The following is a 57,671-nucleotide window of genomic DNA, read 5'->3' on the forward strand; positions in this document are numbered from 1 at the left end:
AACAGCAGCTTGTTGAGGAAGCTGCAAGACGTGGCATGACCCAATCAGAGTTGATTAGGAGTATGATTGCTAGACTACCAGAACCAAATAAAAAGCCGTCCTAGAAGGACGGGGCTTGTATCCCATTATTTTCGGTCAGCACCGGATAAGTTTGTTTGTGACAAGTTTGCCCCATCCCAGTTTGCCAGCCGCAAGCTTGTATCTTGCAGAGAAAACCTTATGCAAGTTTGCCTTAGCGCTTGGATGTAGGTAGTTAACTAAATTATTGACAAAAAGTTAATTTTCTACTTTAGAGTCTCCATTATTTGGCTGATTGTTCAAAATTACTACATTGGCAGAATCGGGGAATGTAATTCCTTCTCGATCGAACACATCTTTGATCATCTTACGCAGTGTGCGTTCTATTCGGAAATGATTACCAGGTTTTACTTTTGTGATGGTACGAATTAACAATTCAGAACTGCCAAACTTTTCCACACCTTCTACCTGTGTTGGTTGCAGTACCTCTGGGTAATTTTTCTTTAAATCTTTTCCGATTCCTTCCAAAATTTCGTACACATAATTGAGGTCAGTATCATAGGAAATACCAACTTCTACAACAGCGTAAATATACTGCTTAGAGTAGTTGACAATATCTTTTATTTCTCCATTACGAAGAATGTGTTGCTGACCGTTGGAATGCCTGATACGAGTAGTTCTTAGGTCGATCGCTTCCACAAAACCAGATGCTTGATTAACCTCGATATAGTCACCTACTAAGTAATAATTTTCAAACAATATAAAAAATCCACAAACTATATCATTGATGAGGTTCTGCGCTCCAAAACCAACTGCTATACCTAAGATACCCGCACCCGCTAAGATAGGGGTAGGATCGATGCCGATCAGCTTGAGAATGGTAACCGCCGCAGTGAAGTAGATAGCGTATCTCAGGAAACTTTTGAATAAGGGGATGATTGTCAGCCGTCTCTGTTTTTGCAATTCCGTTAAATCGTCACTTCTGAGGACTAAATCTTCTAGAATCGCATTGGCGACTTGGATTAAAACACCGCTAACAAAGAAAATACCAATAATTTCAAGGATTTTAGTACCGTAAACAGCCAGCCAAGCCAGAAAATCTATTTGCTGAACCACAATAGTTGCTATGCCAACATAGATGACGTACTCCAGACATTTTTTCAAAAGTGTAACCAAGTGTCGGAGAGGTTCGTAGAAGCGTAGCAAATTGTCGGGTCTTGCGTTTCTAGTAGCTAGGACGTCGATAGTTTCAACCATAGTGGATATGGCTTTAACAATGAGTAAACCAATTGCAATGATGATATAAATTTTTAACCCAATAAATAGATAATCCGGAAGGACTTTTGGCATTCCGAAAAATTGCGAGGATAGAATAAGAACAAATATCCAAATGATATTGGTGAGGTTCGTTTTTAGGAAACTAAAAAAAACTGCTATGCTCTCATCATTACCTTCAATGTCATCAAAATTTTGAGCGCGAAGGCAGGCCAAGTCTAAGAAACGATGCAGGGGTGGGATGCCATACCTAACCAACCACAAAAGGATAACCGTTTTCAAACTGGCGGCAACTAAATTTAACCATAATTGCGGCGGAATACCGCGAATTAAATTTACTTGGATTTCCAGAACATTTTTGCCTTGAAAAATCAGAAAGCCGTTCCCAATTACCAGTAGCAGACACAGGATTCCACAAACAAAAATTAAACCATGCCTGATATTACGCCGCTGACTTAGTAGTTTCTCAGTTTTTCCCTCTAACCAAGAAACATTCTTAACTAGCTTGAAGCTGATTCCCACAAGCCAGTAAAACAGAGAGAAAGCGAGAGTCAGAACACCTACTTCAGCAAGAATGACTACAATGTCCACTTTGATTTACCTGATAACTAAGCAGTCGGACATAAATAATCTTAACTGTCTTAAGTTGTATGAAGCTCATCAATCAGCTTGCTGTCAGCGATCGCGTAACTTTTACAAAACTTAACAGAGTGTCGATTACTTTTGCCAGACTATTTATATTTACTTTATAATTACATAAATTAAAGCTATCACAAATAAAATTAGAAGTCAAATAAAAAGGTTTGTGGCTAAGAATATGGGTTTGAAACCCGCTCTGCTAACAACAATCGGTCAACCCATTACTCGGTGTGTACTTGACCGATTGTTGTCAAAAAAATAGGTCTGCTACGATCAAAACGACTCTAAATTCCTTCTGCAAGCAAATCCTCGGCAATTTTATACCACTCTTCCCGTAAAGCGGTATCTTCTGGTTTATCAGTGAGGGGACGTCCGCGTAATTCCGGATGTTTGGCATGAAATCGCCGATCGACTTTAGCGATAAATACTGCTTCTGAAATCCCGGCAGCTTGGCGACGACTGGCAATTTTTGCAGCTCTATCTTTTTCACTAAAAGTGGGAAAAGACGGGAAAATTTTTCCGTCGGGTAGAGCGATCGATCTTGTCGCCTGCATCAACCAATTAAAGGCTACCCAGGCAGTCATTCCGGCTATTACAGTCAAACTAACGCCTGCAATTCTTTTTCCCCAGCTTCTCAATAAACCTTTGGCTGGAGACTTTACTATTGTGGGACTGGATGGAGTTGCGGCGATCGGTGCAGCGGGATTGGGTTTGGCGGGAGCAACCACAATTGTACGGATTTGGGTAATGTTTGGTTGTACGGGTTTTACGGATTGTGCTGGTTGTACGGGTTGTACGGGTTGTGCGGGTTGTACGGGTTGTACGGGTTGTACGGTTGTGGTAGACGGGAAATACTTAAGTACTTCGTCAGCAGATTGATAGCGATCGCGTGGTTTATAAGCCAACATTTTCTTTAGCACTATTTCCAGTTGGGAACTAACTTTAATTTCCTTTCCCCAATGCCAAGTTCCCTTATAACTATCGTACAAATCCTGTGGCTTTTTACCGGTTAGCAATACCAGCGCTGTCACTGCCAAAGAGTATAAATCGCTATTGGGAAAAACTTGTCCCTGTTGCAGTTGTTCCTCTGGGGCATAACCTTCTTTCCCTAAAAGAGTCGGTAATTTACCGACCTGAGTAAACTGGGAAATAGCTGAGATCGCTACTTGCTTGACACCGCCAAAATCAATTAGCATCGGCAAGTTATCGGTAGACCTGATGATTATGTTATCTGGAGAAACATCCCGGTGAATCACTCCCTGCGAGTGAATGTACGACAGCACCGGCAAGATTTGCGCGAGTATTTGCTTAACTTCCGCTTCTGGAAAAGTACCGCGAGACTTTAATAAATCCCACAAAGTCCGACCTTCAATGTAATCTTGTACCAAAAACAAGCAACTACTTCCCGCAATATTCGCCTCAAAAAATTCCCGAAACCCCGGTACTTGTGGATGTTTGAGTTTATAAAGCGCACCGGCTTCGCGCTGAAATAACTCCTTGGCTTTTTGCAACTCGCCTGCACCTTTAACTTGGGGAGCAAATTCTTTGAGTACGCAACGTTCGTTAAAGCGATGTAGATCCTCTGCTAAATAGGCGCGTCCAAAACCACCCGCCCCCAAATGCTTCAGAATGCGATAGCGAGTTTCCAGAATATGTCCCACAGCCAGCCAAAGCGGTTCCCCGCATTGGAAACAAAAGCGGTTCTCAGTCTGGTTTTGGTGTCCTTTACTGCAATAGAGCGGTATCATAGTTTTGGGGCAACTTCTGGAAATATGGTAGCTCTGCCTTATCTCAAATTCTAAGCTCAACTTTGAAAATCTGAAAGATAACCTCATCTTCTCTACAGTCAGATTTGGCAGTAATAGAAATTTTTGTATTCTCTTGTTCGTACTTTCAAATTTAATTGGTAATTTTTCTACGGATAGAGTTCACACGCCTAGCGGTAAAGTATGACGAAAAGTTAAATTTTCGACCTCCGCAAGTGCTGCAAGATATGATCCTCATGCAACACTTAGTCCCCTACGACACGCATCTATACTTATGAAACACATCAGACGAGTTCTGGCGTTGACCGCTATCACCCTGCTGCTGTTCTGTCTCCACCCACTATCTGTCCGCGCTGCCCGACCGAATACTGTAATCGTCCCCGAAACTTATGTCCCTCAAACAGAATACTTCCTCAGCGATCGGGAACAGTTCCCAGTCCGGTCTTTGGGTCTGTGCGGTAGTTCGGCGATCTTCTCTGCGATCGAGGCGTATCAATATAAATACAGGCTTAATATAGGTAGTCGTATGATATCAGTGCAAAACCCGATTAATAACTTAGGAAAGAAATGGTTATGGGACACTTGTATAAACGACACCGACCCGAAAGACGTACTAGCATATGAGGCAGATTTAGACCATCTCTACGAGGATCTAGACCCGTTTACAAGCAAATGCGACCCCGATGCGTGGGATACGAAATGTGCAGGGCAGAGCGGCTCGTCTCGATGTACGGGAACAGGGTTGTATTATAATAGTTACGACGTCGCCAACCCCGATCCGCGCACGATTAAGTATGTGATCGAAAGCGATCGACCAGTGATAGCCAGGATCAGGATAGATGGCGGGTGGGCGCAATACCACGGTGGCGTATATCACAATCAACCCACAACACAGCCAAATTTTGTCATATCAGTAACCATATGGGGATTTGGACACGACGAGAGTGATGGAGATTATTGGCTGGTCAAGAATAATTGGGGGCCGACCTGGGGCAACAATGGCTGGATACAATTAAAAATCGACACCCAAACAGTACTGACAGCCTACGCACTGCCGCAAAACTAGATGGGGATGCCAGACAAGAAGGAGCGCAAGGGGGCTGGGGAACTTAAATTATTCGTTGAATGTAGGGGCGGGGTCACCCCGCCCCTACTTATCGCCCCTGCCTAACCCACCCGACCATTAGATCGGTTTTTACGATCGCCACAAAAACCGGACAGCCGTTATTTGCCAAGTTCTAAAGTAGTTCCCACAAGAGTTTTTTATCTCTTAACTCTTATGAATCGTCAAGAAGTCGAACAAAGAACTATTCTCATCGCTTTAACGGGCAGTCGCGGTTACGGCTTAGCTACGGAAACTTCTGATTATGACTATCGCGGTATCTTTGTGGCGACGAAGCCTTATTATCTGGGATTAAAACAGATTGAGCAAAAGGATACGGGTTGGACGGAAGAACCGGGAGAATTTTCTTATTTAACCAAAGATACTTGTATTTATGAGTTAAGGAAGTTTCTCAATTTGTCTGTAGACAACAATCCGAATATTTTAGAACTTCTGTGGTTCAAGGATTACGTTCATCTCACTGAAGTTGGCAGAACATTAATCGAACATAAGCAAATGTTTCTGTCAAAGAAAGTCAGACAAACTTATGCTGGTTACGGTTATGCTCAAATCAAAAAATTGGAGTCTCACCGCCGCTGGTTACTCAACCCGCCTCAAGATAAACCCAAACCGGAAGATTTTGCTTTAACACCAAACCAACCGCTGACAATCGTGCAGATTAATTCGTTTCTGGAATATCTCTATATTTTGATAAGAGAACGCATTCAATTTTTGTCAGAAGCGGAAGAGCTTCATAATTTGCTGATGGCTGAAATAGATTTTAAAGCTGTATTAAAACAATATCCTTTGCCAGAAGAGACTCTGGAATATACCAGGAGTATTGCTAACACATCGGAAAATTTTATTAAATTGCTGCAAAAAAGTCAACAGTATCATAGCGCCCGCAGAGAATATGAAAACTATCAACAATGGCAGAAAAACCGCAATCCAGCAAGAGCGGCAATGGAAGCGAAAGTGGGGTACGATGCTAAATTTGCTATGCAGGCTATTCGGCTGTTAAAAAGTGGCATTGAGATTTTGGAGACGCAAAGGGTGATAATCGATCGCAGAGAAGCGGGTGATGCCGAAGAGTTGCTGGCGATAAAAAAGGGTGAGTACAGCTATGAAGGAGTGATGGCGATCGCTAACAATTTGTACAGTCACCTTGATGTTGCTTATGCTAAATCTACACTGGCAAAAAGCGTGGATAAAGAAGCCGTTAATCAACTTTGCATTGATTTAGTAACGAGACAAGGATGGTAACTTTATCTAATTATTATTGTAGAGTGCTTGGGAAAGCACCCTACAAGTGAATTTGCGCGAACATTTACCAATATATTTAAGATGCCCCAACATTAGATTGCTCATGCTCCACTACGAACACATTCGCGTAGAGATTAGCTAAAACTTGTTTCCCTTCTTGCGTCAGTTCTAAATAGCGCAGCCCATCTTTAATGTAAGGATAGACTACATTCCAGTAAAACTTGGCATAGTTTTGACGTACATCGCCTGGGTGATGATAGCCTAAGTTTTTATTCACACCCGTTTCTTCAAACTCATAGTAGAGGGCGCTAATCTTTTTAAGATATCGCGGATCGCTCAACTGACCAATGAGATCGGCGGCGCGAACTAACCCTGGATAGTTGAGCGTATCTTGGTGATCCTCATCTGCGGGTATGGGGAAACGGGTGAGCTCGATGTTGCGCTTAATGATCTCCGCATCAATTAGCTTGTGATATCCAAAGCGCTCCTCAATAAACAGTTTGCCCCGGTCTACGTGATAAGCAGCTAAACTGGCATCAGATGACCCTGGCGGTAGTTGAATCATTGTGCCGTTTATGCCGGTGGCGCACAATCTTTCGGATGGATGGTCTTGCCTGCAAACTCCCTTAACGTAACCGATATCGTGGCACAACAAGGAAATGATGGCGTGTAACCAATCTTCACAGGATACTCCACCTTCGCGAATGTGTTTGCCTCGCAGAATTTCTTGTCCGACTAAGGTGACTAAGATGGTGTGTTCGACATTGTGATAAAGAGCGTCGCTATTGGCGATATTTTCTAGGGCCATACTTCCCGCCCAACCAATTATATCGGCGTAGTCGGGTTTCCAGCCGCCATAGGTGCGTCTGTAACCTTCTCGCAGCTGGTGAACGAAGTGATCGATGATGAATTGAGTAGCATCAAACATGATGTGAAAACGAGACACGACAGGTAGTGGGAGACTAATGCAGTCAGTGACCGCATTAGTTTAAATGTTTACTTTTTATGATGAAATGTTTCCCTAGCGAACTGGGTGATGGTCGGCACTACCCATTGTGACTTGAGTTCGATCGGTGCGGTTAACCAAGAAAAAAGGTGATGCCGATCGGACGAGCTAATCTGGGATCGGGAGACACAATTAGAGATCTGGTAGTACCGTTGTAACGCAAGACTGCACCTGTGTTGGCAGCATTTCGGCGATTATCGAAACCGACAACAAACAGGTTGCCATTGGGTGCAAATGCCAAGCTACCGATGAAATTGCTACTGGGAGAAGTGCCAGTATAATTTGTCGATAAAACGCTGACTGAATTGCCTGTTTCCAAATCGTAGCGTCTGATATCGTTGGCGAAATCGCTGACGTAGAGGTCGCCGTCTATGGGATTTATCGCCATTCCCAGAAGACTGACAAAGCCAAAACTTTCCGGCGACGGTGAAGGGGATGCAAAAACGGTGGATTGCTTTGTTTGGATGTTGTAGCGCAATAGCTGACTGGGAAGACCGTCGCTAAAATCGGCTTCGCCATTACGTGCGACGCTACCTTCAGTGGTGACGTAAAGGCTACCGTCGGGGCCAAACAGCAGACCGTTTGGCCCATTTAAGCCGCCCGGTTGTTGGTTTCCTGTCGCAAATACGTCGATGAATTGGCCGGTTTTTCCGTTATAGCGCAGGATTCGATCGCTCAGGAAACTGCTGACGTAAAGATTACCATCGGGGCCAAAGGCTGTACCGTAGGGGCGAAACAAACCGCCTGTTTCGTCAGCAGCTGTGTTGGGATTATCGCCAACGAAGACATCGATAAATGCTCCCGTGACGCCATCGTAACGCAAGATGGCGGAAGCTCCCTGTTCTCTGGAGGTTGCGGGTTTATTTCCGCTGCTGATATAAAGGTCGGATATGCCATCGCCGTTACCGTCTGGCCCGTAGAGCAGGTTGTCGGGAGAAAACAGTCCGCCGCTGTTGGCGGAAATGAATTCTCCCAAAAAAGCGCCGGTTTTGGGATTGAAACGCAGTACGTTGTTACCTTCGGTATTGCCAACTAGAAAAGTGTCCAATACTTGGAAAGCTTGGACGGGGAAGCGTTGTTCTTTAATGCCAAATTTGACGAAATGGTCAAATGCTGTGAGTTCTCCGCGTTGAACAGCTGCGGCAACATCTGGATTTCGTTCTAGATAAACGCGGGTATTAAATAGTGTATTGGGGTCGCGATTTTCAAATTGACCGAATTGCTGGAAGTGGTCGTAGGCGGTAATGCGATCGCTTTCTACAGCAGTGGCAACATCTGCATTTTTTTCTAGATAAGCGTGGGTATTAAATAGGGCGCTGGGGTCGCGACCTTCAAATCGACCGAATTGCTGGAAGTGATCGTAGGCGGTAATGCGATCGCTTTCTACAGCGGTGGTGACATCTGTATTTCTTTCTAGATAAAAGCTGGTGTTAAATAGGGCGCTAGGGTCGCGACCTTCAAATCGACCGAATTTGTTAAAGTGGTCTAAACCGCTGTTAAATAAACCATTACTTACGGCAGCTGCAACGTCGGCATTGCTGTTGAGATAAAAGCTTTCGTCAAAAAGTCCGATAGCGTCTACCATGAAATAGATTTTCCCTCTTTTCTTGAGTTGGCTAAATTAGTGAATCTTACACTTGAAAGAGCCTTTAGTCAACTTGGCGATCTCACCTCACAAATCCTCGCCTTACGCTTCAGTTACCAAATATCAGCGGGAAGATTATAGCTAAGAGAAAGAAAAGAATTAGCAGTATGTACATGAGCTGAGTGATAATAATTTCTGTCCGAGTTGGCTGAATCAATACTTTTTTCATCACTACCACGGGTATGGGAACTCCGAATTCCAGCAAAATCTCAACTTCCTTGACACTTTGATACCCTTGCGATCGATAAAATTGTACGGCATTGAGGGCAGCAGAAACCCACAAACATCTAATTCGTCTTTTTATTGCTTCCTCTTCTAAAGTTGCCAATAATTTTGTTCCTATACCTTGACGAACAAACGCTGGATTGACAAATATGGCATTGATGTTTTGGTCGATGAGTGAAAGTGCAGAGAAGCCAACTATTTGACTTTCTGTTTCCGCGACAAAAATCACTTCTGGCCAGTTTCGACCTCGTTTTTTGTTATTGAGTAATGTTTGTAATTGACTTGCGTTATAATCATGAGCGCAAAGGACTTGAATAGAATCTACTTGCAGTTTGGTTATTTCGCTCTTATCTTGCGACTGTGCAAGGCGAATCGAAATGGGAGTGTTTTGAGTGGGAGACACTTTCAGAAAAACAAAGTTAAGGTATAGATTAGTCTATTGTAAGGCACGTTTCCCAGTGCTGTGAATTTACTATAGGCTCAGATATAATTTCCTTATAATTAATTTGGTTGATAACTTAATAATGAAGGTAACAAAACTTTTTGTCAAACAGCAACATGGAATGCACGTAGAAGAGTGTAAAATTATTACTTTACGTCGAGGATACGGCATTGAGGGAGATATCAACGCACAAGCAGGTAGTCCGCGTCAGGTGCTGATGGCCAGTACTCCTACTCTGGCTGATTTTAACTTGAATTCTGGCGACTTGGGAGAAAATATTCTCATTGATACGCAAGTCGAAAATTTCTCATCCGGTCAAGTTTTGCGTATTGGAAAGTCTGCACTCATCCGACTCACTTTTTTATGCGAACCTTGTGCAAATTTAGATAAAATTCAACCAGGTTTAGCTCAAATAAGCCAAGGGAAGCGAGGATTTTTAGGAATTGTCGTTAAGGATGGTGTTATTGAAGTAGGTGACGAGGCTTCTTTAACTTCGCAACTCTTTCCAGCGCTTCCTGACGATACCAAAGGACGGTTTAATGAGTTTGTCCGCAGAATTCCTCCTGGGAAAGCGGTAAAAACATCGGATTTATTGTTAGCGCTGGGAGTATCCAAAGCTTATTATCGTACTATTCCTATTTTTTTGAAAAAAGCTAGTAAGGATTTGCCTATTCATCGGATTGTTCGCGCCGATGGTAGTTTGCTGTCGGAATATATTTCAGAGCAAGAGCAATTGCTAAGGCAAGAAGGAATTGAAATTGAATATAATCGAATTTGTGGCAATAGCCACTACTGGAATTCCAGTTATTTTCACGATTTAGAATTGTTAGAGGAGAGGGATGAAAATTTCATATTTAAAATCTCAAATTTCAAATTTTGATAAATCTGAAATCTGAAATTTGAAATTTGAAATCTCCCGCTCGCTCGTGCCTAACCCACCCTACGATTAGAGCGGTTTTTAGGATGGCTAAAAAATAAGTCAAAGCAGACTGGCTGAATCTACATCCAAAAATAATATCGCCTGCTCTTGTCGCCGAAGTACAGAAGCAGGAATTGCCGTACTAATTTCTCCTTTCAACATATTTTTAACCGGAGAAGCTTTGCGTTCTTCCGGCGCTAGACAAAAGATTTTTCTTGCAGAGCAAATCATCGGCATGGTGAGTGTAAAAGCATATTGCGGTACGGCTGATAAATTGGGAAAATGACCTTCGTTTACTTGTTGTTCGCGTGTCTTTTCGTCCAACTTTACCAGTTTGATAAGTCTAGTTTCATCGAAAGACGCTACAGACGGTTCGTTAAAAGCTAAATGTGAGTTTTCTCCCACACCAAGACAACAAAGGTCAATAGGTTGAGCTTGCAAAAGTCGGGTGTAGCGATCGCATTCCTCCAGCGGCTGCATCGCGTCCCCTTCGATATAATGAAAAGCAGCCGGATTTATCCGACTTTCCACTCGATCGCGCATATATCGCCGAAAACTGGCGGGATGTTCCCGATCGATTCCCAAATATTCGTCCAGATGGAAAAGCGTAATTTTAGACCAATCTACGCCGTTTTTGGCAATCAGAGCATCTAGAAATTCGATTTGGGAATTGCCTGTAGCCAAAATTACAGTAGCAGAACCCTGTTGCGCGAGGAGGTTCTGTAAATAATCTTGTGCGAGTTGCGCCACATCTTGAGCCATTGTAGCTTCCGAGTCGTACACTCGCACCGACAAGGCATCGACCCGAAAAGTTTTGACGGGTCCAGGTAATTGGGAAGTGCTTTTTGGATTAGACATAGTTCGATTCTACCGCTCCTCGTTTCTCCCGAAAGAAGGAGACTGGCTTGTATCGAAAGAATGTTTTTATCGTTGAGTCCGTGTGAAAAAATCGGAAAAATCGGAAATATAGTGGAATTTCAACCTAGAATGGAGTTAGTAAGATAAAAAAAGGGGAATCGGCAACAACTGCTTGTGTCTATATACCAACAAAACCAGGAACCACAAGCTCTTTTTGCAGCAGCTGGTGACGCCGCTGTTTGAACTTCCCCTGGCATTTTAACTAGATATGACTGAACAAAATATGACGACACAGCCACACAACGCTATCCTAATCAAATGCCAGACCGGAATTCAGGGACTCGACGAAATTACCGATGGGGGATTACCGCAAGGGCGTCCCACACTTATTTGCGGCAAAGCTGGCTGTGGCAAAACGCTAATGGCGATGGAATTTCTGGTACGCGGCGCACTTGAGTACGACGAACCGGGTATTTTCATGTCCTTTGAAGAATCTGCCCAAGAACTGACGGAAAATGTCGCTTCTCTTGGTTGGGATTTAAAGGATCTGATTGCCGAAAAGAAAATGGCGATTCATTACGTTCATGTGGAACGCAGTCAGATTCAAGAAACGGGCGAATATGATTTGGAAGCTTTATTTGCTCGGCTTGGTTATGCGATCGACTCTATTAATGCCAAGCGAGTTGTTTTAGATACAATAGAAGTCTTATTTGGCGGTTTATCTAACGAAGCTGTGGTGCGAGCGGAATTAAGGCGGCTGTTTCTGTGGTTAAAGTCGAAAGGAGTTACTGCGATCGTTACCAGCGAAAGTGGGAATAATACACTGACGCGGCACGGTTTGGAAGAATACGTTTCTGATTGCGTAATTCGCCTCGATCAGCGCGTTACTGATGAACTTTCTACGCGACGTTTGCACATAGTTAAGTATCGCGGTTCTAGGCACGGTACGAATGAGTATCCATTTTTAATCCAAGAAAACGGTATTTTTGTTTTGCCCATTACTTCGATCGGATTAGAACACGAAGTATCCAACGAACGCATATCAAGCGGTATCGATCGCCTCGATACAATGCTGGGCGGTAAAGGATTTTTTCGCGGGAGCAGCATCTTGATTTCCGGTACGGCGGGAACTGGAAAAAGTTCTATTTCTGCACATTTTGCCAACGCTACTTGTCAGCGAGGCGAACGATGTCTCTATTTTGCCTTCGAGGAATCTGCTAAGCAGATTGTTCGCAATATGCGCTCGATCGGTATCGACCTGGAAACACTAATAAAAAAAGATCTGCTGAAAATCAAAGCCTTGCGCCCTACCATGTATGGGTTAGAAATGCACCTTGTCAACATCCATCAGTTGGTTAACGAATTTAAACCGGCTGCCATTATTATCGACCCTATTACCAATCTCACTTATAGCGGCAACGAAAGTCAAGTTAAATCATTTTTAATGCGATCGATCGATTTCTTTAAAACCAAACAAATCACAACTTTATTGACAAGCCTAAATTATGGCGGCTCTCTCGTGGAAAAGACAGACGTAGGCGTTTCATCCCTAATGGATACCTGGCTGATGCTGCGCGATATAGAAAGTAACGGTGAGCGCAATCGCTTGCTTTACCTACTAAAATCTCGCGGGATGGAACACTCGAATCAAGTGCGGGAATTCCGCTTAACTAGCTCTGGAATAGAGTTAGTTGATGTGTATCTCGGAGTGGGGGGCGTAGTTACAGGTACAGCCCGAACTGTGCAAGAAGCGCAGGAAAAAGCTGCTGCTTTGGCTCACCGACAAGAGATCGAACAGAAGTACCGCGACATCGAACGGAAACGCAAAGTGATGGAAGCTCAAATTACGGCTTTGCAGGCTGAGTTTGAGAATGAGAAGGAACAAGTGGAGCGCATAATTCAACAAGACGAACAACAAGAATCAACATTGCTTCAAGAACGGATAAAACGAGCCGATCTGCGTCGGGCAGATGTGGTTGAAAATGGGGATAGTAACTAAAAAATTCTTTAATGCTGCCATTGGAAATAACATAAATTAGGGTAAGGAAGGATAGCAATGAATAATTTTATAGAATATAAGGGAAGCGCAAATAGAGACTCGAACAACTCTCAAGAAGTTATGGCCGAAGATAATTTAAATTTAGAGTTAGAAAAATACGTTCTCCGTTTATACGTGGCAGGAAACAGTCCCAAATCAGTACGAGCTATCCAAAAGCTTAAAACTATATGCCAAGAATACCTGCAAGGGCGTTACGAACTTGAAATAATTGATATCTATCAGCAACCAGAACTTTTGGAACAAGAGCAAATTTTCGCCGTACCTACACTTATAAAGAAACTTCCACCTCCTTTACAGAGGTTGATTGGGGATATGACTAATACAGAAAAAGTGATCGTTTCCTTGGGTCTTTGAAGGGACTGGGGTCTAGAGCGTCAGTCCACTAAAAGTGGTTGACAAAGGAATTAAGGTGTGTATGCCTATATAAACCTCGGCTCCGGCGTTGCATTTAGATAAAAAAACTGTTGCCGCGATCGATTGTCGCCCAAATGCTAAGCGCATCCGCGCCGTACTCGCGGGAGCCCCTACACAATACATATTTCGTTATTTTTGTCAATTTATTCTACTGGACTCGCGCTCTAGTAATCCCCATTTTTCGCACAGGCAGTCTCTTTCGCTTCTATTTGTCGGAAGAATAGGTGCAATGTTTGAGCCAATAAATTTAAAAGCAAACTTCTTAATATACTACTAACTAGCAACATTTGTCAAACTAAAATTTTTACATTTTTATCTTGACAGCCATATAACTAATTAGCTATATAAGTATAGTAAGCGATCGACAGCGTTGCTGCGATCGCGCCAAACATAATCGCATTTATCTAATTAAGGAGTTTTTCGATCGATGACAAGCACTGTAGCAAGACGTACAGGCGATAGCCTGTGGTCGCGGTTTTGCGACTGGATTACCAGCACGGAGAATCGGCTGTATATTGGCTGGTTTGGCGTGTTAATGATTCCTACCGTCCTAACGGGAGCGATCGTTTTTATTCTGGCGTTCGTTGCGGCTCCCCCTGTGGATTTGGACGGGATTCGGGAACCGGTTTCTGGCTCTTTGCTTTATGGCAACAATATCATTACAGCTACCATAGTTCCAACTTCAGCTGCGATCGGCTTGCATCTGTACCCAATTTGGGAAGCAGCTTCTGTAGATGAATGGCTTTACAATGGCGGCCCCTACCAATTAATCGTACTGCACTTTTTGATTGGCATATATGCGTACATGGGTCGCGAATGGGAGCTAAGCTATCGATTGGGAATGCGTCCTTGGATTGCAATTGCTTTTTCTGCTCCTGTGGCTGCTGCAACTGCCGTTCTGTTGGTTTATCCCATCGGTCAAGGCAGCTTTTCTGATGGACTGATGCTGGGAATTTCCGGCACTTTCAACTTCATGATCGTTTTCCAAGCAGAACACAACATCCTCATGCACCCTTTTCATCAGTTAGGTGTAATTGGTGTGTTCGGAGGTGCGCTGTTTGCCACAATGCACGGTTCGCTAGTTACTTCTAGCTTAATCCGAGAAACGAATGAAAACGAATCTGCCAACTATGGCTATAAGTTCGGTCAAGAAGAAGAAACTTACAATATTGTGGCAGCTCACGGTTACTTCGGACGCTTGCTCTTCCAATACGCTAGCTTTAATAATGCGCGATCGCTGCATTTCTTACTAGCTGCATGGCCTGTGGTAGGTATCTGGTTCGCCGCTTTAGGCATTGCTTCAATGGCGTTTAACCTCAACGGGTTTAACTTTAACCAATCTGTAATTGACTCTCAAGGTCGCCCGATTAATACCTGGGCAGATATTGTTAACCGTGCCAACATAGGGATTGAAGTGATGCACGAACGTAACGCGCACAACTTCCCGCTAGATTTAGCAAATGCTGAAACTCAAACTGTTGCGATCGCGCTTCCTGCGATTTACAGCTAACACTACCTCTGTCTGAACTATAAACGTAGGGTGGGCATTGCCCACCCTACAAATTATCTTGTTTCACAACCGAACACGATATGATATTATTGTTGTTTCTGTGCCAGAGATGTAGTGCTATTTTCCTGACGTTTTTTGGCATAGAATTGAATGATAACTGCCATCGCAATTATCATACCAATGATGCCTAATATGGTAGTGTCGATCGGCAGGCTTTGCTTGAACACAGCCAGCAAAACAATCCCTACTAAAAGTACAGTCGGAACTTCGTTGAGACTGCGTAACTGCTGACTGCTCCAATTGCAGCGGTTTTCTGCTAATTGTTTAATAAGTCTACCGCAATAAAAATGGTAAGCAATCAAAATCGCTACCAAAGCTAACTTGAAATGCAGCCAACCGCTTTTTAACACATCGGGCTCAGTTGTGACGATCGCGATCGCCATTACCACCGTTACTGCCATTCCAGGCGTTGTAATCAGGTTGTAAAGACGTTTCTCCATCACCTGATACTGCTGCGTCAGAATTGTCCGCGCTGGTTCCGGTTGTTCGTTAGCTTCTACGTGATAAACAAACAAACGCACCACGTAGAATAATCCGGCAAACCAAACCACAATTCCGATTAGATGAAACGCCTTATACCATAAATAAGCCATGACCTTTATCCTTTGCTGTCAAACTCGCGAACACAAAAGTAATATTTGAGAAAAGCATCAAAACTATATAACCTTTAATAGCTGCCTGGTTATATATTTTTTACATTTCTTTACTTTGAGTTTACTTGGTAAACAGCTTGCTAAAAAGAGCTTTTTGATGTATGTAAATTTCATAGCTAATTAGTTATGAATTGTGCCGTCAGGCATAATTGCACCTTGCAAGTTAGCATCAGTCAAAATTGTTTTCGTCAAATCTGCGCCGCGCAAATCAGCTTTTTGTAACAGCGCTCCCGTCAAGTCAGCATAACTGAGGTCTGCGCCTTGCAAACTCGCTTCCCTCAAATCTGTATGGTAAAACTGAGTAGTTCCCCAAACTCTTAAGATTGCTCTACAGAGTTTGGCACCATCCAGATTGGCACGACCCAACATTACACCGCTGAGGTTGGCATAGCTGAGGTCGGCACTTTTTAAAATGGCGTTTCCCAAATCTGTGCGTTGGTCGGAAGTAGGGCGAAAGTCTGCTTCAAATAAGATCGCATTGCCAAGATTAGCTTCGCTTAAATTAGCTCCATTCAGACAAGCTTTAACTAATATTGCGGCTGACAAATCAGCTTTAATCAGCTTGGCTCCGCTCAAATCTGCTTCCCGCAACTGAGTTAGGTGGAAGTTTGCTTCGCTTAAGTCCGCTCCCCAAAGAATGCTTTCACTGAGATTAGCTAAGCTGAGGTTAGCTTTACTTAAATTAGAGCGTCCTAACCTTACTTCGCGCAAGTCAGACTGACTCAAGTTTGCGCCAGTAAAATTAACTTTGAGTAAATCTGCGCCGCGCAAAGAAAGTGCAGACAAGTCTATGTGGGCAAATTCCCGTTCTGCGGCTGCATATTTTTGCAAAAATTCCTCAGCATTCATATTTTTTTATGTTTGTAATTTGTATCAGTTGAAAACGGGAATGGGAGCGATCGCTCTTGCAGGCTGAGTTAATTCTGCCATGACTTCGGTAACTGACATAATTCGCTTTGCGCGTCCGGCGTTGGCGCTAGAAAAGATGAGGCCGTTTTCAACATCGCCTCTAGCAGCGCGATCGAGTGCTTGGATAATACAGTAAGTTTCTTGGCGATCGCGACACAGACAGCTTTGCAAGCAGTTGGCAATGCACCGCCGTTCTATATTCGGAGATTGGGCGATCGCATCTTCGGCAAACTTGTTGCGAATAGCGCGTCCCGGTACTCCCAACGGACTGGGTACGATCGCCACATCGTTGGGATTGGCGTTGAGATGAAATTCTTTATAACGAATATCGGCATCGCATTCGTGGGTCGTAATGAAGCGAGTTCCGATCTGCACCCCGTTAGCGCCGAGTGCGAGCATAGCATCAATATCCGCTTTGTCCCAAATGCCGCCGGCGGCAATAATCGGAATCGCAGCGCCCAATTCTCTACGCAAGTAATCCGCCAATTCGGGAATTAGTTGTTCAATTTTATACGCGGGTTTTTCCACATCCTGAGATTTGCCTGCCAAGTGTCCGCCTATAGTCTTAGAACACTGAACTATAAAGGCATCGGGCAAGCGATCGTACTTACTTTCCCATGTTTGGCAAAGTGTCCTGGCCGCAGCAACTGTTGATACGGTCGGCACCAGTGCTGTATCTGGGTAGTTGGCGGTGTATTCCGGCAGATCGAGGGGCAATCCTGCCGCAGTAGCGATCAAATTAGCACCGTTCTCTATTGCTGTACGTACTAAGTCTGCATAGTTCCGCACTGCCACCAGGACGTTGACCCCAATTACCCCATGAGGACTGATGCTGCGAGCTTTCTGCAATTCATCGATGAGCGCTAAGCAATTGGCGAGAGAAAATTTTACTCTTTTGCGGTGCAAATTTGGCATGAAGTAGGGTGAGTTTAGGCCCAAGCCAATAGTTGCCACAATACCGATGCCACCTGCGTTGGCCACTGCTCCAGCTAGATTTGCCCCAGAAACTCGCACCGCCATTGCACCCTGAATGATGGGATAGCGGGCAATGTGTTTACCAATTTGAAGCGAGGGTAGTGTTTTCATTGGTTAGTTGCGTAATTTTGACACGGCTATGCAGTGTATCAGGAAAGTTGTAATTTCCCAATCAATCCCGACTATTTAAGTCTGGATTGAGTAATGACAAGGGTTTCAGCCCCTTAATTTTATATATAAGAATAAAAATAAAGAAAAAAACGATCGCGCCTGGGCCACAAACCCGGTGGATAGATATACTCAAGAGGCATTATCTGCCACTGATATCATCTTCTTACGCATCGATCGCTGGAAAAAATCCCCTCTTATCTGCGTTTATCTGCGTTTATCTGTCTACATCTGCGGTAAAAATTTAACCCTCGATTCCCACAAACAATTTTTCGCATCACTCTCACATTACCAATGCAACCGGACACAATATGACAATATTTGTAGGTTGGGTTGAGGCACGAAACCCAACCTACAGAAAATTGTCAATTGGCGAAATGCCATTCCAATAATTCGATCGGAGCCTGCTGAAGCGCTTCTGTCAGTTCCGAGTTACGATCGAATTTCACTTGCGTGAGATAGCACGCTTCCACGCGGACAACGAACTTTTCATCTTCAAAAGGCCAAGGTGTAACGGTGACATTGCTATCCCTACGCTGCATAACATTATAGCGTTGGCCATTTGGCCCTTTGGCGATTTCTAAGGCACGTTCGCCTGCGGGTAATTCCCGTTTACACAAGATCAGAGAGAGGCGATCGCACAACTGCATAAAAGCATAAGCGCGATCGGCTTCCTCTTTGGCAATCTTCAATTCATGTTGCCATTTTGCTTGATGCTCTTTTTGTTCGTCCAGAAAATTATCTAATTCTTCTGATTCTCCCCGTTTGCCTTCATTCAAAAAACTCATGTGCATGGAAATCAGCATGGCTACCCACCGTCCCCGATAGCGAGCATTAGTCGTCAATTGCCTCAGCTTTTCAATGTCAGTTTTATGCACGAGGGTAAAGTCCAAAGGCGTACCCGCTTCCGTGAGGTGATTTTCTTCCCATTCCCGTTCCAAGTCGTCGTGATGGGAAATCGCTGCGATCGTTTCAATCCAGCGCAGAGGCCGATCTTTTTTGCGCCACTGTCCTCCCAACTCCGCCGCCAGCAAAGCATGGGCGCGATGGTAAATCACTTCCCAACCATTCTCGTGTTGGTTAACAATCACAAACTTTTTTCCTTAATTATCATCACTTTGACGTATTTATTACCATCGCCAAAATATAGTTGATATGTCTTCTACCGTTGGAGAGAGGCTAGGGTAATAAGCGAGCGCGATCGGGTAGAATTCTGCTGTCATAGTTTTGCGGAACACTCAAGCATTACGCTCAGTCAATATAGCTGCAAATCCTGAAATAATCTCTTGCCGATCCTGGGTATACCGAGATTATATTGGAAACAGGGTAAGAAATTTTTATCCTAAAAGTGGAGCCGCAGTTATGAAATATTTTTACTTAGTATCGTTAGGGCTGGCAGCCAGCCTAACTGCTATTATGTCTGCTGAAGTTTGGGCTGATGTATGGCGCACAACTCAGCGGATGGCTGGTTTTTCCACAGATAGCCTTTCATATATTTATTTAGAAAGTTCCAGAGATACGGGAGCCGGTATACCTAAAGCCGAAATGCAAATCGTCAATTTGCCTTCTAACTCCTGCGTTCCCAATGGCTGCATAGAAACTCAGTACGGTGAGTCTCAATCAGGAAAAACTACTAAAATGGCTGAGGATGACTTGCTTACCAGGACTGGGAATTTACGGCAGAGCTTGCAGTTGGTTTCTCCTCATATCGGTACAAAACTGAATATTATTTCTCGCTCTAATTCGCCGGATGGCAGCGAAACTGTTGTTGCCCGGTTAAACAACGGGGAAAGCTTACAAATTCGTCTCGAACAAAAACAGATTAAATCCACTTCGCAAGGTGGTACTGCCGAAATGGATAAAGCATCTATGAGTTTATTAATAACTTATAAGAATCGGCAACAGAGAATAGGTTCTCTTAACAATTACCGGGATTGGGTAATTTCTTATTCATTGCGAGAAGTGCGTTTGTCTCCTAACGGAAGGAATGCGATCGTACTTCTGGATAAAACAGAACCGACTTTTGAAGGTGTATTGCAAACTACGCTCGTACAAGGTTTTCCTCTTTGAAGTAATCTTTATGGACACTCACTTAGAATCATACGATTTAGTATTACAAGATGCTTGGCTAATCGATCCAAGCCAAGCGCTCAACGGTCGTTTTGATATTGCTGTCAGTAACGGTAGAATTGCCGCTATTGCCGAGCGGCTACCTGCCCACAAAGCTGAGCGGACAGTAAATGTTAAAAATCTGATTACCTGTCCGGGCTTTATAGACTTACATACTCACGTTTACGAGGGTATAACTAATTTTGGTCTGAATGCCGACGATGCTGGTATCAATTCAGGTGTCACTACAATTGTCGATCAAGGTAGTTGCGGTTGTTTTAACTTTGCAGGTTTTAAATCAAATATCGTAGATAAGGCACAGACAGATGTACGTAGCTTTCTTTTAGTTAACCAAGGGGCTGATCGAAAGTTCGGAAATGCGGGAGTTTATATCCAAAACCCCGAACTGGTAAACAGAGAAAACCTTATCCAACTAGCTGAAAAATATCCTCATATTGTGCGCGGTTTTAAACTGCATGGCGAATCGGGATCTATATCTCGATGGGGAATGGGCGTCCTTAAATTAGCTCGCGATGTAGCAGATGAGAGTAATTTACCTCTCTATGTTCATACAGGAGAATTATTTCATGTTGATGAAGATTTTCGACCAAATCCAGAACACGTAATAGAAAAAGTGCTTTCTTATATGAAAGCGGGCGACTTATTAGCTCACTGCTACAGTTGCAAACCAGATGGAGTGATGGGAAGGCATAATAAAGTGCCAGATTGCGTTCTGGAAGCAATGCAAATGGGAGTGCTTTTGGATTTGGGACATGGACTGAATTTTAGTTTGGAAATAGCCGCTCGCATGATGAGCGAAGGAGTATTTCCCGATATTATTAGTAGTGATGTTCACGGAGATTTCGATACTCCTTATAATGATGCTGTGCTTGATTACAGTTTGTGTGGTGCTATCTCTAAACTGATGGCTTTAGGGTTAGAATTGGAGAGCGCGATCGCATCCGTCACCATTAACCCCGCCCGCGTCCTCAAAGCAGAACATGAGATTGGCACATTACGAATTGGCGCGATTGCCAATATCTCCATACTCGAATTAGTAGAAGGTGATTGGTTATTTCGCGATCGTTTAGGCAAGCAGTTGCTAGCAAAGCAAAGATTGATGCCAGTTTGGGTTATTCGTGCTGGTCAGCTTATTAAACCACATCTTCATTTACTTCGGGATTTAAATTAACAGGATTAGGGTGGGCATTGCCCACCCTAATCCTGTTGTTAACGGAAAAGGAAATTGCTGCTACTGATAGCGCTCACTTGAATCCCTTGTATTAGAGCCACATCTTTGCCAGCAATACTAATCAGCACATCAGCACCATTTTGGCTAAGGGTAAGAGATCCAAAACTCGTTGCGCCCGGTACGCTGGATAAACTGATAGCATCGGTACCAGCTTTAAAATCAGCGATGATATTAACAGCAACGGGAAGTGTAGTATTTGCGATGCGAAATTCATCTATGCCATCACCACCAAAAAGAATATTGTTGCCATTCCCTGCAAACAAAACATCGTTGCCCAAATCACCGTACAACGTGCTATTAGTACCTCCGAAAAGGATGTCATCATCCTGACCGCCCCGCATTATGCAATTAGCTGCGCCGGTGATATTATCTTTACCTTTGTTACCATTAACGATATTGCTAGCGCCAGCAACTATAATATCGTTGCCATTATCGCCATAAATGATATCTTTGGTACCACCAGTCAAGTAGTCATCACCTTGACCGCCACGCAGTATGTTGTTACCAGAACTACCAGCACCGCTAATGGAATCATTACCTTTGTTACCGTTAATCTCTTGATTGCCTTTGGCAAAAAGCACATCTGGCCCCATCCAAACAGCCCGGATTAGCTGACCGCCCTCGACGTAGTTGCCTTTCATAGTCGATCGATCTGCGATCGTGTGGGCTTGAACATCAAACATATAATTGTTTCTGCCAGACCCAATTTCGATAATCCCAGAGGTTTCCCATTCACCAGCTTTACTGGTGTTATTAAACTGAGAACCTGCGGCACTTTCGTTTAGTTCAGCAACTAAAGTAACTTTGTCAGTAGCGATATCGTAAGACCAAATGCCAGCATCCCGCGCCCTGGCAGACATCGCATCACCACCAAAGGAAGTTTCATCTTCACAAATCATAACTTTACCGTTGGTGGTGACGACAATATTGTCATAACTAACACCTGTATCCAAACTGCCAGTCATCACAAGTTCAAAGTTAGAAATTTTCCCAGCCGGATCGTTAGGATTGAGGCTAAAACGATATAGCTTGCCATAAGGATTTTCTGCTTCAGCAGGAGTATTTGCTTTTCCACCAGCAGCTTTATCGGTAGTACCTGTCGTCACGAAATAAAAAGTGCCCGGATTGTTGGGATCTTCGGCGAAATCTTCCAGACGGCGAAAGTTTGTTGTGCGTCCGCTAGTATTAACCCAGTTGTGCAGAACTGTGCCAGTTGGATCGAGAGTTACATCCTTGGGAATTGGTGTCCATGTGGCTCCTAGTTTGACACCTTCAGCCATGATCTCGGCGTCTAATCCATCGACTTTTAAGGCATATAATTGCCCATCTTTGAAGCCGTTGGGATCTTGTGGAGTTTGCTGACCGACGAACATATAAAGTTCGCCGTCGGTGAAATCTTCTGTGCTAAACAACACCGTTTTATCGGAATTGGTAGCGCGATATTGGGAAGCAGCAACTACGTTTTCTTTAGCGTAGCGACCCAAACCGTCGATCGCTAATGCTACTCCGTCTGGAGATATTGCCCATCCGCGACTGGAAGACTCACCAGTTGTTGTATTATTCGTAGTTTCTTCTGGTGCAAAATAGATGGGGACTTCTTGACCGTTCGCATCAACAAACCCGTACTGAGCTAAATAAGCGGAACAAAAGCGGGTGAAACTCAAATTTTGACCTGTAGTGGCGTTTGCGTAAGTGCCAGTTGAGGTGTTTAAGACGTATTGGCCAGTAGTATCTACTGCTTTCTCGATCAGGTTTTTACCGCCGATTATGTTCCAGTTTTTATCGAATACAAACAAGGATACTCTAGCTCCTTGAATTTTCCCAGATACAGTCGAGGAAATCTCGGAAAAAAGGGGATTACCTTTACTATCAAGTGAGGCGATTTCGTGGTTTAAGAACAGGTAATTGTAATCTTTGGTTTCAAATACTCCCATACCATCTGGAATTCCAGTCATGGCAAAGGTTTTACCTGCTGCGACCCGAAAATTTCCCACCGTTCCCTCAATCATGGGAACTTCGTCTCCTACGGTTAGCACAGGGATAAATTCGTAGCCTGGGTTCCCAGTCACATTATTGACGTAAGGGGTAGCAGCCATTATAAACCCTTCCTTTCTTTTAAGAAGTAATTTTGCACCACAGTTCGAGACCGCAAAAAAATTAGCATTATTTGCGATACGCACCAATAACTATGTCTCTAAAAAGTTAAGGACTAACTAGCAAAATGTTATGGATAAATTAAAGAAAAGATATACTTTGATTAAGCTAAAAAAGTTTAAATATAATTGTATATTTTGTTTCAAAAAATTATCATAAATATGAAAAATTTTATATTTATTAACAGGTCAATATCTGCATTACAACAATCTAAATTAGTCAATAAAAAAATCCTATCCCGCCCCAGCAACGATCGTGCGCTGGTGAGGGCTGTTGCGAGTAATATTTGGGATCTCGAAACTAGCTTTTACTAAAGCTTGTTCGATATAGCTTTCTCGTTGTTTTTGATAATAAAAATTTATTTAATAATTCCCTGTCCTTTGAGGAATAAAATCAAAAGAATTGTGTTAATCCAATACAAAACTGTTAGGAGAATTGGCCAATCGGTTAATAAAATTTCTTCCGGTCGCTCGCTTTCTACTCCAAATTCGTTTCCTATTTTGTTTCTGCGTGCAATTTCTTGGGGGTCGCTGAGGAATTGATAGCGAAATATACCGTATAAAACAAAAGGTAATGTTAGCATCATCCAGGGAGTTGTCGCACCTTTGACTTGCGGGCCAGAACTCCAAATGGCGTAGCTAAATACAGTTCCCGTAGTGACAACGCTCTCCATACGAGTTAATAAACCCAATGAATAATGCTTGAGAACAGCACGAGTTTTGCCGCCATTAAATTGCGTTAGCCGCAGTTCTGCTTTGCGTTTTTCTACACCTAAAAATAGAGCCAGCATCGCAGTACAAAGCAAGAACCAGGAGGAGAGGGATATATTGGTTGCTGCTGCACCTGCGGATGCTCTAAGGACAAAGCCAGTAGCGATCGCAATAATATCTAAAATCACGATCTGCTTTAGCCGTAGATTATACGCTATTTGCAACAAAGCGTAGCCAAGTATAGTGATTCCCAACCAAGGCGATCGCAGCCAACCGACAATTAGAGCTAAACTTAATAAAGTTACCGCCATACCAATAGCGAAGCGAATACCGATCGCTCCCGCTGCGATCGGTCGTTGGCTTTTAATCGGGTGACGACGATCGGCTTCTATATCCGCAATATCATTGAGCAAGTAGAAACAACTGGAAGTGCAGCACAACAGCACAAATGCCAGCGCACTTCCTAACATTGATTCGACATTTATGCTGAAAGCGAATAAAGGTGCAGCAAAAACAATCAAATTTTTTGTCCACTGGCGGGGTCTTAAAGCTGCTAGATGAGGAAATCTCATCTTTTTGGCTTTCAGCTTCGGTGCGGTTCCATTTAAATGCGAGGTATTACGGAAATCTATAATTTTCCCATCCTTTGGTGATAAAAATTTTTTGGGTAACTTTGGTAGGTTGGGTTGAGCGATAGCGAAACCCAACCTACAATTGCCATCAAAGTATACAGTATTGAGGGTAATTGGGAATATTGATTCCCGATGGTTCGCTCTTCAATACTCAATCCCCAGTTTGTCTGCGGTTAAGTTTAATTTAGATAGAATCTAAATCGATCGATCGCGAACCTCCCCGCTCTAACTGTACTAAAAGTTTACCCAGTTGCGACCACACCAGTAAAGCGATCAGGACTGTCAAAGATACAGCAATCACATAGGAAAGGGCAGCAGGAAAGCCAAAAATTTCCAGACCGGACGCCAGAAAAATACAAATTCCCACACAAATTCCCAAAAAAGGAAGTTGTAACTGTACTCCTTGCAAGTAAGCTAGGGTTCGCGTCGATCGAGTTTTAAACCATTCCTGCGCCAATTGTTTGAGCGTCGCCTCAAACGCTAAGCCTGATGTTACCCCAACCAGCAACCCAGCCAGGAGAAAAAAATAAGGGGGCTCTGGAAACATGGATACTAACAACTCCTTTGGAATGACAGCCTGATGCTCGATCATACCAGGAAGGGGGAGTGTGGAAGTCACTCATTCAAAAGTCACTCATTCAAAAGTCAAAAGGGAGAAGGAGGAGGGAGAGGGAGAAGGGAAGATGAAAACAGGAAAAATATTAATTCTTCCACTTTCGCGCTGCCCCTTTTTCCCGCTCTTCCACTCCTCCTTCTCCCTTTTACTCTTCTTTTTGACTTTTGACTTTTGAATGAGTGACTTTTTCTAGTCCCTGTTTTCACTTCTTGTCGGAGAAAGCTGTCAGAGAGCCAACAGATGGTAAAATTGCTGCTGCTCCCTCAGTCGATAATTCGGCTAAAGCTCCCAAAGCAGCATTAAATAGTTGTGCTGGTTTGATATCGTCTTTAATCAAGTTCCATAGACGTTGGACTTCTTCGGTGTGCAAGCGATCGTCTTCTGTCAAGGCTAGCACCAGTTGGCGACGTAGAAACTTGCCTTCATCGGAAAGCAAGTATTGCAAACCCATTTGTGCAGTCGGTAATAAATCGAAACTGTTGTCAGAACGAGCGATCGCAATCAGATTTTCCAATCTTTGCCACTGGAACTTACCATTTTTGAACAGTACATCGATCAGACGCCGCCGCAGTTGTGGTGTTTCCCCTGTCAGCAGACGCCGCGCTACATAAGGATAAGCAACTTCCACAATCTTAAAATTGGGATTCATACTGAGCGCCAATCCTTCTTGCGTTACCAAAGAACGAATGATCAGCGCAAATTTAGCGGGAACGCGGAACGGATAATCGTACATCAACTCCGAGAAGCGATCGGTAATCGTCTTAAAGTTGAAATCGCGCACATTTTTGCCGATCGCTTCGCCCAGCACTGCTTCTAGAGCGGGTACGATCGGGCTGATGTCTATTTCTGGTGTCAAAAAGCCGAGTTTGACAAAATCTGCCGCTAAATCTTCGTAATCTTTATTGATCAGATGAACAACTGCATCTACCAAAGTTTCTTTGGTAGTTTGCTCTAACTGATCCATCATTCCAAAATCAATGTAGGCCATTCTACCGCCCGATACCCACTTGCTGGGTTGCTTTTCCCCATCTACCGGACACTGGGGCGGTAAGCCAAACAAATTGCCGGGGTGCGGGTCAGCATGGAAAAATCCGTGTTCCAGAAGTTGCTGCAACCCTGTAGTTACGCCAATGCGGATCAGGGCTTCCGTGTCAAGTCCCGCTTTCTGAATCTGTTCCGTATCCGTTAGCTTAATACCGTGAATCCATTCCAGGGTGAGGACGCGCTGGGAACTGTAGCGCCAGTAAATTGCCGGCACTTTTACTTCTGGGTCGTCGCGGAAATTAGTGGCGAATTTTTCCGCGTTGCGTCCCTCGTTGAGGTAGTCAATTTCCTCAAATAACTTGATGCCGAATTCATCTACAATCAGCGTCAAGTCATGTCCCAAATTCAGAGGCAGCCAGGGAGCCATCCAAGTCGCTGCCCATCTAATTAAATATAGGTCTAGGGTTAGTGTGGGCAGTAAGTTGGGTCGCTGCACTTTGACGGCGACTTCTTCTCCGGTGTGGAGTCTCGCCCGATAAACTTGTCCCAGACTGGCGGCAGCTACTGGCTGGGGGGAAATTTGGCTATATGCTTCGTCTACAGATCTGTCTAATTCCGTTTCGATGATGCGGAAGGCGATCGCGCTGTCAAACGGCGGCAATTGGTCTTGTAATTTGACCAATTCGTCTAAGAAGTCTTTGCGTATCAAATCCGGTCTGGTGGACAGGGCTTGACCTACTTTAATATATGTGGGGCCGAGATGAGTAAGTATTTCCCGCAGTTGGGCAGCTCGTTTGAATTTGTTCTGCTCGGCTAGATTTAGCCATTCATCCCACTGCCAACCGATCAGAAATCCAGCAAAAAACCATATTACTGTCAAGGTGCGCCAGATGGCTAGCCACGGACGTTTGCTGTAGTAGCGAGCGATCGCGTTGGGATCGTAACCTCTTAACCGAGCGAGTGGATGCTGACTCACGCTTTGTTTTTGCCTCTCAACTTCTGATTTTGTCTACAGAGGTCAGCTAACACTTTACAGTTTATGAACCTTGACTGCCTTTTCACTTAAAAATTGCCCTTATCGGGTTTCAGCCAGTTATTCAGCAATCTAGTTCAACTGGGCTGACCGCTTGTCTTTAACTTTTCTTCAAGTATAATATACAAAACTACAAAATTATCATAGTAAAGTTAAGCCAGCTTTAAGTTTGCTGTCACCTCTGCAAATTTCTAGTAAAATCTCGCAATATAGTATTCCCCAAGCTAGTTTTGAGCCGTTACCGCAGGTTTATTGGCTAGGACAGCCCGGATCGCATCACGATCGCCGAACTACCAAAGTGCCACTCCGGTAAAATTAGTTGACAAAAAAGGAATAATGTGTATTTGTATGGACGCCAGCAAAGGGCCAATTTATGGCAGATTTTGGTGTGCTGGTGCTTGGGTGGCACGAACTTGTTGCACTTGAGAAATAGAGGAAATATTTACCATGTTACGATCTTCACAGAAAGTCAGCACTCAAAAACTATAACTCGACATCTGCCATAAGGTAGAAAATTCATGATTTTGTTAAGGAAGCGATCGAGGGGTTAAGTGACACCCCTTGCCGATCCGGATTTCAGAATGAGCGATCGCTTATATGGAACAAAAGTTATGTTAACCTTTGAGACAAATATTTACCCTTGAAAGCTGATGACGCTGCCTAAAAACTTTCGTTTGACTGCTGCGCTATCTATAGTCGGGTTAGCATTGATTGGTGGATGTTCCTCCACTGAGTCACCACAAGCAACATCTAGATCGAACTTGACTCAGAGTGATGCGATCGAGTCATCATCCACTACAACCGAAACTGTAACAAAAGTGGAAGCGCCAGTAAGTAATTTTGCTGTGTCCCTTGTCTCGCCAGATACTCCAGATCCAGTTGTTAACGCTGCGATTCTGCAATACGTAAAAACTCTAGCTGCCAAAGGATTTGCCAAAGAAACCCAACAAGGAGTATGGATGCAATCTGGCAATAGCCTTTTGGCAAATTATCGCGGCACAATCCCCCTGCCAGCTGCTTCCGTAACAAAAGTAGCAACAACTCTAGCGGCGCTGCAAACTCTTGGCCCAGATTATCAATATGTAACTCTAATTAACGCAACTGGGCCGATTAAAGATGGCGTTTTGCAAGGCGACTTAGTAGTTCGGGGAGATGGAGACCCTTTGTTTGTTTGGGAAGAAGCTATTAGCTTGGGCAATACTTTAAACCAAATCGGCATTAATAAAGTAACTGGCAATTTAATAATTGTGGGTAAGTTTTACATGAACTTTAAAACAGACCCGCATATTGCAGGTACGCTACTAAAACAGGGGATAAATAATAAAATTTGGTCAGAAACAACTAAAAAACAATATTTTAGTATGTCCCCAGGTACACCTAAACCCCTAGTAGAAATACAGGGTTCGGTAAAAGTAATGCCTTCCACTCCCAGTAACCTAAAACCTTTAGTGCGTCATTATTCTTTTCCACTCGCCGAACTTCTCAAAAGAATGAATCGGTATAGCAACAACCACATGGCTGAAATGATAGCCAGTTCTGTGGGAGGTGCAAAAGTAGTCGCACAAAAAGCTGCTGATGCAGCTGGCGTTCCCCAAGCGGAAGTTCAACTCGTAAATGGTTCGGGATTAAGTCCGGAAAATCGCATTTCACCTCGCGCTGCTTGTGCGATGTTCCTGGAGATAGAACGCTATCTTGCATCTCATAATATGACGATCGGCGATGTTTTTGCCATTGTTGGCAGAGATGAAGGAACCTTGGATAAGCGCAATTTACCCCCGTTAATAGTTGTGAAATCCGGTACTTTAAATAGTGTCAGTTCCTTAGCGGGTGTTTTCCCGACACAAAAGCAAGGTTCTGTCTGGTTTGCCATTATGAATGTAGGAGAAAATACCGATGAATTCCGCATTCAACAAGAAACCTTACTAAAAAGTTTTTTGCAGGAGTGGGGAGAAGTTTCATCATTACCAGCAGAGTTTACACCTAATCCCGAACTGCAAAGTAGAACCTCGCGAAGCGAAATTGTGAGGTAGCTATAGCTAGGGGTTAGGGGTTAGGGGTTAGGGCGTCGGGGTTAGGGAAGAGGGAAAAGGGGTAAGAGGAAAATTTTGACTTTTGACTTTTGACTTTTGACTTTTGACTTTTGACTTAGCGAGGATCTTTTGGTCGAGCTACCATGATGCCGATCGCATTCTTAATATTTCCAACATAATACTGTAAATCGCGGGAAATTCTTACCGTTCCGTTGGGTGAAGCGTGAATAATACCCATAGTGCCGTTTGCGTTTCGATAAGCTAAGCCTGTGTGGGTTACGTCCAAACCAGGAATGCTAGTAGCGACCGCTACAATATCACCCGGTTGCAATTGTGGGTAAACTCGGCGAATACTGGAAATCGGAATGTAATTCATACTTAAGTCAGCGAGTTTGTTTTCCGCTTGAACAAAGCACTGATAATTGAGGTCGTCTACCGCCATTGGTGCATAATTAGCCCGATTGCTACTGATATAATTCAGTTTCTTATTCAAGCGAATCCCACCCATACGCGAAGCGATTTCTGTCACATTATCCCGTTTTTGGTTATCGGAAATCCATTCGGAAAAATAGTGCAATCGGCTGCAATATCCATGCAACTCACCATCGCGGTAACGCAAATTTATCAGATTATCGGTAAAACTTTGATATGTATAATCTTTTACCGCTACGCCGCGAGCGATCGCCAGTACCGTTTCCACAAACAGCACACAATCAAACTTATCTAAAGTTACCACCAGTGTCTCTATGTTCGAGCGATCTAATAAGTTTGCTTTATAGGGTGCGCCGAGAAATTGATTGCCGATCGCCTGCAAAATTTCTCCCATTGGGCGATCGTACAATTTCTGTTGCTGTGCGTACTGCATTACCCGCCGAAAACGCGCTCCATCTTGGGTTTGAGGGACTTCTTCTCTTCTGGCGGGAGGGGCGTTTTGGCTGTTAGGGCGATCGGCTACAGTAAACTCGGAGTTAATTTTGGGATCTTCAACTCGTGGAGCGACAACTTGCAGGGGCGGTACCGCAGTTCGCAAAGCAACTAACGCACCTGCACTGCCGCCAACTATCATAGATCCCAATACAGCCAACCCGAAGATTTTTCTCATCGTCAAGGTCAATAAAAAGCAGAGATTGATAACGCTCTAGTGTAGCAGATGTAACACATTTTTAAGCGCAGCCAAGCATAATTAGATGTATACAAATAAATTAATTTATGATTAACTTTGTATAAAATAAAAGCTAAGATGCTTAGTTTTGCGGCAATTTTTCCGCCCCGAATGTAAGTAAGCTAGAGACGCGCCAGAAAATATTTTTATCTCGCGATTGTTAAGCTAAGTTAAACAAATATGCCTGCAACAATTGCCTTGATTGCCCACGATGCCAAGAAGAACGATATTGTCAACTTCGCACTTACCTATTCACCCCTGCTCAAACGTTACAAGCTGATTGCCACCGCAAACACAGGAGAGCGCATCCAAGCAGCAACTGGCTTGCCAGTCGAACGAATGTTATCCGGGCCTATGGGTGGAGTAGCTCAGATTGCAGCTGAAGTGGCGGCGGGTAACGTCGTTGGCGTAATTTGTCTGAGCGATCCGCAGGAGACGCGATTTTACCAACCAGATGTTGAAACGTTGATGAGGATATGCAACGTCCACAACGTAATTCTGGCAACTAATATCGCCACCGCAGAAGCGATCGCCACCCGGTTGGCAAAGACACTTGTCGCTCATCTCATTTTCAATCCGGTTTCCGGTCGCGGCAATCCAGAGCAAGATTTGGCTTTAATTCGGAAACTGCTGGAACCTTACCTGCACTTGGAAGTTCACCAAACCACACCAGAGATCGAACCGGAGGAATTAGTACAACAAGCTCTGGCCCAAGGAGCCGATATCGTTATCGCTTCTGGAGGCGATGGCACCGTCTCCGCAGTGGCAGGAGCATTAATCGGCACCAGTATTCCTCTCGGTATCATTCCCAGAGGAACCGCCAACGCCTTTGCAGTTGCCTTGGGAATTCCTCGGTTAATGCCGATTAGAAATGCCTGTCAGCTAATCATGGCCGGACAAACCCGCAATGTAGATGTGGCGCGTTGCAATGGCTACCCGATGATCTTGTTAGCCGGTGTGGGATACGAGGCGGAAACCGTAGAAAGAGCCAGCCGGGAACTGAAAGCGCAATGGGGCCCGATGGCATATTTGATGGCAGGGTGGCAACTGCTGGAAGAATCGAATTTGTTCGATACGGAGATTGAGGCGGAAGGAAATGTTTATCAGTTTCAAGCCGCCGCAATTACAGTAGCTAATGCTGCACCCCCCACCTCAGTATTAGCGCAGGGAGCGGGAGAAGTTATTTTTGATGATGGATTGTTGGATGTAACTATTGCTACAGCGGAAAACAGGGCGCAGGCAGTCACAACTATGCTAAAAATGTTGGGAGGAGCGATCGTCAAAACCGATCTCGAACATCAGAATGTGATTCACAGTCGCGCCAAGCAAATCAAAATCACCACAAATCCCCCCCAAAAGGTAGTAGTAGATGGCGAAATTATCGGCACGACTCCCATAGAAGTTGAGTGTATCCCCGATGGTTTAACAGTTTTAGCTCCCAATCCTGGTAGACCGATCGGTGTTTAACATACTCTGCGACAATCCCCATCTACATCTGCGTTTATCTGCGTTTATCTGCTTCCATCTGCGGTAAAAAACATCTCAATATCGTAGCCGATAACATCGGTAGTACATGAGGGTTATCTCTTGGAATCATTAGTTAAAATTTAACCGCAGATGAAGAAGGATGAACGCAGATGAACGCAGATAATATTGCAAATTTTTGGATCTACTATAGTAGGGTGCGTTACGCTGAGGCTAACGCACCTTACATTTTTGGTTAGCTAATAACTAACTTGATTTAGACCTAGCCTCCAAATTCTCCAAACGACTCATCAATTCCTGATTTGTTTTTTTCAACCGATCGAGTTCTTCTCGCAGTTGTTTGACCGATTGGTCAGTACCCGCACTTTGCTGCACTTTTTGCACCGCTTCTTCGGCAATGCGACGCACGCGCCCATCGGGTGTACCATCAACTAAAGAATTTAAAATGGGGATAGCTTTGGCTGTCTCCATTTGTCCGAGTGCTGTAACAACTGCTACTTGAGTTAAGAAGAAGGTTTCTCTGGATAATTCTTGCAATTGTTCCAGAATCCAATCCACGTTGTTTGGTGTCTGACCCGTGGAAATCGCTCCCAAAGCGCGAATTGCTGCCAAGCGCAATGCTTGCGGGATGCCGGGGCGCGTGTATTCCAAAATCAGATCCAATGCTACTGGTGATGTTTTTAACTGGCTCAACCCTGCGATCGCACCAATCCGCACCACCTCGTTCCAGCCAGCTTTTTGCCGCAGGATATTGCTAAGCAAACCGACAACTTCATCTTCTTTATCTTTTAGAATTGGTGAAGCTACCATTCCCGCAATTGTGCGGGCAGATGCCGATTCTACATAATAACTGGCGTCGCCTTTTTCGACCAAATTCTTCACAGCATCGTAGCTTTCTGGCGTCTTGATTTTAGCTAAAGCTTCCACCACAGCGCGGCGCACCAAAGGATTTTCATCCTGCAAACCTTTTACTAAAGCTTCGCCTGCTTGGTCGAGTTTAACTTCCGCTAATTGTTTGGCAACTTCTGCCCGCACACCCCAACAACCATCTTTTTCAAGTGCGAGTGATAGCGCTTTTACTGCTTCCAATCCTCCCTTTTTCGCCAAAGCTTCAGCGGCGTAAATTCGCGAAATCGGATCGGAATCGAATTGCAACTGCGCCTTCAGTTCTGCAACTGGATACTCCAAAGAAACCGTTTTCAAATAGTGATTGCCAACATCAAAACTGACAAATTCTGGTTTCTCCTCCAACGGGAAGTAAAAGCTTTGTTCCCGTTCGTGTACGCGAACTGTGAAAGATTTAAATTCTTTGAATTTATCTGCTTGGGTAGAGCCAAAAGCAATCGGAATTCTCAGGTCGAACAAATCATTGCCACTGCCATTATTGCCTGCTTTTGCTTGATTTTGAGTTACCGTTATCTTAGCCAACTTGCTATCGCCATCCCAAGCATAGGTAACCTTATAATCAGGATGTCCGCCGCGATAAACGTACTGGTCGAATAAAAATAGCAAATTGCGTCCGGTAGCTTTTTCAATTGCCCTCAGCAAATCCACAGTTTCGACAGTTTTGTGGGCGTTATCGCCGACAAAAGTATGAATTGTGCGGAAAAACAATTCATCTCCCAACTCTGTCCTAATCATATGATAAACGCAGGCACCTTTTTCATAAAGGTGTCGATCGTAAAGTTCGATCGCTTCCCGATAAACATGAGTTACAATAGGACGGCGATAGCGACTGCTATCTTCTATTAAATAGTTACGCGACTCATTCAAACGATAGTACGCAGCGTCTTCCCAACCATACTCATTTTCCGTCCACAACACCTCAGAATATGTTGCCATTCCCTCTTTTATCCAAGCATGAGACCAATGCTTGATCACAACCAAATCACCAAACCATTGGTGGGCGAGTTCGTGGGCGACTAAACTTTCGCTGAGGCGATTATCTAAAGATGCCCTTTCGTCGATCAAACATCTATCTGTTAATAATGTTGTGGAAGTATTCTCCATCCCCCCAAAAATAAAATCATCCACGCAAACTTGTGCGTATTTGGGAAATGGATAAGGATAGCCAAATTTTTCGCTGAAAAATTCGATCATCCGAGGCGTTTTACCCATCGTGAGGCGGGCATCTTCTTCTCGTCCCTTCTCCACATAATAAGTTATCGGTTTTCCATTCCAATCATCTTGAATTTCGCCAAAATCTCCTACTGCCAAAGTCATCAAATAAGTGGGATGAACTTCTTTTTGCGACCAGTGATAAATTTTGTCTTCGTCAGTTTCTTCTGTATTAATTAGTACGCCGTTGGAAATAGCTATTAACGGTTTGGGAACTCTGACGCGAATTTCCGAAGTTGCCAACTGTCCTGGATAATCAAAGCAGGGAAACCAATAGCGAGAATCTTCATCTTCTCCCTGAGTCCAAACTTGCACTGGTTTGTTGGGATAATGTTTATCGGGGCCAATGAAGTAAATGCCGCGTTGGGGTTTTTCTACAGAATAAGCGATCGCAATCTCGATCTGCTTACCTACTTGCATCGGTGTGCTAAGTTTGACGTGCAGCTGTTCCGCATCGTATTCAAAATGCTGCGGCGAACCGTCAACTTGCACAGATTGGATATTCAAGTTTACCGCATCCAACGTCAAGCGATCGATCCCACTCCGCACAGGCGCTAATCTGATACTGCAAGTCCCTTTACAAATGCGGTTGGGAATATCTAGGGTCAAATCTAGGAAAATATGTTCTACCTGTCCCGGCCTATCTGGATTGTAGTGGGGACGCGCACCGGGTAACTCAAAAGATTTATGGCCATTATTTTCGGAATCAAAATAAAAGTGCAACTTCATATGGTATTGACTCTGGGAAACAGGAGAAGTCTAGCTGGTATCGGGAGAGCGAAATGCGATCGAGTACATTTTCCAGGTTAGCGTTTTTGGAGATTCCCGTACCGACATCTAACCATTCGGCTGAATCCCACTCCCGTTTTACTGTGCAGCTTGTCCCACTTATGGCGTTTTTCCTTGCTTGGCGGCGATGGGGTCAGCGTTAGCGACAGGTTCCGTGTACTCGCAAAAAATACCTATACCGATTTTGAGAATGTGGAGAACGATGATAGTTGCGATCGCGGGATTAATCGGCAACGTAGTTAATTGTACCACCGAGATAATCAACGCTGTCAGTAAAGCTGCATCTGGAGGCTTTTTAATATATTCGCTAAGTTTGCCGCGAAAACCTTCATTCCCGCAGAGTTCTTGACGGATAACTTTTAGAGTAACTTCCCATAGAGATTTTTGAGGGCCGAATGATTGCAATCCATTTACTTCAGTCCATAATTTATCGAAAGTCTCATCAAGCTTGCCGTCATATTGTTTTAAAGTAGTAAAAGCTTCTTGGGCAAAGCTTTCATTTTGTAATAACTGCTGCTTTTCGTTAATTTCACTGGTAGTTAGTTCGGTTTCTATTGCCATGATTTACTTTCTTTTCTTTAATTAGGGAGAGTTGCTTAATTCCTGAATCAACTGCGTGGGTGTTAGAATTCTAGGAGTAGTAACTGGAAAATCTGCTATGTCGCGAGTAATTATAGTATCTAATTTATTCTCCACAGCAGTGCTGTATTGAATCCCATCTTCAAAATTCCTAAAATTCGCAGTTAATGCCATTGAAATTACAGATTCATCAACTGTAGCTACTCGGCAGAAGGTAAAAATCCTTCGTAAAAAATCGATAGTTTGCTCTCGACCTTTAGGTTTACGGATAATGTAATAAAGGTCACTAACGGTTGATGCTGAAATGTAGCCTTCAACTTCTTTTCGGTGAACAAGTGATAAAACTTGCACGCTTTCGCTATAAAATGGCTGACGTTCTAAGGCTACATCCACTATTATATTGGTGTCTATCAGAATTTTCACAGTTTGTATTTCTCCTTCAAATATTCCCATTTAGCTTGCTCTGGGTCAAAATCAGGAGGAACAGGATCGGTGTTTTCTAACCACTCTTTCAAAATTGGTATTGAGCATTCAACTTGCCTTTTAGGTTTTGCAGCTTGTGGTTGAATTGTTGCCTCTGTATCATTCTTAACCGTTTCCATTACGTGCAAAACTATTACCTCCACATCGCCTGGTGGCATTTTAACAGGTTCTGTAACTGCTAAGTTACCTGCCTCATCGACTTTACCCTTGAGTTTGTAAGCTTGCATAATATTCTCCGATCGCGCTATTTCTACATTATCCTAAAATCTACATTATTTGGCAGATTTATTTATTATATAATCCGCTCATCGCCTAACTTCGAGCCATCATCTTCATCCGTTTCTCGTTCCAAAGCAGCAATAATCGTTCCTTCTAAATGATGCTGTTTCTGATTTTTCACATAAGCTATAGCTTCATTTAATTGCTTGCGTCTCAGAGAAAAAACACCATACCCACGTTGCCAACCAAATTTCGCTTCCGAAATGGGTAAAAGCTGATTCATTTGATGGGAACTGCTACCTTTAATTTTTTACAAAATCAACAATTAAAAGAGTGAGAGGAATAGAAACTACTAAATGAATGTGATTTTCTATGCCACTGATCGCATGAACAATACAACCATACGAATCAGCTTTACCAATGATATAATTATAAAGGTCAGGCTCTCTTTTTGGAGCGATTAGCGGTTGACGTAATTCATCGTAAATTACTACAGCATTATGGTAACAGTTAACCCGCATTTCTCACAAATTTCGCGACCGCCGTCTCTGGAAGCCTTGTATAGTAAGCATTTGAACCTGTTCAACTGAGACTGGAAAAAACAACACACTGTTGAAAACCTTATTCTGTCTAGCTTTGACGAAATGAGGGTGTAACCTTTAACCACTATTGTGTGAGAAATGCGGCATCAGCGCTTCCTCATCAAAAGGATGCTGGAACGGGACAGCATCGGCGAAGCGGGGGTTTTCTTGTCCCCGTTGCCAAGATAGGCGAATCGTATCATTTTCGTGGGTAATGGTTAACCGATTTTTCGCCATCTCTGTTTTCCGTGTGCTGATGAGGCTGTTGCGATTTTAACAAACATAAACGTAGGGTGGGCACTGTCAAACCTACAACTAAAGCTCAAAGCTCGCCCGGAACTCAAGTTCCAGCGTCATAGCTGAAGTCCACTGAAGTGGACTGAAATTGTTTACCAGTCCACTGAAGTGGACTTTCGCTATTAGCTTGGGGTTTGAACCCCAAGCGGGTCTTAGCGTATAAATACTTATGGCCTACCAGCGAAACTGCTAATACCTTAGATATAGATTCGGTCATCAGTTATTTCCAAATCACTGATGACTAATTACTAATAACAATCTCATCAAATCTCAGGATAATAAAATGTCTGAAAAAAAAACAAGTTTTCTCAATCCTCTGATTATCGGTGCTGCGGTTATCCTAGCGGGTGGTGTACTTGCCTACCTTTACTTGAAAGGTGCTTTTAGCGATGCGACAAGTCCTCTGGCTAGCGCCAAAGTTGTGCCGGATGAGGCATTGATGACTGCGATGATTTCCCCAGACCCTAATGCTTGGTCGCAATTGCAACAATTTGGCACTCCAGAAGCTCAAGCTGCTCTTAGCAAAGGGCTAAATGAGTTTAACAAGCAGATGACGGCGGAATCAAAAATTGATTATGCAAAAGATATTCAGCCTTGGCTTGGTAGTGTGATGTTTGCTGTTTTGCCATCAGATGCAAGTCAACAAAATCAACAAAATTTGCTGGTGGTTGTAGGAATAAAAGATAAAATTAGCGCCTGGAATTTTGCGAATAAACTCAAAGCGCAATTGAAAACACAAGAAAGCGATTACAACGGTGTTAAAATATCGGAAACTGTAGGAAGTAATAATAAAACATTTAGCGCTGTACTGAATAGCCATTTGGTCTTGTCGCCACAAAGGAAATCTGTGGAAATGGCGATCGACACTTTTAAAGGGCAGCCTTCTTTTGCGAACAAAGAGAATGCTAGCACCATGCTTGCCAAGGGTATAGATATTCAAAATAGTCTCGCCCAAATCTATATACCGGAATACGGAAATGTCTTGCAAAAGTTACTCGAAAGCAATCCTAATTCACCCGCATTGCCGCCTGAATCTTTGGCACAGCTTAAGCAGGTAAAATCTTTGGTAATGGGTTTGGGGGTTGATAATTCTGGTTTGCGAATGAAAGCGATCGGCAAAGTAGACCCCTCTTTAATTAAAGTAGAATACAAACCCGCTCCCGGTAAAGTGGTAGCGCAATTTCCCCTAGAAACGATCGCACTGATCAGCGGATACGGAATCAGTCGCGGTTGGCAGGCTGTAGTCTCAGAATCAGCCAAAAATACGCAACTTCAACAACAAATTGACCAATACAGACAGCAAATTAAAACTAGCTACAATATTGACCTAGATAAAGAAGTTTTTGGATGGATGGATGGGGAGTTTGCTGTCGGAGCGATCTCATCAAATCAAGGTGTTTTAGCTCCCATCGGTTTGGGTGGAGCGTTGATATTGAAAACAAGCGATCGCGCCACCGCCGAAGCAACCCTTGCTAAAATAGATGCGATCGCCCAAACTAACTCTGTGACTGTAGGAGAAAGAAACATCCAAGGCAAAACAGTAAAAGAATGGCGACTGGCTGACCAACAAGTTTGGTTGGGTTATGGTTGGTTAGATAACGAATCTTTATTTATCGCGCTCGGTGGCCCAATAGTTGATGTTATGGCCATCAATAGTAACCCTCTCGATCGTAGCCCATATTTTCAGGCGATCGCAGGTTCTTTGGAGAAGCCAAATGCAGGCTACTTTTACATAGATATGGATAAAACCATGTCTTTGTTAAATCGCTACTTAACTGCCGCACAAAATAATCCTATGCCACCCGAAACATACGCCATCCTCAATTCGATTCGCGGTATCGGTATCACCGCCACACAGCCTGACGCATCCACCAGTCAAGTGGAAATGTTCTTAGCTCTCAAATCGAAAACTGGAAAATAGTTATTAGTATGTACCGTGCCTCAAACACGATAATTTTAGGTGACTATCGCTAATTTTGGAATCTAGATACCCGACTTCTTGAAGAAGTCGGGTATCTGAGCAAATGACAATTGACAATGGACAACTAACAAATAACAATGAACTAATGGCAAATGACAAATAACTAATCAAATGACTGTCACTGTAAACACCGATACCGGATTAGCTTCTCGCTTAATAAATGGCGTGCTTTCTGTCAAGCCCCTAGCCGCCTTAGCCAAGCATCAAGCTCGTCAGATGATGATAAAACGAGCCGAGAAAATAGGCGTACATTGGACAAAGCAAGTAGAAGAGTTGCGTACCCACGACTGGGAAACTCACCTAGCTGAAGTAAAGAATCCCAACATAACTTACCCAGATTACTACCTGCGATCGTTCCATGCCTACGATGAAGGTAATCTCGGTTGGAAACCTGCCTTAGAGGTAGAGTCTGCCGCTTACGCCGTCCACGCCACTATCTGGGGAAATCCTAGCTCTGATGGAGACCCCAAGTTACGTCAAAGTTATCACGATCTCCTCAAAGCTCAAATTCCCAACCAGCCGCAAGATATCGCAGATCTCGGTTGCAGTGTGGGGATGAGTACTTTTGCCCTCCAAAATACTTATCCCCAAGCTAACCTAACTGGTGTTGACTTATCACCCTATTTTCTCGCAGTTGCACACTACCGATCTCAGCAGCGTAACGCACAAATTCACTGGGTACACGCCGCCGCCGAATCAACCGGTTTACCTACAGCTTCATTTGATTTAGTTTCTATCTTTTTGACGTTTCACGAATTACCGCAAGAAGCAACGCGGCAGATTTTCCGGGAAGTACGGCGTTTGCTGCGTCCCAACGGTCATATTGGCATCATGGATATGAATCCTAAATCGGAAGTTTATGCCAAAATGCCACCTTATATTATGACGTTGCTGAAAAGTACCGAGCCTTGGTTTGATGAGTATTTTAGTTTGGATATCGAACAAGCTTTAGTAGAAGCTGGTTTCGAGAGACCGACTATTACTCGCAACAGTCCTCGCCACCGCACGATCGTTGCCAAAGTGAGCTAGGATTTTTTTCATGTTAAATAAAATGTAGGGTGGGCATTGCCCACTCTACTGGTGTCAATTTAACCCAAATTTGGCAGGTTAAAAGAGTGTTTCGGATTTATGGTGGAAAATGTTTGTTTACATCTGGGATTAAAACTTATATTTGCTACCCTTAAAATAAACTTTTTGTTTTATTTATAATCCGCTGCAAAAAAGTAATTTTCTTTAATTCAACCGGGGGTGTTCCAGTTGGTTTTGGTTCGTTGAGATAGCGGTAATATTCCCACAATCCTCGATAGGGCGCACCTGGTTTCATTGGTATGCCAGCCCAATGAAGATACTGTAATTTTTTCTCGCCATCATACAGTACAATATCTTTTTGTTGGAAGTGTTTTGAACCAGCCCAACTACCTGGGCCACCTCCCGGAATTTTAACGAGATTAAAGCGTTTGGGAATAGAATTTAGCACTATATAATTTAATATTGGTTGATCTGTGACTTGGCTAGAAAAGTCAAAATATTCTCGATGCTGAGAACATTCACGCAACAGTTCGTACATTCGATCCAGCGTAATTATGCCTTTTTTAGATGCCCAAAAGCCACTATTGAAGACATCGCTTAACTGTGCTTCCGTAAATATTTTTTGTTCTCTTACTAAAGGGGAAAAAATGTCCTGCAAACCTCTACCTGCATGATGGTAATCATTGCAAATAAAGCCGTATTCTGACAAGTCATCTAAAACCTTGGCTATTTTCTCAAATACGATAATATCTGTATCGATATAGAGAAATTCATCTAATGGGCCAAACCAGGCTACTAACTTTCGCATCTTATTGGGAAGTGCTAGAAAATCCCGCTCGAAAATTTCGGCAATTTTTTGCGTGAATTGGTTAAGAAAATCTAGGTCGGGAAAAATTTCCACATTATGCAAACGGTTGAGAGTTGCGGCTAAATTTTGATAATTATCATTAAAGGGGATTAAATAAACGGATATATCTGGGTCGTAGTAACGAATGCTATTCAAAAGCGCGATCGCATTCTCACTTACTTTTTCATTTGCTACAATGTAAATTCCGCGAGCCATAGGGATTTTAGTTTTTAGGTTGAGATCTAAATGGATGAATCATTACCGAGATAATCCCAGTTTGCGTAAAACTCGCGTTCCCAAACTGGGAGGTGGATTATAGGGTTTTGGTTTACCTGTGAATTGAGGGCGATTTTCCGGTTCGTGGAGATAGCGATAGTGTAAGAAAATATCCCGATAGGGACAATCAAGATTTTCACCATCGCAAATTCGATTGAACAGTTTAGTCGAGACGCCAATGTAATGAAGATAGGTCAGTTGATTACCGCGATCGTACAAAACATTATCTCTTAACTCGAAATGGCTGGAAGTGACAGAGCAACCAGTTGACTTATTTTTAGGTAATTCTAGCGCTAAATTATAAACTGGTATGTGAGAGCGCATAATCATATAGTTTAAGACTGACTGATTTGGCGCAGACATATACAAAATTTCTGCTTCCCCTGCTGCTAGGCTAGATACCACTGTATTCAATTTCTCCGAGGTAAATATTCCCTTTCTTCCCGCATAAAATCCCGCACAAAAAATTTCTGATTCAAGGCGATTTTGAGGGAATACTTCTAATAATTTAGAACTTTGAATATTGTAAATATGGGAGAGATCTTTATATTGAAAATCATAAACGACAAACTCATGCTTATCTAAAGCTTGAAAAATTTCTGCGAGGTTATTTAATACCAAAACATCTGCATCGAAATAGGCAAACCTTTCAAAAGGTGCTTCGCGATCGAACGCGCAGTAGCGTCGGTTCATTCCGATCCGATAAACTCCTTCAATTCCTTTTTCTTGCCAAATCTTAAAAGCCGTGGGATGTGCTTGCCATACTTTCCTGGACAGATCTTCCCAAGGAGCAAATAAAGTGGGATCTTCTAAAAGGGTGACATTATCTCTTTTGGCAACTTCTGCACGTACTTTATCAACTCGATCGTCATAGGCAATCACGCAAACAGGCATTGATTTACCCACATTTACTTCTATACTGTTTAGTAAGGCAACCAGTTGATTGTAGACATAATCGTTAGCTAAAGTATATATCCCATTTTTCATGTTAATTCCCTATTTGTAAATGCTTATAATTGCTAATTTTACATCAACCGCTCGACTAAATTCGATAACCAATTGAGTAGGTTTAGTTTATGGAGAATAATCTGACGCGCTTCGGCGATCGCATCTTTAGCTTGATGCCAAGCATCTGGTGTGGCAATAATTTCCTTAATGTATGCTATGCCTTTTTCATCTTCGCTTGGCAATCTGAGAAAGCTACCAGGAGGCAAAAGTTTATCAGCCGCCGGCCCACCATAATAAATAGGCAAACACCACGCCAACAAAGCATCCCAAAGCTTTTCGCTCACATACCAATCATTGGCTGCGTAGTTCTCGATCGCCAAGTTATAGTAGTAGCTGCTCATCGCGTTCCATTTATTGCCTACTTTGCCGTATCCTTTCACCCATACAGGTAAATCTCGTCCGTACACATCAAATTCTAAACCGCTCTCGCTCAAAAGCTTTAAAAAAGCCAGTCGCTGACGGTGTTCCTCGGTGCGAGAAATACCAGAGGTGATCCAGCAGCACGATCGCAGTTTTTCTGGTGGCCCCATTTCATTTAATTCTCGGAAAGAATTAGAGTGATACCAAATTGCTGGCATATAGTCGGGAATAGGAGCGAAATCATCTGGGCCAGAAACATATCCGCAATATTTTTGCGCTTGTTCGTATCCCAGCACTCTGTATGTTTGCATTTTGGCAAAAGGGGGTTCCCGTACCAAAAAAATCACTCTTTCTTTGGGAACTCCACGTAACTGCACCTTAATTAGTTCTTCATAACTTTCTTGCTGTTGTGCTTGACCGAACAAACGTGCCAGAAGAGAAGTTTTCGTTTTTGTTTCCGGCAATCCACCATTATACAATAATAAAAAATCTGGCTCTTTAGCTGGTGCGAGCATTTGAATATTTCCCCAAATGCCATAAGGATGTGGTGTTTGTTGCCACATCCAATCGCAAGAAGGTTGATAAAGAGATGGGTAGCTGCTAACCATACCAACAATTTTTTTACTCATATACTAAATTACCTACTAATTAGTTTGTGGGTTCGATCGTCTGCGATCGCTCTACACTTGACAACTGGCGTTTAAAATTTTTAGCGGTAATAGAAATCAAAATCTTTGAGAGCAGCTAATCTCGCTTTGTTCAGGCGATAGTGATAGCCGAGCTTGCGTTTGAAAATTTCCCAAATATTTTTTTCTTTTTCGCCATAGGAAGCATCTAGGTGCTGCCTAATCTTATTCAGCTTCTCCCAACTCTCGCTTTTTGTAATATTCCATCCCACTTTAGCTGCTGCCAATCCCATCGCGTTTCCCTCTCCACTGTGCATACCTTTTAATTCTAAATAACTGCCAATTATACCCCAAATTTTTATAAACTCCTTTTCTCTGTCATTATCTCTGACAACGATATATAACGATTCTCCAATCCACTTGGCCTTATCGCCATCTATATTTAGCTTATTGGCGATATTTTTGATAATTTGTAAGTTAGCTGGGCGATTTTTTTTTATATGGTCGAGCAAGTTTTCATTCCGTCCGAATATCCCCGGCTCAAACTTAAGCTCTTCTGGAATTTTTTCTTTAATTCTTGTATCTGCATCTATATTAATTACCACCCTAAACAATGACAAAGCCTTTTCGACCACAAAGCGTTTGTCGTTATAGCAATGCAAAATTCCTTGCTGCTGGTGCTGGAAAGCTAAAATATTTTTTTCTTCTTTAAATTCGGCTGGATTTTCTGTATAAATAACTAACTTAGTTCCGGGTGAATACTTTTCTAAATCTCCTGCTAATTGTTTAGCTAAAGCGTGATACTTACTGCCAAGAGCTAACGTGCAAAAGCAAAAATCTTTTTCTAATTCTTCCATAGGTGATTTTTAATTTTATTACTATTTGGTCGGTAGTTTAGTACTATTTTCAAATAATTCGATCGTATTTAAAAGACTGATTGCCGAACTGTAAGATTCCTCCAATAATTCGTTTTGTTCTTCGGGAGTATCTATCAAATCATCTGCTAGTAAGCGCAGGGAACCGATCATGGTGTTAAGACGACTGCGAACTTCGTAAGAAAGACGGTTGCGAATTTCTTCATTGCGACTAAATACATTTTCGGGGCGTTCCGCAAATTGCATCGAGTACAGTCGGGCATAGTAACCTCCTTTATCTAAAAGTTCTTCATGAGTTCCAGTTTCGACAACGCGCCCTTGGTCGAGTACGGCAATTTGATGGGCATTTTGCACGGTGGAGAGGCGGTGTGCAATTACGACGGTGGTGCGATCGCGACTGAGATCGTCGATCGCCGCTTGTACCAATCTTTCCGAAACCGTATCCAAAGCACTCGTAGCTTCATCAAGAATTAAGATATCCGGATCTTGCAAAAGAGCGCGTGCGATCGCCAAACGCTGGCGCTGTCCTCCCGATAGTAACACGCCGCGATCGCCTATGACAGTATTTAATCCCTGCGGCATTTTTTCAATAAACTCGTAAGCATTTGCCCGCTTTGCGGCAGTAATAATTTCCTCCTCACTTGCATCAGGCCGCGCATAGGCAATATTATTGCGAATCGTATCGTTAAATAAATAAGTATCCTGGCTGACAATACCCATCGCTCTTCTGATACTTTTGATATCGAAATCCCGCAGATCGATCCCGTCTAGTTTGATACAGCCGCTTTTTGGATCGTAAAATCGCGGTAAAAGATCGGCCAAAGTTGACTTACCCGCACCCGATCCGCCCACCAAAGCAAGAGTAGTACCGCGAGGCAAATACAGATTGATATCTTTTAGCACTAAATTGCCGCGCTCGGAATAGCCAAAAGAAATGCGATCGAAATGAATACCTTCCCGCAATTGCGTATAAACTAAAGAACCCGCAGTCATGAACGGCTTATTATCCAACCGCAAAAAGTCATTTACTATTTCCACGCTAGCAGAAGTATTCGCCAGTTGACTTCTCGCCGCATTCAACTGCGAAATAAATGGCAGAAGTCGGAATAGCACTAATAAATAAGTAAGCAGTACCGCCGATAGCGCCTCGATCTCCCGAATAAAAAATATACGTGCCAGAACGACGATCGACATCAGCGCAATAATCCCGGTTACCTCACTAATCGGGCCAATAGCCGCCGAATTCATCTGCGATTGGAAATCAGCTTGCTCGCGAGATCTAATTAACTTATGCAGCAATTGAAATTCTCTTTCCTCATTTGCCGTTCCCTTCACCAGTCGAATGCCGCTGAGAGTTTCCAGTACCCTAATTGAATAAGCTTTCGACATATCCGAAAGAACTTTACCGAAATGCTTGGAACGGTTAATTGAATACTGATTGACTAACCCAACCAAAGCCAGTAAAATAGTTGAAGCAATTGTCAATTGCCAGGATATTGCTAGCAGTAAACCTGCGAATACCAAAACAGTGATGGCGATAATAATTACCCGAATTAATGTGCCGATCGTACCCGCAGTCCGACCTATCTCTCCACCCAAACGGTTGATCAAATCGCCTACCTTCATCTTGGCATAATAATCCAAGTCCACCTCTAGCAACAACCGCAATCCTTCTTCCCGCAAATCCGACGTTAACGTCCGCCCCAGCGAACTCGATACCAAACTACTGGCATAGGTAGCCACATTTTTCAAAACAATTGCCAGCAAAATCGACACTGCCATTACTGACAAGCGGTATTGTTCGGGAATGCCATCAAAGGGCGACATAATCGCTTGGATCAGCGGCGGGGCACCTTTTAAATCTACTTTTTGCCCTAAAAAATTCAACAGGATGGGTACAATTAAAGTTGTACTCACACCATTAAATAGCGCCCCTGAAAAGCCCAGCACGATCGTTAGTGAAATCCAAATTGGATAACGGCGAGCAAATTTGAATAAAAGCTTAGTGGAAGACATGCAGGTATTATTTCTATTAGTAACTGACCTTGAATACCTATACTCAATTTATTGGCAAGCTCGACCTCACCACATCTTCTTTTCCTATAAATTGGCTATTAGCTCTGAAAGTATAGCGGACATAGTATATACACTGTAGTATTTTACACATCTTTCTCTCGCTTTTTGCCCTTTCTCGTTTGCTTCATCCCAATGCTGGAATATCCCTAGAATCTTTTCAGCGAGTAGCTCCGGGCTACCAGGTTCGACTAAATAACCAGTTTCATCTAATATTTCCGGAATATCGCCAACTTTTGTCGATAAAACAGGTTTAGCCATAGCCATTCCGTCCGTTAGTTTGAGAGGAAATTGGGCCCTAGCTGCGAGATCGTCTCGCTGTGGCACAACCACAACATGAGCGGCAGCTACCACCTCTGGCATCACTTCCACAGGACACCTTGGTAGCTTAATAATCCAACGCCCCCATCTTTGCATAAGTTTATCATCATAATCATCATAGGGACTGCCCCCTACAATCACCAGCCTTAAATCTGGTTGTTCGAGCAAGTCTAGCGCCTTTAAAACGTCTTCAACGCCCTTGTGAGGTCGCGGCGCTCCCGGAAACATTAGAATACGATACCCAGACAGACCGTAGCGAGATCTGCTTGTTTCGGGATCGTACTTACTGGGGTCAAACATTTCCGTATCTTTGCCATTGGGTAAATAAACACCACCAAAGCGTTTTTTGAGAAACTCGGTATCTATTGTGACGGCATCTGCTTTCTGCACCAAGCTTTCCATCCACTTTACATACAAAGGATGATCGGGATATCGTAGCGCCCCATCTTTTTTAAAGATGTCCCTATAAAGCTGTTTTGGTGTGGGACGGTATTTCCATTCGTCTCCTCCGTACCAGCTGAGTTCCCAGTCATCCATATCTAAGAGCAAAGGACGACGATCGAATATTTTTTTTATTAAAGAAATACCAAAGCTTGTCGGCTTTGGTTTGACTGCGTAAATAATATCGCCATCTATCTTTTTTAAGAGCTTGTTAGCTGGTTTAAATAATTTAGGATACTTATAACCTGCTTCCGCATAAATTGGCATTCCCTCTGGAGGAATTGCATACAGTTCTTTACCAAAGGTAAATCCTACACACTCTATTTCGTAGTTTAATTTTTTGAGTACTTGTCCTAGCAAAAATGCCCGGACTGCTCCACCTCCAGAAAAGTCGCTGACGACTAATGTAACTTTTATACTCATATTTTAATTCTCTTTATTTTATGATGGAGCGTTATTTTTTGAGTATTTTGTCAAGTTAAATAACGGTGATAATAGGGAGAGTATTTTTTGAGAGCGCGGCCCTCGGTACTTTTGATAAAGTATAAAACTTGGCACTATCATCCTCAATGAATAAATCAATTTCAGCAACGTAGCATTACTAACTTTTACTCTTTTATCTAAAAAATATACCGGCGAACGAATAATTTTCATTAACCGCTCAAAATTATCTTTATCTTTTTCTCTAATTGTGTCTTGTACCAAAAAATTTATGCCGCTTTCGCAAAGCGGCAGTAACTCTTTGTGTTGGCGATAAATCGTTTCGTAGAAAAGAATATAATACCCTTTCATGTAAGACCACTTATTAGTCCTATTAGTGCGATGCTTTGTATAAAAAGCACCAACAATAGGGGTATAAATAAAATCTACTCCGGCGAGCAGAAGGTCTAATGTAAAATCTCTATCTTGCAGAGCTTTAAGACTTTCATCAAACATTTTTTTACTAAAAATGCTTCTGTTCATCAACAAGCATTGCTGCAACAATGGAAATGGAGAATCAGCTAAAAAATCAGGGATAAGTAAGCGTTGAATTAATTGTTCTTTTGTCAAATCTCCGACTATATTTAACTGCCTGTCGGTAATATTTTTTTCCCCGTCTAGAAAGACCCGCTCGTAATCGCAATAAAACACAGCATTTTGTGGCTCTACCCCCTTTAAATGACTTAATTGAAATTCAGTTTTACGCTCGTCGATCCAATCGTCTCCATCTAAAAATTGAATCCATTCGCCTTGAGCTTGCCCAAACCCGAAATTACGAGCAGAAGATACGCCCCCATTTTCTTTATAAAAATATTTTATGCGCGAATCGAGCCTCATTAAATTCTCGACTACTTCACGAGTATTATCGGTAGAGCCATCATCGACAATCAGGCATTCTAGGTCGGCAAATGTTTGATTAATTACACTTTTAACTGACTTCTCTAGGTAGCGATCCTGATTGAAACAAGTAACAACAATAGATACCACAGGAGGCATTGTTAAGCAATCCTATCATTCAAAATCAACTATTCATTTAGGCTTTTTGTTGTTCAAGCATGACGCTGTTGGTGCCATTTCCAGGCATGAGATATGATGTCAGATAAATCCGGGTATTGAGGATTCCAGCCCAGGATTTGTCGGGCTTTGTCGCTACTGCCAACTAAGACGGGTGGGTCGCCAGGACGCCGATCGCACTCAATAGCTTTAATTTCTCGTCCTGTTATCCCCCTAGCGGTTTCGATCGTTTCTTTCACCGAAAAACCGCCGCCATTCCCTAAATTAAATACCGCACTATCCCCCGACTCCAACAAATATTTCAGGCCCAAAACGTGCGCTGCGGCCAAATCGTTGACGTGAATATAATCGCGAATGCAAGTACCGTCTGGGGTCGGATAATCTGTACCAAAAACCGAGACAGACTCTCGTTTTCCTAACGCCGTCTGCAACACTAAAGGAATTAAGTGCGTTTCCGGATTGTGGTCTTCTCCCAACAAGCCATCGGGATCGGCACCGGCAGCGTTAAAGTAGCGGAAGCAAACAGATTTTAGATCGTAAGCAGCATCAAAATCCGAGAGTATCCGTTCTACCATCAACTTACTAGCGCCGTAGGGATTGATGGGATTCTGGGGATGATCTTCCGGAAGGGGAAGAATTTGCGGTACACCATAGGTGGCGCAAGTGGAAGAAAAGACAAATTTTTTCACTCCGGCTGCCAACATAGCTTCTAACAGCGTGAGAGTTCCGTATACGTTGTTACGATAGTATTTGGCTGGATCGGTCACAGACTCGCCCACATAGGCAAAAGCGGCAAAGTGCATGACGGCGGCAATGTTGAGCCTGGAGAAAAGCCGATCGAGCAAAGGGCGATCGCTCGTATCCCCAACCACTAACTCTACCTGCAAAACCTTCTCTACCAAATCTCGGTGTCCGTAGATCAGGTTATCCAAAATAACTACATCGTAACCGGCACGTTGCAGCGCCAGTACCGCATGGGAGCCAATATATCCGGCTCCCCCTGTGACTAAAATGGTTGGTTTATCTTGTGGCACTTGTTTTCAGGATATTGCTAGTCAACTATTTTCAGGCGACCGACTTGGATGTAATCAAAGATGTGATTGATTTGGCGGCGGTCTTCGTCAGTGAGTTGCGTGTCCGAAAGAATGGCACAAGTCAGCAACATATGCTGCTTGCGGCTAATTTGACCCGCAACCAAAATTCGATCGACAATCTGTTTAGCTTCTAAAGTTGTTTTGCTCGGTACGCCCCCTTTCATCCGTGACTAACTCCCTTCCCGATAACTAAAAAAATAATTAAGACATTGCGATCGTGCAGGGTTTTCTCGAATTTATCAGTCGCTACACTCATTCTAGTGAAGAACTTTCTATAGAGGTATTTTTTCATGCAGGTTCATCGGCTCCCAGCACTCTCGGACAACTATATATTTGTGTTGCACGATCCTGAAGAAAATGTCGCAGCTGTTGTCGATCCGGCAGAAGCTGAGCCAGTACTGCGTTTCCTTGACAAAATTGGCGCTGTCTTAGTGGCTATTTTTAACACTCACCATCACAGCGATCACGTGGGCGGCAACAAGCAACTGATGCAACGCTTTGCCAATCTCCGCATCTACGGAGGGGGAGAGGATTTTGGCAGAATACCGGGACAAAATGTGTTTTTGCGAGAAGGCGATCGCGTCCAGTTTGTCGATCGCATCGGCGAAGTGTTTTTTGTCCCCGGACATACCCGCGCCCACATCGCCTACTATTTTCCCCCAAATGTGGCCGATGCGCCAGGGGATTTGTTTTGCGGCGATACTCTGTTTGCTGGCGGTTGCGGCAGACTTTTTGAAGGCACTCCGTCCCAAATGATATCCTCCCTAAGCAAGATCCGCGCTTTACCCGACAATACCAGAGTTTGGTGCGCTCACGAATACACGCTGAAAAACTTACAATTTGCCCTGACTGTAGATGGTAACAACCCGGATTTACAAGCTAGATACACTCAAGTCAAGGAGTCTCGCAGTCGATCGGAAGCTACCGTACCATCGCTTTTGGGGATAGAAAAGCGCACGAATCCGTTTCTGCGCTGGGATAACCCGCATTTGCAAGCGGCGGTAAAGAGTGACGAACCGGTGCAAACTTTTGCCAGACTGCGGGGAATGAAAGATAGATTTTAGCCAAGATTGACAGTTGCGATCGACCCCCCTATTTCGCTACTATGGTTTGTTCGGATCTGATTAAGCAGCCTGTTCAGGAAAGCTCATGGCCAAACGCATTCAATTAGTTTTAACTCAGGATATCAGCAAGCTGGGCAAATCCGGCGATTTAGTAGAAGTGGCTCCCGGCTACGCACGCAATTATCTCCTTCCTAAGCAATTTGCTACTTTTGCCACCCCAGCAATTCTCAAACAAGTGGAACGGCGCAGAGAAAAAGAGCGCCAGCGCCTTTTGGAACTCAAGGAAGAATCGATCGCGATCAAAGCAGCGATCGAAGCTGTCGGTCGCTTTAACATAGCCAAACAGGTGGGCGAAGCAGATGCTATCTTTGGGACAGTTACTGGCCCGGAAGTCGCCGAAGCGATTCAGCAAGCTACCGGCAAGGAAATCGATCGTCGCGGTATCACCTTACCCGATATTCGCAAGACCGGTACTTACAAAGCTGAAATCAAGTTGCACCCAGAAGTAACCGCAACAGTAGATATTGAAGTAGTGCCTAGCTAAGGGAATTTTGGATTTTGGATTTTGGATTTTGGATTACCATTAGTCATCATCGTCAGTCTTTAGTAGAAGGCTGTGTATTAATGGCTTGTTGCTAATCAACGACTAAATAAAAATCTAAAATCTAAAATCTAAAATCTAAAATGATTTATGGTTGACTCACGCAATTTTCAACCGATTGGCGATCGTCTCCCTCCGCAAAATATAGAGGCGGAAGAGGCTATTTTGGGCGGCATCCTGCTAGATCCGGAAGCGATCGGCAGGGTGCTGGATATCCTCGTACCGGATGCTTTTTCCCTGGAAAGTCATAAAATTATCTATCAAGCAGCGCTGACTCTTCACGCGCAAAGCAAGCCGACGGATTTAATGACAGTCGCTGTCTGGCTTCACGACAACGATCGGCTTGATAAAGTGGGGGGTCAAAGTAAGTTAGCGCAACTGATCGATCGCACCGTCTCCGCTGTCAACATCGACCAGTATGCCAAACTCGTAGCAGAAAAATATCTGCGCCGCAAATTAATTCAAGCCGGTCATAAAATTGTCGATCTCGGTCACGAGACAGCCACAGAATTGTCGATCGTACTCGATCGAGCAGAACAAGAAATTTTTGGCATTACTCAAGAACGACCTCAGCAAGGTCTGATATCGATCGCCGAAACGCTTAACTACACTTTCACCGAACTTAACAATCGTAGTGAAAATGTAGCGCTACCCGGACTCACTTGCAATTTTTACGACCTGGACGCGATGACAGGCGGTTTTCAGCGATCTGATTTAATTATCGTCGCCGGTCGCCCTTCAATGGGTAAATGCTGTAGCGCAGACACTGAGATAATTTTAAAGGATGGTAGCGTTGTCACAATTCGGGATATTTATAAACGTCGCCACGCTGAACTATTAAGTTTAGGGAAAGATTGGAAATTTTACTTCACTCAACCATCCGCATTTGTAGATGATGGCATCAAACCAGTGTTTCGCGTTACAACTCGTTTGGGAAGATGGGTTGAAACCACACTCACACATCCTTACTTAACTATTAATGGATGGCGTCCGCTTTCCGAAATTAAACCAGGCGACAAAATTGCCGTACCTCGCCAAATAGATGTTTTTGGTACAGAAACGCTCGACGAAGAAAAAGTTAAACTGTTGGCATATTTAATTGGCGACGGCTGTTTAACTCATACTTCACCTCAATTTACCAATAACAATCCATTATTGCAAGAAGAATTTACAAAAGCTGTAGCGATTTTTCCAGGTGTTAAAGTCAGATTGGAAACGGCGCGAGGTACGCGAACACCAACTTTATACGCTACAGCAAATTTAGAGTTTATAAAAAATTATCGACAGCTTTTTGCTGAGAGATTGCGAACAATTATCGAAGAGCAACGTTGGTCTAGTATTCAATTAGCGCAAGCGATAGAAGTCAGTTCGTCTTCGATATTAATGTGGACGAAAGGGGTTTGTGTACCAAACAAAGAAACTTTTAGTCGCCTGCACGAGGTACTGGGAGTTAAACCAGAAGCACTTGTACCTGATGGAATTAGCGCAATTAGTAAAAATGGCAAAAACTCGCTTACAATTTGGTTACAAGAATTAGGAATTTGGGGAAAAGATGCTCATGCGAAGACTGTACCATCAATTGTTTTTAAATTGCAGCGATCGCAACTAGCTTTATTCCTAAATCGTCTCTTCGCCACAGATGGATGGGCAACAGTTATTGCTAGCGGTCAATCGCAGCTAGGATACTGCACTGTTAGCGAAAAACTCGCTCGCCAAATCCAACACCTGCTGCTAAGATTTGGCATCGTTGCTGCTATCAAAAAGCGAGCGGTAAAATATAAAGGCGATCGCAGACAAGCTTGGCAGCTAAATATTACCGATGCTCAGTCAATCAAAACTTTTATTGCGGAAATAGGTATTTTTGGTAAAGAAGAAGCACTGCTTAAAGTTCAAGCAGCTTTAGCAAATAAGAAATACCAAACCAATTGCGACTTAATTCCTATAGAAATTTGGCCAAAAATCGCTCTAGCTAAAGGAAGCGAACCTTGGACGCATTTGGCCCAACGCTCTGGAATTAAAGGCTACAGCAATATCCACGTCGGCAAACGAGCTTTATCGCGAGAAAAGCTTTTTAAATTAGCTTTTGCTGTCAACGATTTGTCGCTTCAACAGTTAGCAACAAGTGAAGTTTACTGGGATGAAATTGTTTCCATTGAATCTGTTGGCTATAAACAAGTTTACGACTTAACCATCCCAGAAACGCATAACTTTGTTGCTAATGATATTTGCGTTCACAACACTAGCTTTGCCTTGGGAATCGCTCACCAAATATCGAAAACACATCAATTTCCAGTGGCAATTTTCAGTCTGGAAATGTCGAAAGAGCAACTGGTGCAGCGATTGCTTGCCAATGAAGCCGAAATAGAAAGTAATCGTTTGCGATCGGGACGGATTAGCGAAAATGAATGGGAACGGTTAAGCCCCGCATTTGCTACTCTATCTGCCTTGCCAATTTATATTGATGATTCTGCCAATATTAGCGTTACGGAAATGCGTAGTCAAGCGCGTCGTTTGCAAGCAGAACAGGGGAGAGAAATCGGATTAATTTTAATAGATTACTTGCAATTAATGGAAGGCGGAAGCGACAATCGCGTTCAAGAATTATCGAAAATTACACGCAATCTTAAAGGTTTAGCTCGTGAAATGAATGCTCCCGTTATTGCCTTATCTCAGTTGAGTAGAGGAGTTGAATCGCGCACAAATAAGCGACCGATGCTGTCGGATTTGAGAGAGTCCGGTTGTTTGGCAGGCGATAGCTTGGTAACATTGGCTGATAGTGGTGTAGAAGTACCCATTCGCGAATTGGTAGGGCGATCGGGTTTTGCTGTTTGGGCGCTGAACGAAGCTAGTATGAAGATAGAACGGGCTGTTGTCAGCAATGCTTTTTCCACAGGAATAAAGCCTGTATGCCGGCTGACAACTCGGCTTGGCCGTACTATTCGAGCAACTGGCAATCACAAGTTTCTCACGATTCAGGGTTGGAAGCGATTGGATGCGATCGAAAAAGGCGATCGCATAGCTTTACCTCGATGCTTGCCAACTTCTTCTTTACAATTTATTAGTGATGCCGAACTTGGGTTACTCGGTCACTTGATAGGAGATGGTTGTACTTTACCTAGACACGCTATTCAGTACACAACCAGAGAAGAAGATTTAGCAAATACTGTTCATTCCCTAGCTGTTCAAGTTTTTGGCGATCTGGTCAAGCCTCGCATTGTCAAAGAACGCGATTGGTATCAAGTTTATCTTTCTTCCAGTTATAGACTTACCCATAACGTTAGGAATCCAGTCGTTAAATGGCTCGATAATTTAGGAATTTTTGGTCTCAGGTCTTATGAAAAATTTATTCCTATGCAAGTTTTTGAGCAACCTCAAGCAGCTATAAGCGTTTTCCTACGTCATCTTTGGAGTACAGATGGTTGCATCAAATCGAGCAAAGGCAACGGCCATTATCCTGCTGTCTATTACGCTTCCAGTAGCGCGAGATTAGCACGAGATGTTCAGTCTCTTTTACTAAGGCTTGGTATTAATGCCAAATTATCTATCAGTCCACAACCAGGTAAAGGACGAGATCAATATCAAGTTTGGGCGACTGGTAATCCTGATTTAAAAAAATTCATTGAACTGATTGGTGCAGTTGGAAGTTATAAAAAGCAATCTCTTAGAGAGATTGCAGACTATCTTGAAGTACGTCCTGCAAATACTAACAGAGACGTTATACCGAATAATATATGGAGAATTTATGCCGTCCCAGCAATGCAGAAGTCTGGTATAACTACTCGTCAAATGCAGGCTCAACTTGGCAATATGTATTGTGGAACAAGCTTATACAAGCAAAACTTGAGTCGCGAACGAGCAGCAAAGCTAGCTGAAGTTGTTAATTCAGATCGAATTAGCTGTTTAGCTACTAGCGATGTATACTGGGATGAAGTTATCGCAATTCAGCCGGATGGTGAAGCTGAAGTTTACGATTTAACAGTTCCGAAACTTCACAATTTTATTGCTAATAATATAGTGGCTCACAATAGTATTGAACAAGACGCGGATTTAGTCATCATGTTATACCGCGACGTTTATTACAATCCGGATTCTCCAGATCGAGATATCGCAGAAGTTATTATCGCCAAACATCGTAATGGCCCGACAGGAACAGTGAAACTTTTGTTTAATTCGCAGTTTACTCAGTTTCGGAATTTAGCCAAATAAAAATATGGCCTTTTCGCATCGGTGATAATCATAATACCTGAGTGGAAAAGGCCAAAATTTTGTTAACTAATCCTCAACAATTCTACATCAAAAATCAGAGTTGCATTGGGAGGAATCACACCACCAGCCCCACGAGACCCATAACCCAATTCTGGGGGAATAATTAACTGGCGACGCCCACCGACTCGCATCGTGCTGATTCCTTCGTCCCAACCTTTAATCACCCGTCCGCGTCCCAAGGGGAAAGAGAAAGGTTGATTGCGATCGCGGGAACTATCAAACTGGGTGCCATCTTCAAGCGTGCCAGTATAATGTACAATAACTGTTTGACCAGTTTTCGGAATCGCTCCAGTTCCTTCCACCAAATCGATATATTTCAATCCGGATTCTGTGGTAACAACTTTACCGTTACCAGTCTCTTCATTTCCGGCGGGTTTTTCTGCGCTTGACATTGTGTTATCTGCAAGTAAAGTTTGATTAATAGCCGACGTGGTAATTGTAGGTTGAGTCAAAGTCAATTCGGATGCGTTCGCTGTGTGTTCAGGGCTGAGAATTTGTGCAAACACCAAAATCAACCCGCAGGCCAGCATAACCCCCAAGCTGATCAGAATCTCTTTCAAAATCAATCCTCCCTACCTCTAAAGCCTCTGAGATCTCAAATCCTACCAGCTTTTCTCAACGCCAGAGCTTATTCTCCAAATCCCGCACCTGACGTTCCAAACGATCGATGCGTCCGCGCAACTCATCCATCTCAGACTGACGGGGAACGCCCAGATCCTGCATCATATTGCGTATCTGCCGTTGCATCTGCGCTTCAAAATTTCCCTGGTCGCTTTTTAACTGCTGCATCAAGTCATCGACCATTCCCTTCGCCTGCTCTGGATTAATTTTGCCCTCCTTCACCCATTCATCACTCACTTCCCGGATTTTGTCCGCTACCAAAGATGTCGTGCCAACACCAATCAATAGTAGCTGCTTGAGCCAGTTATTGCTGTCCATGCTGCCTTCCACTCACTTACTCAAAAGGGCGATCGAATGTAGCCCATAAAGGTATGCTGGAATCTTAGTGTTCCAGCATCCAGTACTATTGTGTCAAATTTGCCGATCGCCTACAGATTCGGTCGAGGTTCGCTTAATGGTTATCGAATTGCTTAAGTTTAAGGTTGCACCCGCACGGCGGGAAGAGTTTATTCATAACGATGCCGAAATCTGGACACCCATCATAGCAAGCAGTCCCGGATTTTTGGGCAAAGAAGTTTGGATTAATCCAGCCGAACCCACGGAAGTTATCATGGTAATTCGCTGGGCAACTTGCGAACAGTGGAAATCGTTTCCCCAAGAGTTATTACACAGAACAGAAAAGAAGTTTGCCGAAGCGATGGGAAAGTCTTATCAGATGCTTGAGTCACTCGAATATCAGGTACGGCAATTCCCCTCAACTCATCCATAAGCAAAATCAATCCGCAAAAAAGCGATCGCCGCAATGCCCAATTGCCCCCGCTGTCACCAACCCGTTAAAACCCAAGCACTCACCTGTCCCCATTGCCGTCAGGTTCTTAAAGCGCACGGTCATCCCGGTATACCCTTACACCGAGCTGCTGGGAAAGAATATTTATGCGATAGCTGCACCTACCATGCAGACGATACCTGTACTTATCCCCAGCGTCCCTTAGCAAAGGAATGCACCCTCTACCATAATCGCTTTCAACCGGAACCGGAGGAGAAGCAACCTCTCAAAAACGATTTATCCTTGCGTTTCTGGTTTGAGAGAAACCTAACTTGGGTACTTTTGCTGGGTTTATTGGCAGTCAGTTTTTTAGTTGCTTTAATGCGATAGTCCAAGAAAATACAAAAACGGGAGAGTCTTAATATACGTTGCTCAATAACCGCAAAGGCATTTAGCACGTTCTTAATTTTACCTCTCCCTCTTTCCCCTAACCCCTAACCCCTAACCCCTAACCCCTAACTATAATTCACTCGATCGCTTACTATGCCAAATTGCCCCCGCTGTCATCAACCCGTTCCCACCCAAGCAGTCACCTGTCCCCACTGTCGGGAAGTTCTCAAAGCCTACGGTCATCCCGGAATTCCCTTGCATCGAGCCACTGGGGATGAGTATTTATGCTCTAGCTGCACCTACCATGCAGACGATACCTGTAATTATCCCCAACGCCCTTTTGCTAGGGAATGCACCCTTTACCACAACAATCTCGAACCCGAACCGCAAGTCAGTACG

Annotated in this window: 50 protein-coding genes and 1 pseudogene (1 of these 51 running past the window's edge); 18 read left to right on the plus strand and 33 right to left on the minus strand. The window is 43.5% G+C overall.

From position 1 onward, the window contains the following. Positions 1-125: 125 nt before the first annotated feature. From ACE1CD_RS23695 to ACE1CD_RS23705, 3 genes are all read right to left on the minus strand, one after another. Positions 126-245, minus strand: a complete 120-nt coding sequence (locus tag ACE1CD_RS23695) for a pentapeptide repeat-containing protein (RefSeq protein WP_374826475.1) — start codon at positions 243-245, stop codon at positions 126-128. 31 nt (positions 246-276) lie between these two features. Then, on the minus strand, positions 277-1,884 hold the full coding sequence (locus tag ACE1CD_RS23700) for a mechanosensitive ion channel family protein (RefSeq protein ID WP_374826437.1): 1,608 nt from the start codon (positions 1,882-1,884) through the stop codon (positions 277-279). A 332-nt stretch (positions 1,885-2,216) separates the two neighbouring features. Next, complete coding sequence (locus ACE1CD_RS23705; RefSeq protein WP_374826438.1) at positions 2,217-3,680, minus strand: protein kinase; 1,464 nt, start codon at positions 3,678-3,680, stop codon at positions 2,217-2,219. Between the two features lie 292 nt (positions 3,681-3,972). Between ACE1CD_RS23705 and ACE1CD_RS23710 the strand changes: the two genes are divergently transcribed. Together ACE1CD_RS23710 and ACE1CD_RS23715 are read left to right on the plus strand one after the other, a co-directional pair. Continuing rightward, positions 3,973-4,764: a C1 family peptidase gene (locus tag ACE1CD_RS23710; RefSeq protein ID WP_374795087.1), complete on the plus strand. Its 792-nt coding sequence runs from the start codon at positions 3,973-3,975 to the stop codon at positions 4,762-4,764. A gap of 213 nt (positions 4,765-4,977) precedes the next feature. Next, entirely contained in the window at positions 4,978-6,063 is a 1,086-nt protein-coding gene (locus ACE1CD_RS23715) for a DNA polymerase beta superfamily protein (protein WP_374826439.1), read from the plus strand. Between the two features lie 76 nt (positions 6,064-6,139). On the opposite strand, the gene ACE1CD_RS23720 is transcribed toward ACE1CD_RS23715, so the two are convergent. The 3 genes from ACE1CD_RS23720 to ACE1CD_RS23730 all read right to left on the minus strand — a co-directional run bounded on the left by ACE1CD_RS23720 (position 6,140) and on the right by ACE1CD_RS23730 (position 9,342). Then, the gene (locus ACE1CD_RS23720; protein WP_374795096.1) at positions 6,140-6,991 is read right to left on the minus strand and encodes an Npun_R2479 family HD domain-containing metalloprotein; all 852 of its coding nucleotides are present in this window, start codon (positions 6,989-6,991) and stop codon (positions 6,140-6,142) included. 151 nt (positions 6,992-7,142) lie between these two features. Next, positions 7,143-8,654, minus strand: a complete 1,512-nt coding sequence (locus ACE1CD_RS23725; protein ID WP_374795085.1) for a hypothetical protein — start codon at positions 8,652-8,654, stop codon at positions 7,143-7,145. Between the two features lie 109 nt (positions 8,655-8,763). Next, positions 8,764-9,342 carry a GNAT family N-acetyltransferase gene (locus ACE1CD_RS23730; protein WP_374826440.1) on the minus strand — a complete coding sequence of 193 codons (579 nt, stop codon included), beginning with the start codon at positions 9,340-9,342 and terminating at the stop codon, positions 8,764-8,766. Between the two features lie 121 nt (positions 9,343-9,463). Between ACE1CD_RS23730 and ACE1CD_RS23735 the strand changes: the two genes are divergently transcribed. After that, on the plus strand, positions 9,464-10,261 hold the full coding sequence (locus ACE1CD_RS23735; RefSeq protein ID WP_374826441.1) for an MOSC domain-containing protein: 798 nt from the start codon (positions 9,464-9,466) through the stop codon (positions 10,259-10,261). A 99-nt stretch (positions 10,262-10,360) separates the two neighbouring features. On the opposite strand, the gene ACE1CD_RS23740 is transcribed toward ACE1CD_RS23735, so the two are convergent. Beyond that, on the minus strand, positions 10,361-11,158 hold the full coding sequence (locus tag ACE1CD_RS23740; protein ID WP_374826442.1) for a glucosamine-6-phosphate deaminase: 798 nt from the start codon (positions 11,156-11,158) through the stop codon (positions 10,361-10,363). A 268-nt stretch (positions 11,159-11,426) separates the two neighbouring features. On the opposite strand from ACE1CD_RS23740, the gene kaiC reads away from it, so the two are divergent. The 3 genes from kaiC (at position 11,427) to psbA (ending at position 15,141) form a co-directional block, all read left to right on the plus strand. After that, positions 11,427-13,157: a circadian clock protein KaiC gene (kaiC, locus tag ACE1CD_RS23745; protein WP_374795081.1), complete on the plus strand. Its 1,731-nt coding sequence runs from the start codon at positions 11,427-11,429 to the stop codon at positions 13,155-13,157. A gap of 57 nt (positions 13,158-13,214) precedes the next feature. Then, positions 13,215-13,571, plus strand: a complete 357-nt coding sequence (locus tag ACE1CD_RS23750) for a circadian clock KaiB family protein (protein ID WP_374795080.1) — start codon at positions 13,215-13,217, stop codon at positions 13,569-13,571. 487 nt (positions 13,572-14,058) lie between these two features. Then, positions 14,059-15,141, plus strand: a complete 1,083-nt coding sequence (gene psbA / locus ACE1CD_RS23755) for a photosystem II q(b) protein (RefSeq protein WP_374826443.1) — start codon at positions 14,059-14,061, stop codon at positions 15,139-15,141. Between the two features lie 86 nt (positions 15,142-15,227). On the opposite strand, the gene hemJ is transcribed toward psbA, so the two are convergent. From hemJ to ACE1CD_RS23775, 4 genes are all read right to left on the minus strand, one after another. Then, positions 15,228-15,794 carry a protoporphyrinogen oxidase HemJ gene (hemJ, locus tag ACE1CD_RS23760; protein ID WP_374795078.1) on the minus strand — a complete coding sequence of 189 codons (567 nt, stop codon included), beginning with the start codon at positions 15,792-15,794 and terminating at the stop codon, positions 15,228-15,230. Between the two features lie 180 nt (positions 15,795-15,974). After that, complete coding sequence (gene hetL / locus ACE1CD_RS23765) at positions 15,975-16,703, minus strand: heterocyst differentiation pentapeptide repeat protein HetL (RefSeq protein ID WP_374795077.1); 729 nt, start codon at positions 16,701-16,703, stop codon at positions 15,975-15,977. A gap of 24 nt (positions 16,704-16,727) precedes the next feature. Next, positions 16,728-17,849: an NAD(P)H-dependent flavin oxidoreductase gene (locus tag ACE1CD_RS23770; protein ID WP_374826444.1), complete on the minus strand. Its 1,122-nt coding sequence runs from the start codon at positions 17,847-17,849 to the stop codon at positions 16,728-16,730. 422 nt (positions 17,850-18,271) lie between these two features. Continuing rightward, positions 18,272-18,997 carry a DUF3891 family protein gene (locus tag ACE1CD_RS23775; protein WP_374826445.1) on the minus strand — a complete coding sequence of 242 codons (726 nt, stop codon included), beginning with the start codon at positions 18,995-18,997 and terminating at the stop codon, positions 18,272-18,274. A 271-nt stretch (positions 18,998-19,268) separates the two neighbouring features. Between ACE1CD_RS23775 and ACE1CD_RS23780 the strand changes: the two genes are divergently transcribed. Both ACE1CD_RS23780 and ACE1CD_RS23785 read left to right on the plus strand, forming a co-directional pair. Next, complete coding sequence (locus ACE1CD_RS23780) at positions 19,269-19,976, plus strand: DUF2259 domain-containing protein (protein ID WP_374826446.1); 708 nt, start codon at positions 19,269-19,271, stop codon at positions 19,974-19,976. Between the two features lie 10 nt (positions 19,977-19,986). After that, the gene (locus ACE1CD_RS23785) at positions 19,987-21,207 is read left to right on the plus strand and encodes an amidohydrolase family protein (RefSeq protein ID WP_374826447.1); all 1,221 of its coding nucleotides are present in this window, start codon (positions 19,987-19,989) and stop codon (positions 21,205-21,207) included. Between the two features lie 38 nt (positions 21,208-21,245). Here the strand turns inward: ACE1CD_RS23785 and ACE1CD_RS23790 are convergent, their stop codons facing one another. The 4 genes from ACE1CD_RS23790 to ACE1CD_RS23805 all read right to left on the minus strand — a co-directional run bounded on the left by ACE1CD_RS23790 (position 21,246) and on the right by ACE1CD_RS23805 (position 27,339). Then, positions 21,246-23,363 carry an alkaline phosphatase PhoX gene (locus tag ACE1CD_RS23790; protein WP_374826448.1) on the minus strand — a complete coding sequence of 706 codons (2,118 nt, stop codon included), beginning with the start codon at positions 23,361-23,363 and terminating at the stop codon, positions 21,246-21,248. A 416-nt stretch (positions 23,364-23,779) separates the two neighbouring features. Next, the gene (locus tag ACE1CD_RS23795; RefSeq protein ID WP_374826449.1) at positions 23,780-24,703 is read right to left on the minus strand and encodes a decaprenyl-phosphate phosphoribosyltransferase; all 924 of its coding nucleotides are present in this window, start codon (positions 24,701-24,703) and stop codon (positions 23,780-23,782) included. A 244-nt stretch (positions 24,704-24,947) separates the two neighbouring features. Next, positions 24,948-25,310, minus strand: a complete 363-nt coding sequence (locus ACE1CD_RS23800; RefSeq protein ID WP_374795070.1) for a hypothetical protein — start codon at positions 25,308-25,310, stop codon at positions 24,948-24,950. 271 nt (positions 25,311-25,581) lie between these two features. Continuing rightward, complete coding sequence (locus ACE1CD_RS23805) at positions 25,582-27,339, minus strand: ABC1 kinase family protein (RefSeq protein WP_374826450.1); 1,758 nt, start codon at positions 27,337-27,339, stop codon at positions 25,582-25,584. A gap of 707 nt (positions 27,340-28,046) precedes the next feature. Here ACE1CD_RS23805 and ACE1CD_RS23810 point away from each other — a divergent pair. After that, the gene (locus tag ACE1CD_RS23810) at positions 28,047-29,426 is read left to right on the plus strand and encodes a D-alanyl-D-alanine carboxypeptidase (protein WP_374826451.1); all 1,380 of its coding nucleotides are present in this window, start codon (positions 28,047-28,049) and stop codon (positions 29,424-29,426) included. Between the two features lie 115 nt (positions 29,427-29,541). Here the strand turns inward: ACE1CD_RS23810 and ACE1CD_RS23815 are convergent, their stop codons facing one another. Then, positions 29,542-30,528 (minus strand): N-acetylmuramoyl-L-alanine amidase-like domain-containing protein, encoded by a 987-nt coding sequence (locus ACE1CD_RS23815; RefSeq protein WP_374795067.1) that lies wholly within the window; start codon positions 30,526-30,528, stop codon positions 29,542-29,544. Between the two features lie 240 nt (positions 30,529-30,768). On the opposite strand from ACE1CD_RS23815, the gene ACE1CD_RS23820 reads away from it, so the two are divergent. Next, complete coding sequence (locus tag ACE1CD_RS23820; protein WP_374795066.1) at positions 30,769-32,055, plus strand: methylglyoxal synthase; 1,287 nt, start codon at positions 30,769-30,771, stop codon at positions 32,053-32,055. Positions 32,056-32,319: 264 nt separating this feature from the next. Here ACE1CD_RS23820 and ACE1CD_RS23825 read toward each other — a convergent pair whose 3' ends face one another. From ACE1CD_RS23825 to ACE1CD_RS23850, 6 genes and pseudogenes are all read right to left on the minus strand, one after another. Beyond that, the gene (locus ACE1CD_RS23825) at positions 32,320-34,920 is read right to left on the minus strand and encodes a M1 family aminopeptidase (RefSeq protein WP_374826452.1); all 2,601 of its coding nucleotides are present in this window, start codon (positions 34,918-34,920) and stop codon (positions 32,320-32,322) included. A gap of 159 nt (positions 34,921-35,079) precedes the next feature. Further along, positions 35,080-35,541, minus strand: coding sequence for a hypothetical protein (locus tag ACE1CD_RS23830; protein ID WP_374826453.1), 462 nt, complete (start codon positions 35,539-35,541; stop codon positions 35,080-35,082). A gap of 21 nt (positions 35,542-35,562) precedes the next feature. Further along, positions 35,563-35,982: a type II toxin-antitoxin system VapC family toxin gene (locus ACE1CD_RS23835; RefSeq protein ID WP_374826454.1), complete on the minus strand. Its 420-nt coding sequence runs from the start codon at positions 35,980-35,982 to the stop codon at positions 35,563-35,565. Beyond that, on the minus strand, positions 35,979-36,269 hold the full coding sequence (locus tag ACE1CD_RS23840) for a hypothetical protein (RefSeq protein ID WP_374826455.1): 291 nt from the start codon (positions 36,267-36,269) through the stop codon (positions 35,979-35,981). The genes ACE1CD_RS23835 and ACE1CD_RS23840 overlap by 4 nt, the downstream gene beginning before the upstream one ends. A 65-nt stretch (positions 36,270-36,334) precedes the next feature. After that, positions 36,335-36,782 (minus strand): annotated as a pseudogene (locus ACE1CD_RS23845) (transposase). 138 nt (positions 36,783-36,920) lie between these two features. Further along, the gene (locus tag ACE1CD_RS23850; RefSeq protein ID WP_374826456.1) at positions 36,921-37,079 is read right to left on the minus strand and encodes a hypothetical protein; all 159 of its coding nucleotides are present in this window, start codon (positions 37,077-37,079) and stop codon (positions 36,921-36,923) included. Positions 37,080-37,422: 343 nt separating this feature from the next. Between ACE1CD_RS23850 and ACE1CD_RS23855 the strand changes: the two genes are divergently transcribed. After that, on the plus strand, positions 37,423-39,060 hold the full coding sequence (locus ACE1CD_RS23855; RefSeq protein WP_374826457.1) for a DUF3352 domain-containing protein: 1,638 nt from the start codon (positions 37,423-37,425) through the stop codon (positions 39,058-39,060). Between the two features lie 171 nt (positions 39,061-39,231). Further along, positions 39,232-40,149 (plus strand): class I SAM-dependent methyltransferase, encoded by a 918-nt coding sequence (locus ACE1CD_RS23860; protein WP_374795058.1) that lies wholly within the window; start codon positions 39,232-39,234, stop codon positions 40,147-40,149. Positions 40,150-40,300: 151 nt separating this feature from the next. On the opposite strand, the gene ACE1CD_RS23865 is transcribed toward ACE1CD_RS23860, so the two are convergent. From ACE1CD_RS23865 to ACE1CD_RS23905, 9 genes are all read right to left on the minus strand, one after another. Next, the gene (locus tag ACE1CD_RS23865; RefSeq protein ID WP_374795057.1) at positions 40,301-41,212 is read right to left on the minus strand and encodes an Npun_R2821/Npun_R2822 family protein; all 912 of its coding nucleotides are present in this window, start codon (positions 41,210-41,212) and stop codon (positions 40,301-40,303) included. 42 nt (positions 41,213-41,254) lie between these two features. Next, a complete protein-coding gene (locus tag ACE1CD_RS23870; RefSeq protein WP_374826458.1) occupies positions 41,255-42,259 on the minus strand; it encodes an Npun_R2821/Npun_R2822 family protein in 1,005 nt (334 codons plus the stop codon). 38 nt (positions 42,260-42,297) lie between these two features. Next, positions 42,298-43,269, minus strand: coding sequence for a glycosyltransferase family 10 domain-containing protein (locus ACE1CD_RS23875; protein WP_374826459.1), 972 nt, complete (start codon positions 43,267-43,269; stop codon positions 42,298-42,300). 80 nt (positions 43,270-43,349) lie between these two features. Further along, positions 43,350-44,123 (minus strand): hypothetical protein, encoded by a 774-nt coding sequence (locus tag ACE1CD_RS23880; RefSeq protein WP_374826460.1) that lies wholly within the window; start codon positions 44,121-44,123, stop codon positions 43,350-43,352. Positions 44,124-44,144: 21 nt separating this feature from the next. Further along, positions 44,145-46,157, minus strand: a complete 2,013-nt coding sequence (locus ACE1CD_RS23885; protein WP_374826461.1) for an ABC transporter ATP-binding protein — start codon at positions 46,155-46,157, stop codon at positions 44,145-44,147. A gap of 84 nt (positions 46,158-46,241) precedes the next feature. Next, the gene (locus ACE1CD_RS23890; protein WP_374795052.1) at positions 46,242-47,399 is read right to left on the minus strand and encodes a glycosyltransferase family 4 protein; all 1,158 of its coding nucleotides are present in this window, start codon (positions 47,397-47,399) and stop codon (positions 46,242-46,244) included. Between the two features lie 18 nt (positions 47,400-47,417). Then, entirely contained in the window at positions 47,418-48,452 is a 1,035-nt protein-coding gene (locus ACE1CD_RS23895; RefSeq protein ID WP_374826462.1) for a glycosyltransferase family 2 protein, read from the minus strand. A gap of 53 nt (positions 48,453-48,505) precedes the next feature. Further along, positions 48,506-49,504, minus strand: coding sequence for a UDP-glucose 4-epimerase GalE (gene galE, locus ACE1CD_RS23900; protein WP_374795050.1), 999 nt, complete (start codon positions 49,502-49,504; stop codon positions 48,506-48,508). A 17-nt stretch (positions 49,505-49,521) separates the two neighbouring features. After that, complete coding sequence (locus tag ACE1CD_RS23905; protein WP_374795049.1) at positions 49,522-49,728, minus strand: hypothetical protein; 207 nt, start codon at positions 49,726-49,728, stop codon at positions 49,522-49,524. A 126-nt stretch (positions 49,729-49,854) separates the two neighbouring features. Between ACE1CD_RS23905 and gloB the strand changes: the two genes are divergently transcribed. The 3 genes from gloB (at position 49,855) to ACE1CD_RS23920 (ending at position 55,435) form a co-directional block, all read left to right on the plus strand. Continuing rightward, positions 49,855-50,628 (plus strand): hydroxyacylglutathione hydrolase, encoded by a 774-nt coding sequence (gloB, locus tag ACE1CD_RS23910; protein WP_374795048.1) that lies wholly within the window; start codon positions 49,855-49,857, stop codon positions 50,626-50,628. An 85-nt stretch (positions 50,629-50,713) separates the two neighbouring features. Beyond that, a complete protein-coding gene (gene rplI / locus ACE1CD_RS23915) occupies positions 50,714-51,172 on the plus strand; it encodes a 50S ribosomal protein L9 (protein WP_374795047.1) in 459 nt (152 codons plus the stop codon). Between the two features lie 147 nt (positions 51,173-51,319). Then, positions 51,320-55,435: a replicative DNA helicase gene (locus ACE1CD_RS23920; protein WP_374826463.1), complete on the plus strand. Its 4,116-nt coding sequence runs from the start codon at positions 51,320-51,322 to the stop codon at positions 55,433-55,435. A gap of 62 nt (positions 55,436-55,497) precedes the next feature. Here the strand turns inward: ACE1CD_RS23920 and ACE1CD_RS23925 are convergent, their stop codons facing one another. Next, positions 55,498-56,055, minus strand: a complete 558-nt coding sequence (locus ACE1CD_RS23925; protein ID WP_374826464.1) for an FKBP-type peptidyl-prolyl cis-trans isomerase — start codon at positions 56,053-56,055, stop codon at positions 55,498-55,500. Positions 56,056-56,110: 55 nt separating this feature from the next. Further along, positions 56,111-56,434 (minus strand): phasin family protein, encoded by a 324-nt coding sequence (locus tag ACE1CD_RS23930; protein ID WP_374826465.1) that lies wholly within the window; start codon positions 56,432-56,434, stop codon positions 56,111-56,113. A gap of 136 nt (positions 56,435-56,570) precedes the next feature. On the opposite strand from ACE1CD_RS23930, the gene ACE1CD_RS23935 reads away from it, so the two are divergent. From ACE1CD_RS23935 to ACE1CD_RS23945, 3 genes are all read left to right on the plus strand, one after another. Continuing rightward, on the plus strand, positions 56,571-56,885 hold the full coding sequence (locus tag ACE1CD_RS23935) for a TIGR03792 family protein (RefSeq protein ID WP_374826466.1): 315 nt from the start codon (positions 56,571-56,573) through the stop codon (positions 56,883-56,885). A gap of 33 nt (positions 56,886-56,918) precedes the next feature. Then, positions 56,919-57,272 (plus strand): zinc ribbon domain-containing protein, encoded by a 354-nt coding sequence (locus tag ACE1CD_RS23940; protein WP_374795043.1) that lies wholly within the window; start codon positions 56,919-56,921, stop codon positions 57,270-57,272. A 153-nt stretch (positions 57,273-57,425) separates the two neighbouring features. Further along, positions 57,426-57,671 carry the 5' portion of a zinc ribbon domain-containing protein gene (locus tag ACE1CD_RS23945; RefSeq protein WP_374826467.1) on the plus strand. 66 nt of this gene lie beyond the right edge of the window, so 246 of the gene's 312 nt are visible here — the first part of the coding sequence; its start codon is at positions 57,426-57,428; its stop codon lies beyond the right edge, outside the window.

The sequence above is a fragment of the Aerosakkonema sp. BLCC-F183 genome (assembly GCF_041929145.1).
Classification (GTDB): Bacteria; Cyanobacteriota; Cyanobacteriia; order Cyanobacteriales; family Aerosakkonemataceae; genus Aerosakkonema.

Coding starts and splice junctions, on each gene's coding strand:
- ACE1CD_RS23705 (WP_374826438.1), bottom strand. CDS start 3,680: ATGATACCGCTCTATTGCAGTAAAGGACACCAAAACCAGACTGAGAAC.
- ACE1CD_RS23710 (WP_374795087.1), top strand. CDS start 3,973: ATGAAACACATCAGACGAGTTCTGGCGTTGACCGCTATCACCCTGCTG.
- ACE1CD_RS23715 (WP_374826439.1), top strand. CDS start 4,978: ATGAATCGTCAAGAAGTCGAACAAAGAACTATTCTCATCGCTTTAACG.
- ACE1CD_RS23720 (WP_374795096.1), bottom strand. CDS start 6,991: ATGTTTGATGCTACTCAATTCATCATCGATCACTTCGTTCACCAGCTG.
- ACE1CD_RS23725 (WP_374795085.1), bottom strand. CDS start 8,654: ATGGTAGACGCTATCGGACTTTTTGACGAAAGCTTTTATCTCAACAGC.
- ACE1CD_RS23735 (WP_374826441.1), top strand. CDS start 9,464: ATGAAGGTAACAAAACTTTTTGTCAAACAGCAACATGGAATGCACGTA.
- ACE1CD_RS23740 (WP_374826442.1), bottom strand. CDS start 11,158: ATGTCTAATCCAAAAAGCACTTCCCAATTACCTGGACCCGTCAAAACT.
- kaiC (WP_374795081.1), top strand. CDS start 11,427: ATGACTGAACAAAATATGACGACACAGCCACACAACGCTATCCTAATC.
- ACE1CD_RS23750 (WP_374795080.1), top strand. CDS start 13,215: ATGAATAATTTTATAGAATATAAGGGAAGCGCAAATAGAGACTCGAAC.
- psbA (WP_374826443.1), top strand. CDS start 14,059: ATGACAAGCACTGTAGCAAGACGTACAGGCGATAGCCTGTGGTCGCGG.
- hemJ (WP_374795078.1), bottom strand. CDS start 15,794: ATGGCTTATTTATGGTATAAGGCGTTTCATCTAATCGGAATTGTGGTT.
- hetL (WP_374795077.1), bottom strand. CDS start 16,703: ATGAATGCTGAGGAATTTTTGCAAAAATATGCAGCCGCAGAACGGGAA.
- ACE1CD_RS23770 (WP_374826444.1), bottom strand. CDS start 17,849: ATGAAAACACTACCCTCGCTTCAAATTGGTAAACACATTGCCCGCTAT.
- ACE1CD_RS23780 (WP_374826446.1), top strand. CDS start 19,269: ATGAAATATTTTTACTTAGTATCGTTAGGGCTGGCAGCCAGCCTAACT.
- ACE1CD_RS23785 (WP_374826447.1), top strand. CDS start 19,987: ATGGACACTCACTTAGAATCATACGATTTAGTATTACAAGATGCTTGG.
- ACE1CD_RS23790 (WP_374826448.1), bottom strand. CDS start 23,363: ATGGCTGCTACCCCTTACGTCAATAATGTGACTGGGAACCCAGGCTAC.
- ACE1CD_RS23795 (WP_374826449.1), bottom strand. CDS start 24,703: ATGAGATTTCCTCATCTAGCAGCTTTAAGACCCCGCCAGTGGACAAAA.
- ACE1CD_RS23800 (WP_374795070.1), bottom strand. CDS start 25,310: ATGTTTCCAGAGCCCCCTTATTTTTTTCTCCTGGCTGGGTTGCTGGTT.
- ACE1CD_RS23810 (WP_374826451.1), top strand. CDS start 28,047: ATGACGCTGCCTAAAAACTTTCGTTTGACTGCTGCGCTATCTATAGTC.
- ACE1CD_RS23815 (WP_374795067.1), bottom strand. CDS start 30,528: ATGAGAAAAATCTTCGGGTTGGCTGTATTGGGATCTATGATAGTTGGC.
- ACE1CD_RS23820 (WP_374795066.1), top strand. CDS start 30,769: ATGCCTGCAACAATTGCCTTGATTGCCCACGATGCCAAGAAGAACGAT.
- ACE1CD_RS23825 (WP_374826452.1), bottom strand. CDS start 34,920: ATGAAGTTGCACTTTTATTTTGATTCCGAAAATAATGGCCATAAATCT.
- ACE1CD_RS23830 (WP_374826453.1), bottom strand. CDS start 35,541: ATGGCAATAGAAACCGAACTAACTACCAGTGAAATTAACGAAAAGCAG.
- ACE1CD_RS23840 (WP_374826455.1), bottom strand. CDS start 36,269: ATGCAAGCTTACAAACTCAAGGGTAAAGTCGATGAGGCAGGTAACTTA.
- ACE1CD_RS23850 (WP_374826456.1), bottom strand. CDS start 37,079: ATGGCGAAAAATCGGTTAACCATTACCCACGAAAATGATACGATTCGC.
- ACE1CD_RS23855 (WP_374826457.1), top strand. CDS start 37,423: ATGTCTGAAAAAAAAACAAGTTTTCTCAATCCTCTGATTATCGGTGCT.
- ACE1CD_RS23860 (WP_374795058.1), top strand. CDS start 39,232: ATGACTGTCACTGTAAACACCGATACCGGATTAGCTTCTCGCTTAATA.
- ACE1CD_RS23865 (WP_374795057.1), bottom strand. CDS start 41,212: ATGGCTCGCGGAATTTACATTGTAGCAAATGAAAAAGTAAGTGAGAAT.
- ACE1CD_RS23870 (WP_374826458.1), bottom strand. CDS start 42,259: ATGAAAAATGGGATATATACTTTAGCTAACGATTATGTCTACAATCAA.
- ACE1CD_RS23875 (WP_374826459.1), bottom strand. CDS start 43,269: ATGAGTAAAAAAATTGTTGGTATGGTTAGCAGCTACCCATCTCTTTAT.
- ACE1CD_RS23880 (WP_374826460.1), bottom strand. CDS start 44,123: ATGGAAGAATTAGAAAAAGATTTTTGCTTTTGCACGTTAGCTCTTGGC.
- ACE1CD_RS23885 (WP_374826461.1), bottom strand. CDS start 46,157: ATGTCTTCCACTAAGCTTTTATTCAAATTTGCTCGCCGTTATCCAATT.
- ACE1CD_RS23890 (WP_374795052.1), bottom strand. CDS start 47,399: ATGAGTATAAAAGTTACATTAGTCGTCAGCGACTTTTCTGGAGGTGGA.
- ACE1CD_RS23895 (WP_374826462.1), bottom strand. CDS start 48,452: ATGCCTCCTGTGGTATCTATTGTTGTTACTTGTTTCAATCAGGATCGC.
- ACE1CD_RS23905 (WP_374795049.1), bottom strand. CDS start 49,728: ATGAAAGGGGGCGTACCGAGCAAAACAACTTTAGAAGCTAAACAGATT.
- gloB (WP_374795048.1), top strand. CDS start 49,855: ATGCAGGTTCATCGGCTCCCAGCACTCTCGGACAACTATATATTTGTG.
- rplI (WP_374795047.1), top strand. CDS start 50,714: ATGGCCAAACGCATTCAATTAGTTTTAACTCAGGATATCAGCAAGCTG.
- ACE1CD_RS23920 (WP_374826463.1), top strand. CDS start 51,320: ATGGTTGACTCACGCAATTTTCAACCGATTGGCGATCGTCTCCCTCCG.
- ACE1CD_RS23930 (WP_374826465.1), bottom strand. CDS start 56,434: ATGGACAGCAATAACTGGCTCAAGCAGCTACTATTGATTGGTGTTGGC.
- ACE1CD_RS23935 (WP_374826466.1), top strand. CDS start 56,571: ATGGTTATCGAATTGCTTAAGTTTAAGGTTGCACCCGCACGGCGGGAA.
- ACE1CD_RS23940 (WP_374795043.1), top strand. CDS start 56,919: ATGCCCAATTGCCCCCGCTGTCACCAACCCGTTAAAACCCAAGCACTC.